Annotated in this window: 78 protein-coding genes (2 of these 78 only partly in view); 58 read left to right on the top strand and 20 right to left on the bottom strand. The window is 58.4% G+C overall.

Annotation, left to right across the window (positions count from 1 at the left end; genetic code table 11):
• From HNP46_RS02360 to HNP46_RS02320, 9 genes are all read right to left on the bottom strand, one after another.
• Window positions 1–523, bottom strand: partial view of a hypothetical protein gene (locus HNP46_RS02360; protein WP_184585905.1) — the 5' end (the start) only. Its footprint begins 1,112 nt before the window's first position; the window shows 523 of its 1,635 coding nt (coding positions 1–523); its start codon is at window positions 521–523; its stop codon lies off the left edge, out of view.
• A 114-nt stretch (window positions 524–637) separates the two neighbouring features.
• Window positions 638–889: a hypothetical protein gene (locus HNP46_RS02355; protein ID WP_184585904.1), complete on the bottom strand. Its 252-nt coding sequence runs from the start codon at window positions 887–889 to the stop codon at window positions 638–640.
• 71 nt (window positions 890–960) lie between these two features.
• Window positions 961–1,356, bottom strand: coding sequence for a hypothetical protein (locus HNP46_RS02350; protein WP_184585996.1), 396 nt, complete (start codon window positions 1,354–1,356; stop codon window positions 961–963).
• Window positions 1,357–1,390: 34 nt separating this feature from the next.
• The gene (locus tag HNP46_RS02345; RefSeq protein ID WP_184585903.1) at window positions 1,391–1,909 is read right to left on the bottom strand and encodes a hypothetical protein; all 519 of its coding nucleotides are present in this window, start codon (window positions 1,907–1,909) and stop codon (window positions 1,391–1,393) included.
• A gap of 135 nt (window positions 1,910–2,044) precedes the next feature.
• Window positions 2,045–3,679, bottom strand: coding sequence for a hypothetical protein (locus HNP46_RS02340; RefSeq protein WP_184585902.1), 1,635 nt, complete (start codon window positions 3,677–3,679; stop codon window positions 2,045–2,047).
• Entirely contained in the window at window positions 3,676–5,919 is a 2,244-nt protein-coding gene (locus tag HNP46_RS02335) for a hypothetical protein (RefSeq protein WP_184585901.1), read from the bottom strand. Before HNP46_RS02335 ends, HNP46_RS02340 begins: the two co-directional genes overlap by 4 nt.
• The gene (locus HNP46_RS02330; RefSeq protein WP_184585900.1) at window positions 5,904–6,404 is read right to left on the bottom strand and encodes a hypothetical protein; all 501 of its coding nucleotides are present in this window, start codon (window positions 6,402–6,404) and stop codon (window positions 5,904–5,906) included. The genes HNP46_RS02335 and HNP46_RS02330 overlap by 16 nt, the downstream gene beginning before the upstream one ends.
• A complete protein-coding gene (locus tag HNP46_RS02325; protein WP_184585899.1) occupies window positions 6,401–8,185 on the bottom strand; it encodes a hypothetical protein in 1,785 nt (594 codons plus the stop codon). Before HNP46_RS02325 ends, HNP46_RS02330 begins: the two co-directional genes overlap by 4 nt.
• A 135-nt stretch (window positions 8,186–8,320) precedes the next feature.
• Complete coding sequence (locus HNP46_RS02320) at window positions 8,321–10,189, bottom strand: hypothetical protein (protein WP_184585898.1); 1,869 nt, start codon at window positions 10,187–10,189, stop codon at window positions 8,321–8,323.
• Window positions 10,190–10,323: 134 nt separating this feature from the next.
• Between HNP46_RS02320 and HNP46_RS02315 the strand changes: the two genes are divergently transcribed.
• The 14 genes from HNP46_RS02315 (at window position 10,324) to HNP46_RS02250 (ending at window position 20,883) form a co-directional block, all read left to right on the top strand.
• A complete protein-coding gene (locus HNP46_RS02315) occupies window positions 10,324–11,370 on the top strand; it encodes a hypothetical protein (RefSeq protein WP_184585897.1) in 1,047 nt (348 codons plus the stop codon).
• Window positions 11,371–11,487: 117 nt separating this feature from the next.
• On the top strand, window positions 11,488–11,958 hold the full coding sequence (locus HNP46_RS02310; RefSeq protein ID WP_184585896.1) for a hypothetical protein: 471 nt from the start codon (window positions 11,488–11,490) through the stop codon (window positions 11,956–11,958).
• 97 nt (window positions 11,959–12,055) lie between these two features.
• Window positions 12,056–12,556 carry a hypothetical protein gene (locus tag HNP46_RS02305; RefSeq protein WP_184585895.1) on the top strand — a complete coding sequence of 167 codons (501 nt, stop codon included), beginning with the start codon at window positions 12,056–12,058 and terminating at the stop codon, window positions 12,554–12,556.
• Between the two features lie 16 nt (window positions 12,557–12,572).
• Window positions 12,573–13,073: a hypothetical protein gene (locus HNP46_RS02300; protein ID WP_184585894.1), complete on the top strand. Its 501-nt coding sequence runs from the start codon at window positions 12,573–12,575 to the stop codon at window positions 13,071–13,073.
• Window positions 13,070–13,615, top strand: coding sequence for a hypothetical protein (locus HNP46_RS02295; RefSeq protein ID WP_184585893.1), 546 nt, complete (start codon window positions 13,070–13,072; stop codon window positions 13,613–13,615). The genes HNP46_RS02300 and HNP46_RS02295 overlap by 4 nt, the downstream gene beginning before the upstream one ends.
• Window positions 13,616–13,790: 175 nt before the next feature.
• Window positions 13,791–14,840 carry a hypothetical protein gene (locus HNP46_RS02290; RefSeq protein ID WP_184585892.1) on the top strand — a complete coding sequence of 350 codons (1,050 nt, stop codon included), beginning with the start codon at window positions 13,791–13,793 and terminating at the stop codon, window positions 14,838–14,840.
• Window positions 14,841–15,048: 208 nt separating this feature from the next.
• Entirely contained in the window at window positions 15,049–16,074 is a 1,026-nt protein-coding gene (locus HNP46_RS02285) for a hypothetical protein (RefSeq protein WP_184585891.1), read from the top strand.
• A complete protein-coding gene (locus HNP46_RS02280; protein ID WP_184585890.1) occupies window positions 16,053–16,823 on the top strand; it encodes a hypothetical protein in 771 nt (256 codons plus the stop codon). The genes HNP46_RS02285 and HNP46_RS02280 overlap by 22 nt, the downstream gene beginning before the upstream one ends.
• A 119-nt stretch (window positions 16,824–16,942) precedes the next feature.
• Window positions 16,943–17,812: an ADP-ribosylglycohydrolase family protein gene (locus HNP46_RS02275; protein ID WP_184585889.1), complete on the top strand. Its 870-nt coding sequence runs from the start codon at window positions 16,943–16,945 to the stop codon at window positions 17,810–17,812.
• Window positions 17,809–18,369 carry a DUF6957 family protein gene (locus tag HNP46_RS02270; protein ID WP_184585888.1) on the top strand — a complete coding sequence of 187 codons (561 nt, stop codon included), beginning with the start codon at window positions 17,809–17,811 and terminating at the stop codon, window positions 18,367–18,369. The genes HNP46_RS02275 and HNP46_RS02270 overlap by 4 nt, the downstream gene beginning before the upstream one ends.
• Window positions 18,366–18,827 carry a DUF6957 family protein gene (locus HNP46_RS02265; protein WP_184585887.1) on the top strand — a complete coding sequence of 154 codons (462 nt, stop codon included), beginning with the start codon at window positions 18,366–18,368 and terminating at the stop codon, window positions 18,825–18,827. The genes HNP46_RS02270 and HNP46_RS02265 overlap by 4 nt, the downstream gene beginning before the upstream one ends.
• Before the next feature lie 3 nt (window positions 18,828–18,830).
• Window positions 18,831–19,343 (top strand): DUF6957 family protein, encoded by a 513-nt coding sequence (locus HNP46_RS02260; protein WP_409372393.1) that lies wholly within the window; start codon window positions 18,831–18,833, stop codon window positions 19,341–19,343.
• A gap of 439 nt (window positions 19,344–19,782) precedes the next feature.
• The gene (locus HNP46_RS02255; RefSeq protein ID WP_184585885.1) at window positions 19,783–20,220 is read left to right on the top strand and encodes a DUF6957 family protein; all 438 of its coding nucleotides are present in this window, start codon (window positions 19,783–19,785) and stop codon (window positions 20,218–20,220) included.
• A gap of 78 nt (window positions 20,221–20,298) precedes the next feature.
• Window positions 20,299–20,883 (top strand): hypothetical protein, encoded by a 585-nt coding sequence (locus tag HNP46_RS02250; RefSeq protein WP_184585884.1) that lies wholly within the window; start codon window positions 20,299–20,301, stop codon window positions 20,881–20,883.
• A gap of 289 nt (window positions 20,884–21,172) precedes the next feature.
• Here HNP46_RS02250 and HNP46_RS02245 read toward each other — a convergent pair whose 3' ends face one another.
• The 4 genes from HNP46_RS02245 to HNP46_RS02230 form a co-directional block, all read right to left on the bottom strand.
• Entirely contained in the window at window positions 21,173–21,460 is a 288-nt protein-coding gene (locus HNP46_RS02245) for a hypothetical protein (RefSeq protein WP_184585883.1), read from the bottom strand.
• A gap of 165 nt (window positions 21,461–21,625) precedes the next feature.
• Window positions 21,626–21,766, bottom strand: coding sequence for a hypothetical protein (locus tag HNP46_RS02240; protein WP_184585995.1), 141 nt, complete (start codon window positions 21,764–21,766; stop codon window positions 21,626–21,628).
• Between the two features lie 17 nt (window positions 21,767–21,783).
• Entirely contained in the window at window positions 21,784–22,293 is a 510-nt protein-coding gene (locus HNP46_RS02235; RefSeq protein ID WP_184585882.1) for a hypothetical protein, read from the bottom strand.
• Window positions 22,294–22,685: 392 nt separating this feature from the next.
• Window positions 22,686–23,339 (bottom strand): aspartyl/asparaginyl beta-hydroxylase domain-containing protein, encoded by a 654-nt coding sequence (locus HNP46_RS02230; protein WP_184585881.1) that lies wholly within the window; start codon window positions 23,337–23,339, stop codon window positions 22,686–22,688.
• 66 nt (window positions 23,340–23,405) lie between these two features.
• Here HNP46_RS02230 and HNP46_RS02225 point away from each other — a divergent pair, with 66 nt between their 5' ends.
• The 23 genes from HNP46_RS02225 (at window position 23,406) to HNP46_RS02115 (ending at window position 35,341) form a co-directional block, all read left to right on the top strand.
• Window positions 23,406–24,113 (top strand): hypothetical protein, encoded by a 708-nt coding sequence (locus HNP46_RS02225; protein ID WP_184585880.1) that lies wholly within the window; start codon window positions 23,406–23,408, stop codon window positions 24,111–24,113.
• Between the two features lie 161 nt (window positions 24,114–24,274).
• Window positions 24,275–24,706 carry a hypothetical protein gene (locus HNP46_RS02220; RefSeq protein ID WP_184585879.1) on the top strand — a complete coding sequence of 144 codons (432 nt, stop codon included), beginning with the start codon at window positions 24,275–24,277 and terminating at the stop codon, window positions 24,704–24,706.
• Window positions 24,707–24,709: 3 nt separating this feature from the next.
• Complete coding sequence (locus HNP46_RS02215) at window positions 24,710–25,246, top strand: hypothetical protein (RefSeq protein ID WP_184585878.1); 537 nt, start codon at window positions 24,710–24,712, stop codon at window positions 25,244–25,246.
• A 34-nt stretch (window positions 25,247–25,280) separates the two neighbouring features.
• The gene (locus tag HNP46_RS02210) at window positions 25,281–25,784 is read left to right on the top strand and encodes a hypothetical protein (RefSeq protein ID WP_184585877.1); all 504 of its coding nucleotides are present in this window, start codon (window positions 25,281–25,283) and stop codon (window positions 25,782–25,784) included.
• Entirely contained in the window at window positions 25,768–26,208 is a 441-nt protein-coding gene (locus tag HNP46_RS02205) for a hypothetical protein (RefSeq protein ID WP_184585876.1), read from the top strand. Before HNP46_RS02210 ends, HNP46_RS02205 begins: the two co-directional genes overlap by 17 nt.
• Window positions 26,209–26,283: 75 nt before the next feature.
• Entirely contained in the window at window positions 26,284–26,709 is a 426-nt protein-coding gene (locus tag HNP46_RS02200; RefSeq protein ID WP_184585875.1) for a hypothetical protein, read from the top strand.
• On the top strand, window positions 26,706–27,140 hold the full coding sequence (locus HNP46_RS02195) for a hypothetical protein (protein WP_184585874.1): 435 nt from the start codon (window positions 26,706–26,708) through the stop codon (window positions 27,138–27,140). Before HNP46_RS02200 ends, HNP46_RS02195 begins: the two co-directional genes overlap by 4 nt.
• Entirely contained in the window at window positions 27,137–27,517 is a 381-nt protein-coding gene (locus HNP46_RS02190; RefSeq protein ID WP_184585873.1) for a hypothetical protein, read from the top strand. The genes HNP46_RS02195 and HNP46_RS02190 overlap by 4 nt, the downstream gene beginning before the upstream one ends.
• Complete coding sequence (locus HNP46_RS02185; RefSeq protein ID WP_184585872.1) at window positions 27,514–27,903, top strand: hypothetical protein; 390 nt, start codon at window positions 27,514–27,516, stop codon at window positions 27,901–27,903. The genes HNP46_RS02190 and HNP46_RS02185 overlap by 4 nt, the downstream gene beginning before the upstream one ends.
• On the top strand, window positions 27,900–28,325 hold the full coding sequence (locus HNP46_RS02180; protein WP_184585871.1) for a hypothetical protein: 426 nt from the start codon (window positions 27,900–27,902) through the stop codon (window positions 28,323–28,325). The genes HNP46_RS02185 and HNP46_RS02180 overlap by 4 nt, the downstream gene beginning before the upstream one ends.
• On the top strand, window positions 28,318–28,713 hold the full coding sequence (locus HNP46_RS02175) for a hypothetical protein (RefSeq protein ID WP_184585870.1): 396 nt from the start codon (window positions 28,318–28,320) through the stop codon (window positions 28,711–28,713). Before HNP46_RS02180 ends, HNP46_RS02175 begins: the two co-directional genes overlap by 8 nt.
• Window positions 28,710–29,135 (top strand): hypothetical protein, encoded by a 426-nt coding sequence (locus HNP46_RS02170; RefSeq protein ID WP_221454565.1) that lies wholly within the window; start codon window positions 28,710–28,712, stop codon window positions 29,133–29,135. Before HNP46_RS02175 ends, HNP46_RS02170 begins: the two co-directional genes overlap by 4 nt.
• A complete protein-coding gene (locus HNP46_RS02165) occupies window positions 29,135–29,512 on the top strand; it encodes a hypothetical protein (RefSeq protein WP_184585868.1) in 378 nt (125 codons plus the stop codon). Before HNP46_RS02170 ends, HNP46_RS02165 begins: the two co-directional genes overlap by 1 nt.
• Window positions 29,499–29,927 (top strand): hypothetical protein, encoded by a 429-nt coding sequence (locus HNP46_RS02160; protein WP_184585867.1) that lies wholly within the window; start codon window positions 29,499–29,501, stop codon window positions 29,925–29,927. Before HNP46_RS02165 ends, HNP46_RS02160 begins: the two co-directional genes overlap by 14 nt.
• 61 nt (window positions 29,928–29,988) lie before the next feature.
• A complete protein-coding gene (locus HNP46_RS02155) occupies window positions 29,989–30,195 on the top strand; it encodes a hypothetical protein (protein ID WP_184585866.1) in 207 nt (68 codons plus the stop codon).
• Window positions 30,195–30,569, top strand: a complete 375-nt coding sequence (locus HNP46_RS02150; protein WP_184585865.1) for a hypothetical protein — start codon at window positions 30,195–30,197, stop codon at window positions 30,567–30,569. Before HNP46_RS02155 ends, HNP46_RS02150 begins: the two co-directional genes overlap by 1 nt.
• A gap of 143 nt (window positions 30,570–30,712) precedes the next feature.
• Window positions 30,713–30,955 carry a hypothetical protein gene (locus HNP46_RS02145; protein WP_184585864.1) on the top strand — a complete coding sequence of 81 codons (243 nt, stop codon included), beginning with the start codon at window positions 30,713–30,715 and terminating at the stop codon, window positions 30,953–30,955.
• Window positions 30,956–31,004: 49 nt separating this feature from the next.
• On the top strand, window positions 31,005–31,196 hold the full coding sequence (locus tag HNP46_RS02140; protein WP_184585863.1) for a hypothetical protein: 192 nt from the start codon (window positions 31,005–31,007) through the stop codon (window positions 31,194–31,196).
• A 373-nt stretch (window positions 31,197–31,569) separates the two neighbouring features.
• Window positions 31,570–32,322, top strand: coding sequence for a DUF262 domain-containing protein (locus HNP46_RS02135; RefSeq protein ID WP_184585862.1), 753 nt, complete (start codon window positions 31,570–31,572; stop codon window positions 32,320–32,322).
• Window positions 32,323–32,342: 20 nt separating this feature from the next.
• The gene (locus HNP46_RS02130; protein WP_184585861.1) at window positions 32,343–33,086 is read left to right on the top strand and encodes a hypothetical protein; all 744 of its coding nucleotides are present in this window, start codon (window positions 32,343–32,345) and stop codon (window positions 33,084–33,086) included.
• 58 nt (window positions 33,087–33,144) lie between these two features.
• Window positions 33,145–33,900, top strand: a complete 756-nt coding sequence (locus HNP46_RS02125; protein WP_184585860.1) for a hypothetical protein — start codon at window positions 33,145–33,147, stop codon at window positions 33,898–33,900.
• A gap of 23 nt (window positions 33,901–33,923) precedes the next feature.
• Window positions 33,924–34,616, top strand: a complete 693-nt coding sequence (locus HNP46_RS02120; protein ID WP_184585859.1) for a DUF262 domain-containing protein — start codon at window positions 33,924–33,926, stop codon at window positions 34,614–34,616.
• 26 nt (window positions 34,617–34,642) lie between these two features.
• The gene (locus HNP46_RS02115; protein ID WP_184585858.1) at window positions 34,643–35,341 is read left to right on the top strand and encodes a GmrSD restriction endonuclease domain-containing protein; all 699 of its coding nucleotides are present in this window, start codon (window positions 34,643–34,645) and stop codon (window positions 35,339–35,341) included.
• A 254-nt stretch (window positions 35,342–35,595) separates the two neighbouring features.
• Here HNP46_RS02115 and HNP46_RS02110 read toward each other — a convergent pair whose 3' ends face one another.
• Window positions 35,596–35,862 carry a hypothetical protein gene (locus HNP46_RS02110; protein WP_184585857.1) on the bottom strand — a complete coding sequence of 89 codons (267 nt, stop codon included), beginning with the start codon at window positions 35,860–35,862 and terminating at the stop codon, window positions 35,596–35,598.
• A gap of 548 nt (window positions 35,863–36,410) precedes the next feature.
• Between HNP46_RS02110 and HNP46_RS02105 the strand changes: the two genes are divergently transcribed.
• The 16 genes from HNP46_RS02105 (at window position 36,411) to HNP46_RS02030 (ending at window position 45,775) form a co-directional block, all read left to right on the top strand.
• Complete coding sequence (locus tag HNP46_RS02105; protein WP_184585856.1) at window positions 36,411–37,751, top strand: cation:proton antiporter; 1,341 nt, start codon at window positions 36,411–36,413, stop codon at window positions 37,749–37,751.
• A 65-nt stretch (window positions 37,752–37,816) separates the two neighbouring features.
• Window positions 37,817–38,263 (top strand): hypothetical protein, encoded by a 447-nt coding sequence (locus tag HNP46_RS02100; protein ID WP_184585855.1) that lies wholly within the window; start codon window positions 37,817–37,819, stop codon window positions 38,261–38,263.
• 25 nt (window positions 38,264–38,288) lie between these two features.
• Window positions 38,289–38,969, top strand: coding sequence for a hypothetical protein (locus HNP46_RS02095; protein ID WP_184585854.1), 681 nt, complete (start codon window positions 38,289–38,291; stop codon window positions 38,967–38,969).
• Between the two features lie 117 nt (window positions 38,970–39,086).
• The gene (locus HNP46_RS02090; protein ID WP_311771787.1) at window positions 39,087–39,476 is read left to right on the top strand and encodes a hypothetical protein; all 390 of its coding nucleotides are present in this window, start codon (window positions 39,087–39,089) and stop codon (window positions 39,474–39,476) included.
• 52 nt (window positions 39,477–39,528) lie between these two features.
• Entirely contained in the window at window positions 39,529–40,035 is a 507-nt protein-coding gene (locus HNP46_RS02085; RefSeq protein ID WP_184585853.1) for a hypothetical protein, read from the top strand.
• A complete protein-coding gene (locus HNP46_RS02080) occupies window positions 40,032–40,301 on the top strand; it encodes a hypothetical protein (protein WP_184585852.1) in 270 nt (89 codons plus the stop codon). The genes HNP46_RS02085 and HNP46_RS02080 overlap by 4 nt, the downstream gene beginning before the upstream one ends.
• A gap of 31 nt (window positions 40,302–40,332) precedes the next feature.
• Window positions 40,333–40,785, top strand: a complete 453-nt coding sequence (locus HNP46_RS02075) for a hypothetical protein (RefSeq protein ID WP_184585851.1) — start codon at window positions 40,333–40,335, stop codon at window positions 40,783–40,785.
• Between the two features lie 59 nt (window positions 40,786–40,844).
• On the top strand, window positions 40,845–41,468 hold the full coding sequence (locus tag HNP46_RS02070; RefSeq protein WP_184585850.1) for a hypothetical protein: 624 nt from the start codon (window positions 40,845–40,847) through the stop codon (window positions 41,466–41,468).
• A gap of 43 nt (window positions 41,469–41,511) precedes the next feature.
• Window positions 41,512–42,273, top strand: coding sequence for a hypothetical protein (locus HNP46_RS02065; protein WP_184585849.1), 762 nt, complete (start codon window positions 41,512–41,514; stop codon window positions 42,271–42,273).
• A 351-nt stretch (window positions 42,274–42,624) separates the two neighbouring features.
• Window positions 42,625–42,969: a hypothetical protein gene (locus HNP46_RS02060; protein WP_184585848.1), complete on the top strand. Its 345-nt coding sequence runs from the start codon at window positions 42,625–42,627 to the stop codon at window positions 42,967–42,969.
• A gap of 9 nt (window positions 42,970–42,978) precedes the next feature.
• The gene (locus HNP46_RS02055; RefSeq protein WP_184585847.1) at window positions 42,979–43,383 is read left to right on the top strand and encodes a hypothetical protein; all 405 of its coding nucleotides are present in this window, start codon (window positions 42,979–42,981) and stop codon (window positions 43,381–43,383) included.
• Between the two features lie 17 nt (window positions 43,384–43,400).
• Window positions 43,401–44,141, top strand: coding sequence for a hypothetical protein (locus HNP46_RS02050; RefSeq protein ID WP_184585846.1), 741 nt, complete (start codon window positions 43,401–43,403; stop codon window positions 44,139–44,141).
• 11 nt (window positions 44,142–44,152) lie between these two features.
• A complete protein-coding gene (locus HNP46_RS02045; protein ID WP_184585845.1) occupies window positions 44,153–44,602 on the top strand; it encodes a hypothetical protein in 450 nt (149 codons plus the stop codon).
• Entirely contained in the window at window positions 44,592–44,918 is a 327-nt protein-coding gene (locus HNP46_RS02040) for a hypothetical protein (protein ID WP_184585844.1), read from the top strand. Before HNP46_RS02045 ends, HNP46_RS02040 begins: the two co-directional genes overlap by 11 nt.
• 19 nt (window positions 44,919–44,937) lie before the next feature.
• Complete coding sequence (locus tag HNP46_RS02035; RefSeq protein WP_184585843.1) at window positions 44,938–45,555, top strand: hypothetical protein; 618 nt, start codon at window positions 44,938–44,940, stop codon at window positions 45,553–45,555.
• Between the two features lie 7 nt (window positions 45,556–45,562).
• Window positions 45,563–45,775 carry a hypothetical protein gene (locus HNP46_RS02030; RefSeq protein WP_184585842.1) on the top strand — a complete coding sequence of 71 codons (213 nt, stop codon included), beginning with the start codon at window positions 45,563–45,565 and terminating at the stop codon, window positions 45,773–45,775.
• Here HNP46_RS02030 and HNP46_RS02025 read toward each other — a convergent pair.
• On the bottom strand, window positions 45,772–46,350 hold the full coding sequence (locus HNP46_RS02025) for a hypothetical protein (protein ID WP_184585841.1): 579 nt from the start codon (window positions 46,348–46,350) through the stop codon (window positions 45,772–45,774). The genes HNP46_RS02030 and HNP46_RS02025 overlap by 4 nt on opposite strands.
• Window positions 46,337–46,750, bottom strand: coding sequence for a CFI-box-CTERM domain-containing protein (locus HNP46_RS02020; protein WP_184585840.1), 414 nt, complete (start codon window positions 46,748–46,750; stop codon window positions 46,337–46,339). Before HNP46_RS02020 ends, HNP46_RS02025 begins: the two co-directional genes overlap by 14 nt.
• Window positions 46,751–46,850: 100 nt before the next feature.
• On the opposite strand from HNP46_RS02020, the gene HNP46_RS02015 reads away from it, so the two are divergent.
• Entirely contained in the window at window positions 46,851–47,384 is a 534-nt protein-coding gene (locus tag HNP46_RS02015) for a hypothetical protein (RefSeq protein WP_184585839.1), read from the top strand.
• A gap of 39 nt (window positions 47,385–47,423) precedes the next feature.
• Here HNP46_RS02015 and HNP46_RS02010 read toward each other — a convergent pair whose 3' ends face one another.
• From HNP46_RS02010 to HNP46_RS02000, 3 genes are read right to left on the bottom strand one after another with little or no spacing between them, the layout of a single operon-like run.
• Complete coding sequence (locus tag HNP46_RS02010) at window positions 47,424–47,966, bottom strand: hypothetical protein (RefSeq protein ID WP_184585838.1); 543 nt, start codon at window positions 47,964–47,966, stop codon at window positions 47,424–47,426.
• Between the two features lie 23 nt (window positions 47,967–47,989).
• Window positions 47,990–48,277 (bottom strand): hypothetical protein, encoded by a 288-nt coding sequence (locus tag HNP46_RS02005; protein ID WP_184585837.1) that lies wholly within the window; start codon window positions 48,275–48,277, stop codon window positions 47,990–47,992.
• Window positions 48,278–48,312: 35 nt separating this feature from the next.
• Entirely contained in the window at window positions 48,313–48,564 is a 252-nt protein-coding gene (locus tag HNP46_RS02000; RefSeq protein WP_184585836.1) for a hypothetical protein, read from the bottom strand.
• 135 nt (window positions 48,565–48,699) lie between these two features.
• On the opposite strand from HNP46_RS02000, the gene HNP46_RS01995 reads away from it, so the two are divergent.
• Window positions 48,700–48,879: a type II toxin-antitoxin system PrlF family antitoxin gene (locus tag HNP46_RS01995; protein WP_184585835.1), complete on the top strand. Its 180-nt coding sequence runs from the start codon at window positions 48,700–48,702 to the stop codon at window positions 48,877–48,879.
• A gap of 45 nt (window positions 48,880–48,924) precedes the next feature.
• Here the strand turns inward: HNP46_RS01995 and HNP46_RS01990 are convergent, their stop codons facing one another.
• Window positions 48,925–50,592: a hypothetical protein gene (locus HNP46_RS01990; protein WP_184585834.1), complete on the bottom strand. Its 1,668-nt coding sequence runs from the start codon at window positions 50,590–50,592 to the stop codon at window positions 48,925–48,927.
• Window positions 50,593–50,707: 115 nt separating this feature from the next.
• Between HNP46_RS01990 and HNP46_RS01985 the strand changes: the two genes are divergently transcribed.
• From HNP46_RS01985 to HNP46_RS01975, 3 genes are all read left to right on the top strand, one after another.
• Complete coding sequence (locus tag HNP46_RS01985; RefSeq protein WP_184585833.1) at window positions 50,708–51,037, top strand: hypothetical protein; 330 nt, start codon at window positions 50,708–50,710, stop codon at window positions 51,035–51,037.
• A 118-nt stretch (window positions 51,038–51,155) separates the two neighbouring features.
• A complete protein-coding gene (locus HNP46_RS01980; protein WP_184585832.1) occupies window positions 51,156–51,347 on the top strand; it encodes a hypothetical protein in 192 nt (63 codons plus the stop codon).
• A 59-nt stretch (window positions 51,348–51,406) separates the two neighbouring features.
• Window positions 51,407–51,588: the 5' portion of a hypothetical protein gene (locus HNP46_RS01975; RefSeq protein ID WP_184585831.1), read on the top strand. 70 nt of this gene lie beyond the right edge of the window; only the first 182 of its 252 coding nucleotides appear in the window; it begins with the start codon at window positions 51,407–51,409; the stop codon falls past the right edge of the window.

Below are 51,588 nucleotides of genomic sequence, written 5' to 3'. Positions count from 1 at the left end.
CAGGAGAGGCCCAGCAAAGCATGTGATCCAGGGCATCGCACTGCTTGTCTTCGGACAGCTGATAGAGCGCCTGAGCCAGCGCCGGCTTCTCGACAACGCCCTTGGTGAGATGAGGTAGATCGGCGTGCGACCAGCTGCCGGACTGCCCGGAGTCGAAGCGCGGCAGCCGTGGAGAAGATTTCGCGTTCATCATCTCGAAGAACGGCGAGCGGTAGCCCTTCGGGCCGTAAAGGCCAAGCTCCTGGAGCAGTTTGTGCCAGCGGAAGCCGTCTGGCCCGTCTTTCAGGCTGGCAAGGGCACCATTGGGAGCGCCAGATACGGAAATCTGCCGGGACTGATTCAGAGTTTCGAGGTAGAAGACTTCGCCTTTCTGGACGATGCGCGGACGCACATTCGGGTGGTCGTGAGCCAGGCTCTCTGCCTGCGCCACATTCCCACCGATGAGGGCTACAACCAGCTCATAAGCGACTTGCGCTGTCTTGCTGGAGTGATCCTGCCTGTCGTTATCTCTGGACTGCGCCACCGCTTTCCCCCTGGGCATTCAGGCGAGGGATCAGCAGCGAAGCCCCCGCCCCTACAGTGTAGAGGGGGAGCAATATCCCGAAAAAGGACGCAGAGCGCTAGAACTGATGCAGCTTCAGGCGCCCGCAGCCTCCAACTTGGCGAGGTCAGCCTCTCGCTGGCGCTCCTCTTCGGCGTAGCTTGCGACCACAACGGGGTCACCGCCGGCCCAGGCCATTGCCTCGGAGCTCTTCTCGAAGACGCGGCGTTTGGGGTCGGACTTGCTGATGCGCAGCTCTCTGCCGTCCCGCTGTATGACCCAGGACTTGGGGAGGTCTCGAATCAGGGTGACGATACTCATGTCGCCGGAGGTTGATGCGAGCAGCATGGTTACCTCGATGAGGGTTTTGGCCGGGCAGCAACGGGCTGCCCGGCGGAGTTTGTCGGCGCCAGAGGCCTTCAGGCACTCTTAGCCGCAGGAGGGGCGAACCAGGTGGCAGCCAGTTCACGGAACTTGGGCTCGATCTGAGCAGCTTGCGCTACGCCAGCAGCGACATTCTTGGTGTGCCCGCCCGCCTGGCCTTCAACCCAGTACCAGTTGCCGTACTCGACCATGGCGTCAATGGATTCGCCATCGGAGCCCTTCTTCAGCAGGTTCATGGCCGCGTTGACGTGGCAGCCAGCTCCCGGCACTCGGTTGTCGCCCAAGGCCTCCGAGAAATTGAGCTCGGTGCGCTTGTTAGCCGACTGGAAGTCCGGGTAGAGGGTCATGATCACCGTGGCGACCACCAGTGGGTGGCCGGGGTAGACCATGTGATCGTCGGTCAGACTGCGAATGATGCGGTGGCCTTCCATGTGCGTTCCCTTCTGCTGACGACCGCGCTGGCGGTCAGAGTTCGATGAATACGGGGGCGTTGACGTCGGCGACTGTGGACTCCGGGGTCTCGTCGTCCCAGCAACCACGCTCATCATCCCACGCCAGCGGGCTGATGCAACCAGCGGATTCGTGCTCCACTTCGCCGGCATCGCTCAGGGTGACGGCGTAGATGTTGCCATCACGCAGGAAGACAGCGCCACCGCCCGCCAGCTTGAGAGCCTTGCCGGGGTTTCCCTGGAGCACTGCGACATAGGCGTCTTGCAGAGCGTCGAAGGTCAGATTGCGCGAAGAGAGGTTCATGCCTGGCATCCCTGTATGGCTGATGGCTTGATCGGAGGTGTCTTCCCACTCGATCACGTTCCAGTTGTAGCTGATCTCGGACTTATCATCGGCAGTGCGCCAGGCGCAGTCGTCTTCTTCGACTTTGACCAGGCGCTCCTCGACGATCTTGTCTGAGTTCCAGTGCTTGAGGCGACAGCGCATCTCCTGGCCGGTGGCCGGTAGACGCTCGGTGGTTTTGATCCAGCTCATGCGGTTTTCCTGCACCTGATGCATGGAGTGCGGCCGGCGGCCGGGGCTGCCATTCGCTATGTATCTACATTGTAGATACATCAAGCCGAACTGGCAACGCCCTACCCGCCCTTTTTGCGGACAATTACCCCTTCATCAGAGGTCGAGTTCCATCACTGCACCCTTGGTTGCGATCTCGTCCGGGAGCATGTGCATGTACGGCCCCAAGGCCACCCCGCCCATGAGCTGCAGCAGGGCACTCCCTTGTTTCGCAGTGCGCACGAACTTCACAGCCTCAGCCGGCCCAGCGTGCAGTAGAAGCGCCTCCATCAAGATCATCTTGTTTCCACGGGCAGAGCTCTTTCGCTCGTAGAACGAGGCCAACGTCGTCATGACTTTGCCCAGGGGCATCCTGATGTCGACGTCGTCAAAGAGCACGATGTTGGGCTTCATCTTGTCCAGGATGACTCTGTAGTGATCCCGGCGCGCCTCGGCCGTATCAATCGTGCCGGTCTTGGTGTAGATGTTCATCCCAGGCAGCAGATCAGTTTTCGCGAACAGCTCAGTACGCGCCGCCTCCCTGCTGATGAAAAGGGTCTTTCCCTCGAAGACTGCGTCCGGAACGCCCAGGAGGTCTCTCCAGAGCGAAAACTCTTGCAGCGTGAGCCTTCGGTCGGCTTCCTCGTGGCGCTTGGTCACGACGCAGTGCTGAAGCAGCTGGCGCGGCAGGTATCTGCTCGCGTGCGCCATGGCTTCAGGCTCCCTGGAGATGATCCGGAGCAGGCCCGGCGCATACGAGGTGATGGTGAATCCCTTCGATTCGGTCTTGCGGAAATCCCCGAACCTGTCCGGCTCAGCCAGCATGAGGCCCATCGGGAAATACTTGCCGAGGAGAGTCTCCATCGATCCGACCACTTCGGCATCGGGAGGCTCCATGGAGAAGCCCTCCAGGAAGTCGATGCTAGTGCGGCACAGAACACGATCAGGTGCCGCCGCCAGGCCGAGCTTGGTGCATGTTGAGCCCATCGCAACCAGAAGCTCTCTGTCCAGGAGCTGCATGACATCGCCGCCGGCAGTGATATCGAACTCCAGGCGGACAACATCCTGCCCCGGCCCGGCTCCAGGGTCTGTAGCGGTACGCAGGCACGCGACGGCTTGGCGCGCCCTTGGCTCATCCAGGTAACCAAGATCGACGACGCATTTTTCAGCCTCCTCCGACACGATCAGGCGCGGCCTGGACTCGAAGGGAATCAGGCCCTGCGGGTACAAGGCGACCTGCATCGGAGAGGCCCAGCACAGCACATGCCGGTAGGCCTTGTTCTGGTGCTTCTCGAGGCCCTTGCGCAGCGCGATCAGCAGCTCCGGATGGCGGACATGATCCCCATCGAAGTCCGGCAGGTTAGAGGCCGGGATCGGCTCTCTGAAGTGCAACGGAAGGCCATTGATGGGCTGTACCTGCTCGTCCCTCAGCAGCTCAAAGAATGGCGAGCTGAAGTCTCCAGCCTCGTCTAGGCCGGCATCGTGGATCAGCTTGTACCAGCGATTGCAGTGAGAGACCCCATCAAATCGTGATGTCTGGGGGTGCCATACGCTCTGGGCACTGAAGGAATGACGCTCACCCTCGAACTCCAGGAAGTAACTCCCGTCGACAAGCTCTAGCTTGAGCTTGGATGGGGTCAGATCCTTCCAGTGCCCCTCCCCCTGAGTAACAACACCTGCCAGCAAACAGCGCAGCATGCTGTCTGCCGCCATGAACCGAACGCTCTGCACGCCAGTCTGCGCAATCGTCATATGCCCAGCACGTCCATAGCACGACCGGTAAGGGCAGCCTCACTGGCGATGTCCATGTACGGCACCATGGCATCGTCACCGAAGAGCTTGAAACACGCAGTCCACTGGTTCGCTGTCTTGCAGAATGTCACGGCCTCATCCACGGTCTTCTTGTTGCCGAGCCTCATCAGGATCAGCGACTCGGTTGGCTTGCCCTTTTTCTTGAAAACCACAGCAAGGCGCGAGAGTAGCTTGCTGTAAGGCATCTCGGTATCCACGCCATCGATCACTGCCGGCCCGTCCAGCATCGAGAAGATGAGGTCGCAGTGGCGAACCCTGTGCCTGAGCATCATCGTGTCGTCGTTGTCAGTGTGGATCTGGAATCCGGCAGGGAATCGAACACCTTCAGCGGCCATACGATCCAGGACTGCAGTGCTGACGAATACCCGCTTCGTCAGAAACTCCTCAGGCTTGAGCCCAAGCGACTCGCTGTAATAGCGCATCTCGTACCATTCCAGCCTATCCGAATGCTGGGTGTCCTTGCGATACAGCGTGCAGTGGCGGAGCAGCTTCATCGGAAGAGCCTGGTGTGCCAGCGCCCTGGCCGTGTTGTCCATAGAGATGGTCTTCAGCAGATCGATGGGCGGCATCATGAAGGTGGACATCGAAGGAGCATGGTGCTGCCAGTGCTTGCTGAATTTCGACTCGGTCATCATCAGGCGAAGCGGGAACACCTGCGCAACCTGACGACGCATATGCCCCAACTCATCTTCAGTCACGGGTGACATCGGGAAGTTCATCAGGAAATCGGTCGTTGTACGGCACAGAACGCGATCAGGGGTAGAGGCCAGGCCGTGTTGTACAGCGGGTGGCGCATAGGCGGCCAGGAGAGCGTTATCTAGCCCACCGCAGATTTGACCGTTCACGTTGTGGAGACCCGTGTGGATGTGCGTCACCTGCAAGTCGTCTTGCCCCAGGGTTTCCCCCGGCTGGGCCAGTGCGTCGATGATATCCAGGGCTTCCTGGCTGGTGAAACGCCCGAGCTTCAGGTTCTGACTTCTTGCCGCAAAGTCGACCGGCCTTTTGGCGTGCTTGATGGAGATACCCAGGCTCGGCTTGTAGGGTGTCAGGACACCTGGGAACTCTTCGACATGGCGCTGCGACGCCCAGCACAGAACGTGACGGAAAGCCTCGTTGCATGACTCCTGGCGCTTCTCATCAAAGGCCAGCACAAGGGCGGAGTTACGGACATGGCCGTTACTCAGCTCGGGATAGACCTCCGAGTCGAATCGGCCTCTGAAGTGTATCGGCATCGACTTCACGTTCTCGGTCTTGTAGGTGCACAGGATCTCGAAGAAGGGAGAGTCGAAATCGTTGGGAGCAGCAAGCCCAGCTTCGACAACCAGCTGGAACCACTCATTCCCGGCCTTTGCATTGGCAATGCTCGAAAGCAGAGTCCCAAACGTCTTGCTCAGGTCGATAGGCCTGGTCACCCCACCCACCGTGACGGTGAAGCCATCGTGCAGGCGCTGGATCTGCATGTCAGTTGGCCCCAGGTCTTCAAACACCTTGCGCGCTTCATCAGTGAGGCCCTGGAGCAGCAGGCGGATCAGGTTCGCGGACTTCTCAGCCTTCAGTTCAGGTGCTTCCAGGGTCATGGAAATCGACTCCAGCAGGGGTTGGCCTGGCGTAACAGTCTGGACGGCCCTGACGTCCTTCACCAGGTCATGGGGATACGCGATGGCGCTGACGATCTGTCCTGGTTTGAACGCAACAAACACCCTCCCTCGGTACTGGAAGCCAGAGCCTGGGTTCACGATGATCCCGTCATGCCCATCACGGCGCGCACGGGCAAAGATGACCTCCTGGTGTCTGTCCAGCCACTGATCCGGTGAGAAGGTGCCCTGCGCCGTCACGATCAGGGGATTCTGGAGCGAGAGGTAGACCGGGACGGTATTGGCCCCTCCTCTGCCGGCATCGCCCGGTGATCCAACGAATATGCCTGCAATTGGCGGTTGAGGCCCGCTAGCGTCGGTCATGCTGTAGGCATAAACGGCAGCTGCTTCCGGGGTCTCGATGAAGTAGAACGCCTTGGAGCTGACGTAGTTCTTCCCGATCATCTCCGGGTTAAACGACGGAACGTGCCTGTCGGTGCCGTGATAGACGACCAGCGGCCCGCCAAGTACATCGACCACCTTGCTGGCGCCGAACCAACGGCTGAAGTGTTCAACTTTCTCTAACTTATTCAACTGTAGTTCCATGTCCGCCTAAATCTCTGCTTCAAACGATAAGCCGTGGCGACACGCTTCCACTCCGTAAACAAACGGAAAAATAATCCGTCGCTATAGAACTTCCAGGTTGCGGCAATAAGCACAGCGTCAAGGATACTCTCCCAGCTGAAGCTATGGCCCATGAAGTGAAATAGCGTGACATGGGGCAGAATCAGCCTGCTCAACTCCTTCGCCAGATAGCTGCTGACCACCAAGGTGACGATGGTTACAACTGAGATCAGCAGGTGAACCCAGACTTTCGGCAGGAAAAAGCCTCGGTCACCATAAATTCCCACCAAGTCACTGCTACGAGCGGTGGAGTGAATGCCGAGAACAACATCATCACCATCAAGCTGCTGAAGTGCATCCAAGGAGTTCCCAGCCTGCTTCCGCAGAGTAATGGGGCGTCCTCCCACCATTATCGATATCGCATCCCCTGCAACAGCTTGAACATCAAGTTCCCCAACAATAATCATAGCTCCAACACTCCGGACATTTCCCTGGTCATGACCTCATTCGGAGCCAGGTGCATGTAGTCGCGCATGGCTTCGTGACTGAACACCTTGAACATGACTTTCCAGTCGGCTGACGTCTTCAGATCCTTAACAAGAGCGTCAACTCCACGGTGTTTCAGCAGTGCTATATGAACACAGACACTGTCCGTCTGGCCCGGCTTCAGCGAGAACTTCTTAAGCTCCTTCAAGACATCCCTGACCGGCTTATCCGAAGGCACGTTGTTCAGCGTGATTGGGCCAGCAGAAATCGAAAGAATGCGGCTGTAGAAAGCATGTCTGGCAGTATCAGCTCCAAGCTCACTGTTCACTTCAGCTGGAATTTTCACGCCGCAGATACTTGAGCCTGCAGCAATCATGATTCCCTTGAGTTCCATGGCCTCCAGATCCTCATAATCGATCTTGGCTTTCACAGGCTGATCTGCGAATCCAAGCTCCCTCAACCCTTCAAAATGCAGGGGCAGCATTCTGTTGTGCTCACCCTCCCCGTTGAAGCTATTTTCAATGAAGGTTCCAAGCAGCTTGGCAGGAAGGTAACGCCTGAGTCTGGCTGCGAAATCAGGACTTTTGGCGCTATCAGACGCAAGGTTCCGACCCAGATACGACTCATTGCTGATTGGCATGAGCAGAGCACTGACCGCCCTTGCCTGACCGTAATGCTGGTGCACCAGGCAAAGCGGGAAGTATTGCTTGAGTTTCCCACGCATAGCGTCGAGCTTACCTTCGCTGGGCTTAGTGCTTGGGAAGCTATTCAGGAACTCGGCCGATACAGCACAGAGCACCTTACCCCCCGTGAAGCCAAACCCTCTTCGCACAGCAAGTGATGCCTGCATGGCGAGGAGCATGCCGTCTTCGACATTCAGCCTGTTCGAAGGCAGAACCGAGACATTGAGACTGCGGACAGTCAAAGGCCACTCCGCTTCGTTACTCGATTCAACAGACACCGAGCTGGAATTGGAGCGAACACGCCAAAGGTTCTGCGCTGTGAACTCATCAAGTGGCTGTATTCTGGCATCCCTCAAACGATCCTCTTCGCTATTGGGAGTGCTGTCGTTTCGCTCCATCTGGTTGTAGGACATCTTCTGAACCGCCTTGAAGGGACGAAGGTGGTTAGGGAAAAGCTCCACCATGTCCGGAGTTGCCCAGCAGATAGTCTGCTCGTAGGCGCGCTTGAAGGCGCGAGAATCGATGAGTTCACCGATAGCGATTGCCAGCTCTGGCGCTTCCAAGACTCCCCCGCGAAGGAAAGGTATTTCTTCTTCCACGCAAGCCGGCCCGGATTTCACGAAGTGGATCGATGTTTCGCTGATTCTGTCCGGTTCGAGTAGGAGTGATAGCGCATCACCCCCGTCACTTTCGCCCAGGAGGCCTGACTCCAGCATGAGGCTAAACAACGAATCCGCCTGGTCGGCAGTGCCCAGCATTGAGAGGTAGTGCCCTATTCCCTTCCCGAGATTGAATCCTGCTGTGTCCAGCGGAACAGTCTTCTCCTCACCGACGATCTCGTACCTGGTGTAGGGCCCCGGAGGAATCTGAATGACCGCCTTGAAAGGGCCACGCCTGCCCCAGATCACACGAGCAAGCTCCTCATCACCGTACATAACGGCTCGAGCGAAAATGTACGGAAGATCTTCTGCGATCACACGATCAATGCAGAATATGTCGTCTTCACGCACACCGATTCGGCCACGGCCGTAACGCGCACGCTCTTGCTGCACCTGACGGGAAAACTCACTGGCATTCACGCAAATCACCTCCGGGGCATATCTCTCCCCAGTGTATTGGCTGAGCCGGCAAGGAATGAAGCGAAACCGGGCAGATCTGCTTCCTTTTCTGCCCAATTGCACGCCCTGGTACTGCGGAGGTTGTCCGGCGAAGCGCTACAGCTCCAGGACTTCACTCATCTGCTGCGTCATCGTGGAATCAGGTGCGTTGTGCATGTACGGCACCAGTGGGTCATGGCCCAGCCATTTGATCATCACGTTCCACTCGGACGAAGTACGAATCTTGGGTAGATACTCGCGCTCCAACAGCGGGACGATCCGTTCATCGCCGAAGAGCTTGCCTGCAAGTACCCAGTCCGTTGGCTTTCTGAGCGCCGGAAGAAGCTCCTCCGGCAGTCTCTGAAGCAACAGGGCCGCTCTGATCTGGATAGCCTGATCCTTGCTGCAGAGGACATCCTTGATACGTCTGAGCGCCCCGATGTGCTCCTCATTGGGTGCCCCTGTGTTCACGCCATTGAGAATGAAGCCGCCTTCCCCACCCAGCGAGGCAACCTTGGCGTAGAAATCACGCGCCAACCCCGGAAGCTTCCAGTTTTGATGAGGGTATTCGACGGTGATTTTCGACCCTGCTGGGATCTTTACCCCCCGTTTGGCCATCTCTTCGACCTGCACCGCTGTGAGCTCCGCACGAACAGGTAGATGCCCCAGACCGACATCGGCCAAAGTTTGGAATTCAGAGGGATGGAACGTCAGTGAACTACGTTGTAGACCATAAGCCTCACGGGCAAGGCGCTCGATCAACAAGTCGGGCAAGTACTGCTGAATCCTGCGCTGAAAATCAGCGCATTTACCGGCCGTTCGGATCAAATAGTTTCCTGAGAAATGATCTCTGTGGCGCGGGATCAGCCAGAGTGAACTCTCCGGGCCGAATGCGTACTCCATGTGGATGATGCCCAGCGGGAAGTAGTTGGCCAACCGCTGGCGCATCGCTTCAAGTCTCGACTCGCGGGGCGCAGCACTGACGAAGCTGGTGAGGAACTCTGGACTCGTGGCACAAAGCACCCTCCCTTGGTGAATCCCGAAGCCGCAGCGAATGGCCCTGGAGGCCTGGGCGGCCAGAACCAGGTCATCCACAAGGGAATTCTTGTCCTGGGGAGACACGTTGCACCTGAGCGTTTCGGGCACGAAGCTGTGCCAGATCATCAGAGACTTTCCATCCTCCAGACCCTTGATGCTACGCAGCAACCGCGCAGCCCCCTGCCTGAACACTTCGAGGGGCTCTGAAACTCTCTCGGTCACATAGTCTCCGGACTGAGTCGGCTCATCGACCAGGGCCCTGGCGAGCTTGTAGTCCAGCTCGAGGGAAACGCTGTACGGTCGCAGGTGATTGGGGAAGTCGTCGATCATGTCCGGCGTTGCCCAGCAGAGCATGTGCTCGTAGGCACGCATGAAGGTACGACTCTCCTGGAGCTCCGCCATGGCAATGGCCGCCTCCGGGTTTTCCAGCACGCCATTGCGCAGGAACGGCAGCTCTTCCTCAGTGAACTGAGGGCCAAGAGCACTGAAGCGCTGGGTTGCCTCGGAGATGCCGTCGGCGTCGAACAACAACGAGGCAGCATTGTCGATGTTGCCCTCCCCCAGGAGGCCAGACTTCAGGATCAGGCTGAACAGCTCCTCAGCATCTGAGGCGCAGCTCAACATCGCCAGGTACTGATCCTTCTTCTCGCTGATGTAGTTAGTTCCGCGAGTAGCCAGTGGCCTGGCCCCCTCTTCACCGAGGATTTCGAACCTGGTGGGCTCGCCGGGCAGCACTCTGATTTCTGCCTTGAAAGGCCCTCGGCGCTCCCAGAGGATCTTGGCCAGCTCCACGTCACCAACCAGGGCCGCTCGTGCAAAGGCACTGGCAAGATCAGCGTCTTTCAAGGACAAGACGGACTTCAGCTCCCAACCATCCACCTCGTGCCGACCGCGCCCTTTACTCTGGCGGGCCTCAAGCACGGTGTTCTGGAATACGCCATCGCTCACGGCTTAACCTCCGGGGTAATCACTTTTCCCAGTGTATTGTTGGAGGCTTACCGTGATGAAGGGTCAATGCGGTGGCAAAGATATTCGCCGCTCGGATAGACTGGACTATCAAGACCGAAGAGTAGGGAGTTCACATGGGCGGGAATGCACTAGCCGAGTTTGGCGCACGAAGAGTCTCGAAAGACGAGGCCAGCAAGCAGTATGAAATCGTGAGCCGCGTGATCGGCTCCCTGGCCGGTGCTGAACCGCCCTACCGCCACGAGATGGTGCGAGCTTACCGAGCCAAGAAGGACTTCGGTGATCTTGACGTACTGGTAGACCGGAAGCTGTTCGCAACCTACCCAACCGAAGAGATCTTGTCTGCGTTCGAAGCTGCGGTTGGTCAGAAACTCCCCTACCACAAGAACGGCCCATGCCTGAGTATCGGCCTGCCTTTGGACGAAGGTTACCTCCAGGTTGACCTGATCAGCAGCCCGGCACACGAGTTCGATTTCACCAGGGGCTACTTCGCCTGGAACGATCTCGGCAACCTGATGGGCCGCATTGCCCACAAGATGGGCCTTGTGCTCGGACACGACGCACTGAGGCTGCCAATCCGGGACAAGACCCACCTCTTCAAAGAGGTGGTGATCACCCGAGATTTCAACCAGGCCATTGAGCTGCTGGGTTATGACCCCAAGCGCTATAACGAGGGCTTCGACACCCTCCAGGACATCTACGAATTCGCAACCAGCACACCCAAGTTCGACCCGCAGATCTACGCCCTTGAGAACCGGAACCATACCGCTCGCGTCAGGGACAAAAAGCGCCCGGTCTACACCGCGTTTCTGACCTGGCTGGACGAGCACAAGGGCCAAGTCCCCGAGTTCCAGTGGAACGAAGACAAGTTGGTGTACCTTCCGGAAGTCTTTGCCAAATTCCCTGCCGCCGAGAAGGAATACAAGGCCGCCTACGAGGAGTATCACCGAAATAAGGCCATGGCCTCCAAGTTCAACGGGAACGTTGTGGCTGAGGTTACCGGCTACCAGGGTAAAGAGCTCGGGGAGTTCATTCAGCACTTCCGTAAACGCAACGCCGACCTGTTCGAGAGACTCGAAAGTCTGACTGACGAAGACATCCGCGAAGCCATTCGCGGGGAAAACAAGCGCTACAAAGCAGATACCGGCCCCAGCCTGGGCTGATGGTGAAACGGGGCCTTTGAGCCCCGTTTTCATTTGCAAGCAAAACGGGGTGCCCTCTTCTCATGCATCCTCCCATCTGGGAGGATAATGGTGTCTTAATCACATGTGCCCTCTACCATGCGCAGCCTGATCGTCTCGCTGCTGGCGCTTGCCGTCAGCTCTTCCGCCCTGGGCGATAGCCCGAAAGCCTTTGTCACCCTGAAGACCGGCGACATCGCCAAGACCCTGGTCGTCGAGCAGCGCGCCGACACCCAGATGGTCGAACTGCTGCAGCTCCCAGTGCCCCAGATGATCTGTGGCCAGGAGCAGGCGTCGAAGAAAGCAGAGCCCGTACCGGACGGACTGGCCCTGGCCGTGTACGCTGCGCAAATCACCGACGTCGGTATCGTGACCGGCCTGGCGGTGTCCGTCATCAAGGCCCAGACCATCCCGGCCAAGGCTGGCGACGTTTCCTGCACTTACGTCGCCGGCCAGCAGCAGTTCAACAGCAAGGTCGACCCTCACCTTCTCAAGTGGGGTGTTCCTGAGCAGATCGAGATGGGCGGTTACAAGGTGCAGGTGGTGGCCAGCAAGCCGGCCAAACCATGATCCTGCAATTTCTACCTAAAAGAGATTTCCGGGCGTTCTCCTGAGCCCCGGACTCTGGGAGAATCGGCCAGTTCGCCAACACGACACAGGCCTCCCCATGCGCATAGCTTTGCCCGCCCTCCTGGCAGCGGTGGCGTCATTCCCTGCCCTGGCCGACGATATCCTCACGTACAAGGTGAAGTTCGGCTACAAGCCCGACATCATCCTGGAAACCCGCCTCAAGCAGCCGGCGCCGTATACCGACCTGTGGGAGAAGCGAGACAACAAGTGCTCGCTGATCGACGCCGGCACCGGTCTGAGCACCACCGTGCAGTTCCCGGCAAAGACCGGCACCCATGTCCTGGTGCTGCCCTTGGAGGCCTCGGACGACGGCGTGAAGACGCTGATGACCTTCGAGACGCACAACGCCGAGAACCTCAAGCAGGTCGCCCTGGCGGAAGACTGCGAGGTGTACACCGGCCCGCAAACGGCCCAGGGACTGACCGTCAACGCCCGCATGAAGTGGGGCCAGCCCAGGTTGTTCATCCTGGAGGACGGTGAGGAGATAACGGTATCCGTCACTCGCGCTCCGGCCCCAGAACCCACCCCATCCAACTGATCACCAGGAAGACAACATGAAAAAGCTCATTCCCTTGTTACTGGCGCTTGCCACAGCGCCGGCACTCGCCGACGTCGAAAAGGCCCCAGAGCAGGACAAGGTCGCGGTGAAGTTCGAGTTCGAGAGCGGCTCCTCCCCAGAGGTGCACACCTTTATCGGGCTAATCTCACCCTACCAACAGATGGAAACCAAGAGTGCGCAATGCCTTCAGTGGGACGAGCTCCTGAAGACAACGCAGGAGCTCGAAACCAAAGCCAGGTCTGGATACTCCATCAACTTCCTCCCGGTGCGAAAAGTAGACGGCGGGCTTGATTCAGTTCTCACCTTTGAGACCACAGGTGGAAAAGATCAGGTGATCGCGGATGTTGCTCCTGGATGCAGCGTGGTTGTCGGCGAAGCAACAACACAGAGCCTTACTGCCCACACAATCCTCAAGCTGGGGAAATCAAAGGCATTCAAGATGCCTGACGGCCAGCTGGTGATCGTCACCCTCAAGCAGCTCGGAGAAGCCAAATGAAGCTCATCCTCGCCGTGCTCTTTGCCGGCCTGCTCCCCTTCACCGCCCAGGCTGCCAGCACCTTCGCACTGTCCGTGAAGGTCACCGGGCCGCAGAATTTCGCTTCCGAGCAGAAGATGATGATCAAGGACGGTGCGCCGTACCTGACCACCATCACCATGCCGCCCGTGGAGTGCAAGCACGTCGCGCCGCCGGCCGCTGGCAACTACCAGTTCGAATCCGTCCCGGACGGGCTGACAATGGCCCTGCAGCTCATGAAGGACACCCCGGAAGGCGTTGACCTGATGGTCGACACCGAGAGCTGGCTAGTGACCCAGCTGGGCGCCGAGCTGGAGCAGGATCGCTGCTACACCGACACCGGGGCGCGTGAGCGCAAGCCAATCCCCAGCTCGACCTGGCACATGCAGTGGGATAAGCCCAAATCGGTCACCCTGCTCAACGGCACCGTCATGACCTTCACGCCCAGCCGCACCATCGCTCTGGAGGACGGCAGCATGATGAAGATGAACCCCTACAGCGCCAAACCGGAGGTGACTCCATGATCGGCTGCGAAGAATAATCCCAGCACCATCGCAGGCGGCCTTAGGGCCGCCTCGTCGTTTATGGGCCCTGCATTTTCGCCAAAAAAGCACGCCAACCACCATGGTTGCAGTTTGACACCAAATCTATAGTGCTTTACATTGTCCGTCTGCACTTTACACCTCAAAGGACTGTGTGATGCTTGTTGAGCGCGCCGCCATCCGTGAATACAGCGAACAGCTTGGCCTGAAGGCCGAGGTTGCTATCGCAAAAGACCTCGATATCCCCGACTCGATCAACGAAAAGTTCAACTTCCACTGGATGGACGTCACCCTCCCCTCCAAGGAGAAGGTGCAATTGATCCTGGTGCTGACCGAGCGCAATGTCACTCCGACCGTGATGGAGCTGAAGGCTGACCTGGACGTGATCTCCAAGAAAGTCGGTCGCATCGCTGTGTTCGGTTGCTCGGGTATTCGGCCGGCGCAGCGCCGGAACCTGCTGGAGCAGAACGTCAACTTCATCGAGCCTGGCCGGCACTACTTCATCCCCGAGATGATGCTGGCGATGGTCGACGAGGCACGCAAGCGCCGGGAGGCACCGGAGAAGGTCAAAGCCCTCACTCCTGCTGCGCAGGCCGTACTCCTGGCCAACCTCTACGTGAAGCCGAAAGAAGATTTCCCCGGCCTGAAGACCCGCATGACCCAGCGCGATCTTCTGTGCGGCCTGGATTACAGCCGGCCTGCGATCAACAAGGCCACTGACGAGCTGGTGGCTGCCGGCGTCCTGCAAAAGCTCGACGACCGCCCCTACAACCCCGAATACTCGTTCGTTGGGGACAAAGAAGAGGTGCTGGCGAAGGCCTGGCCGCTGCTGTCCTCGCCGGTCAAGCGCACCGTGATGGTCTCTATCGAACTGAAGCCTTCGATGCAGCCTCGCATCTCCTGGGCTGGCGCCTCCGGCCTCGCCGAGCACATTGGCCTGGATCACCCGGAGCTGCCGGTGTTCTGCATGTCCCTCAAGGACTTCAACGCAGCCAAAACCGATGACGATTCCTGGATCACCACCGATCCGGCCCAGGCCAAAGCCTTCCTGCAGGTCTGGAGCTACGCCAGCCTGGGCCAGCAGCCCCAGGAACCGGACGAACTCTCACTGCTGCTCTCGCTCAAGGGCACACCCGAGATGCCGGATTACAGTGGCGTGAGCACGCTGACCGGGCATTTGCAGTGGTTCCGTCCTGAGGAAATCTGATCTCCGGAATGGAGGCCGGCTCGGAAGAATTCCGGATGCCCAAAATGCTTTCTGAGCGCGTCTCCCGAAAATGCATTTTGGGTATGATCCATACTCAGCAAACCCTCTAAATACCTGCATTTCACTAGCTCTGTTAATCATTTTTTTGACGTGTAAACCTCACTGGTTTACAGTCGAAAAAAATGGTTTACAGCAAGGACTTTCGACGATGAGTTTTTCGAAGCGCGAGCTCAAAGACTACCTCGAAACAACACTGGGGTTCCCGGCCACTGTTGTGGGTGCGGGGAAGCTCAACGTTCCTCCGCTGATCAAGAACCAATACGGCCTCCTGGAAATCGAGATCACGCCTCCTGGTTTGCCGGCAATCAAGCTGCTCGGACTGGTTGGAAAAGGTGAGAAGTACCCAGGCGCTGTAAACCTGCGCAAGCACATCAACCTCACGGCCAAAGCCACCGACAACGTCATCCTCTACGTCAGCGACTCCATCGATCAGGCTGACCGCAGGAGCATGATCGACCATCAGATCAACTTCATCCGGCCCGGCTGGCAGTTCCATGTTCCGGAGATTGGTATCAGCCTGCGTGAGGCTTTCAGGAAGCGGCGCAAGCTAGACGTCGAAAGCCTGACGCTATCCCCTGCCACTCAATCCATGTTGATTCGGAACATGATCGAGGGATGGGACGAGAGTGATCGGTTCACCTCAAACGGCTTCATGGGAAACGCCAAGTTCAGCAGAGTGACGCTTTCGAAAGCCATTGCTGAACTGGAGTCTGCCAATCTCATCGAACACGTGAACGATTCGGTGATCAACAAGGTTTACCGCTTCACCTGCCCCAGAAATCGCATGCTGCAGAAAGCCATGCCATTTCTGCGGAATCCCGTGCGCCGCAGCGTCGTCATCGACGAAGTTCCGACCGATTACGTGAAAGCTTACTTGGCCGGAGAATCCGCCCTGGCCAGGTACAGCTTGCTAGCTGAGCCGGCACTCCCGGTTTTCGCGATGACCAACACCGCGTACAAAGCCATGATGGACGACAACTTCATCCTCGAGACTGGCAATGACCGGGCGAAGGCAGTAGTGGAAATCTGGAGCTACAAGCCTTTCACCACCGACTCGCAGACCGTTGATGAAGTCTCGCTGTTTCTGACCCTCAAAGATCACCCGGACGAGCGCGTTCAGATTGCGCTCGACGAACTCAAGGAGAAGCACCCGTGGATGAAGTACGAGGACTAAAGCTCTTTGCGGAGCACTTTAAGGAATACCAGGAGCAGTACGTGCTCATCGGAGGTGTCGCCACGTCCATCACGATGGACAATGCCGGTGTGGAGTTCCGAAAGACTCGTGATCTGGACATTGTCTTGATCATCGAGGCCCTCACCCCCGAATTCGTTGCCCACTTCTGGAAATTCATCAAGGAAGGCGGCTACGCCATCCAGGAGGTCGGAGGCGGCGAGAAACCCAAGCCTGTGTTCTACCGCTTCGGGAAGCCGGCCAACGATGCATACCCTGAGCTGATCGAGCTGTTCTCCCGCTCCGGAGAAGGCATGGGCCAATCCGAAAACGGCGCGATCACTCAAATCCCAACAGACGAATCGGTGTCGAGCCTCTCGGCCATCCTCCTCAACGACGACTACTACGACTTCCTCCGTAGCGGAATGGAGCGAACCAACGGCGTCTGCCACATCACCGAGGATCGACTGATCCCCTTCAAGATGCGGGCATGGCTCGATCTGACTGCCAGAAAGGCCGAAAATCCCGAGTCGGTAGACTCAAAGACCATCAAGAAACATCGCAACGACGTCCTTCGCCTTTCCCAGCTTCTGCAGGCCGGCCAGTTCACGGTGCCGGACAGTATCAAGGCAGATATGCTCGCCTTCCTCGACCAGCTCGGGGGAGAGAATGTCGACCTGAAGAGTCTTGATGTCGGCGGCACAATGGCCGAAGTCATCGAACACATCCGCAGAGCCTTCAATCTCGACTGATAGTGTTCAGCCCAGGCATCAGCAGCGGTGCCTGGCTCCCCTCCCCCTGAGCTCCCCCTCATTGACCGAACCCCGTCTACGCCATAGCATTTCCGGCATAACTAGAAGGGGAAAACCTCATGATCGGAGCCATCATTGGCGACGTGGTTGGGTCTGTCCATGAATTCCTGGACGCCAAGCATTTCGACGCCGAACTGTTCGTGCCTGAGTCCCGCGTCACCGACGACAGCGTTCTAACCGTCGCTACCGCAGACGCCATCCTCAAGAGTCGGTTCTACACCGAGAAGTACCAGCAATACGCCAGGGAGTACCAAAATTGCGGGTACGGCCCGAGCTTCATGGACTGGGCTTTTACCAACAGCAACTACATCACCCCGAACTTCAGCTGGGGCAACGGCTCCGCTATGCGCGTTTCGCCGGTAGGCTGGGCGTTCAACACCCTCCAGGCGGTCATGCTGGAAGCTCAGCAATCAGCCTGCATTACTCATGCTCACCCCGGAGGCCTGGCGGGCGCACAGGCCATCGCCGTAGCCGTCTTCCTGGCCCGCCACGGTGCCACCAAGGATGAGATCAAGGCCGTCATGACCCACTGGTTCCAGTACGACGTGGAACTGAACCTGGACGAGCTGAACGAGACCTACAAGTTCGACGTGTCCTGCCAAGGCACCGTGCCCGTGGCCATCGCTTGCGCCCTGCAGGCAGACAGCTTCGAAAAGGTACTGCGCAACGGCCTATACGTCGGCGGAGACACAGACACCCTGCTCGCATGCGCTGCGGCCGTCGCTGAGCCTCTGTACGGCGTTCCGGACGACCTCCGCCAGAAAGCCGAAGGAGTACTCGGCTCCTACAGCCAGGGTCTGCTGGGCATCGTCAAAGACTTTGAGATCAAATACGGGTGCGGTAAGAGCGTGAAGCGCTCCAACAAGGCCCTGCAGTTGGTCAAGATGCTCGTTTCGATGGGGCAGCGGTTCAGCGGGAAGGCTGCATGACGGCGCCGACAGGAAAGACTGGCGGACTGATCCATAGGTTGATCGAGAAGTGCTTTCGACTGAAGCACTGCGATATCCGAATCGAGGGCACCTCTGATAACCACCACGGGGACTGGATGGCTGAGGAGTGGCGCCCTGGAAAGCGCGTCATCGTCGTTAAGTTCTGGCGCGTCTGGGAGCCCAAAGTGAAACTCCCGACGAGGATCTACCTCGCCTGGAAGAAGCGGCACCCGATAAAGGTCTGGAGCCATGATGTGGTTTCCGACAGTCACGGCAAGCTCAACCCTGGCGAATGGGTGATATCCTCTGGTGTGATCGAAGCGCGCTGCTTCACGGGCCATGCATTGATCGGGGGTTTCTTTGATGTCGTCCTGGTGGACACTGAAGAGGCTGTAATCCAGCTCCAGGGCCTGGGGTACAGACTCCCTCAGGATGAGCCCACTTGGCCAATGCGCGAATCCTGGCGAAAGCAACAGAAATGGTTCATGCGGATGAAGTCGTATGAAGAAGCCCGAAATGCCAACCACAAGAACCTCGAAGAAGGCGCCGCGCAGTGACTGCCCATTGGAACCCGCTCGAATCCGCAGACGCGGAATCACTCACGCAGAAAGGTATCGACCACGCACTGATGGCCTATCCCGGCAAACGCGTAATCGTGGTTGAGGGCTGGCATCTCTACGAGCCAACTTTGTCCGCTAGCGATTCCCTTCAGCTCACCTACCTGGGCCATAAGCCGGGGGTCGTTTGGAGCGAACACATTCTGTTCGATACAGCCGGCGAATTGCAGCCAGGGGGCAAGCTTGTCTCGTCGTGGATCAGGAGCATGTACGCCGGCATGCTGTACCGCGAGGTCGGCCCCATCGAGGTGACATGCCTGTTCGAGACGAAGGAAACAGTCTTGGTGGCCATGAACGGTGGAGAGGACGCAACGGACAAATGCCCTCCCTGGCTCGGCTCCGACGAGAAGCTGGGCACCTACGAGCTCCACAAAAACTGGCTAACCATCAGGGGCTGATCGATCAGCCCTACCAACCGGAAGGAGAGCGTCTCGATTAAGGGAAAGAAAGAGCACACCCTGAAAGATCCCTGGGCACCACTCCATGGATCAACGAGCAGCCAAGACAACGCGCTCTTTGCGGCCCAGCACTTCTACCCCGAGCGGCGGATCGTGATCATCGAAGGCTGGCGCAGCTTTGCGCCAGTAGTATCGAGGTCTGAGCAGAAGAGGCTTACGCACCTGGGCCTCCAGCCGGCAGTGATCTGGAGCCCAGCTGTCGTCCTGGATACAGCCAATGAGATCAAACACGGGGACTGGCTCATCTCTTCCTGGATTAGAAGCACGAAGGGGGTCATGGTCGCAAGTTCCGGGAGCGGTCAGCAGGCTGTCGGACTGATCGACACGCTGGAGGCCATCTTGGTGGTGATGCAACCTGCACCAAAGGACGAGGCAGCAGCCCTACCGTCGGATCAGGCCGTGGAACATCTCGGCGTGGTAGAACGCTGGCAAAACTGGCGGACGCCAAATTCTTGAGGCCAACCAGGTCTCACTCTCCTGCCATCAATCCGCCGGATGAAGGGGCCAGTGGACTGCGATACGTCCATCAGCTACACCGCTGGCCGCATGCCGCCTCAGTTACGCAAATACAGCAAGACACTGAGTGTTGGCAGTCGGTTCTTCCAACAACGGCCCAAAATATAGCCCCGCAACTGCATATCAGTCGAATACGCTGCCCAACATCAAGCCAATCGTCATCGTAATCGTCTCTGAAGTCCATTGAGGCCTCCCGTAAACCGCAATTTGTCAGATGATAAGTGGCAGCAGTAGCCTGGGTAAGCCTGCAAATTTAACGGTGTTCGATGTATAATCGATGCAGTTGTAAACATCGTGTACACACGATGTAAACACTCCACGACCTTTACCCGAATTTTGCAGCCGATATGATCTGCTGAAACCAATCCGGATCAGCACCATGACCACACCAGAACTGCCCGCCGGCACCGACGGCGCCTTTGGCGTCCTATCCGCGATCTCCAACTTCCTGAACGCTCCCGGCGAACCCATGGCCGGCTGCGAAATGCCCCTCAATGAGCTGGCCAGGATTACCGCCGAACGTTTCCCGCACAAGCCGTACTGCCTGGTTGAGAAATGGATCTTCGCTGACCTGGACATCACAGAGGACGAAGCCGCAATCCTTCGCAGCCATGGCCAGGAGCCCAACCTCCTCTACTCCCACCGCGTGATTGACGACAGCGCCGGCCGCTTCCACCCCGGCAACTGGGTGCGCTCGACCGGACTGGTGAAATTCACCGACGGCATCTACTTCGAGACCAGAAACACGGTCTACGTCCTGGTTGGCGAAGGGCAGCGGAAGAAGGTGCGCCCGCAGATTATCCTGAGTATTGCATGAAGCTCCTTTTGATATTTATTGACAGGATGCCGCTCTGGCAGTAATCTGGCGTACTGACTTGCCACAATAGGAATCTACATGACCCAAACGACAATCCGTCTTTCCCAGGGCCTCAAGCTCGTTGAGCGCATCACCAACCGCATCACTGAGTGCGAAGCAGAAGTCCTGGTGAGTCTGTCACCGGTCATGTGTTATTCCGAAGGCGACTTGCCGAAAGTTGCCTCAAAGCAGGAAGAAGCTTCCAAGAAGCTGAACGAGCTGCGTGGGCTCCACACCTCCCTGCTCAACGTGAACGAGGCCATCGCTGTTGCAAACAGCGAACACGGCATCCAGGTGCTGCTGAAGCGCCAGAAATGCCGCAACCAGGCCCTCTCCTCACTGCGCAACATCATGGGCTCGGTGCAGCACCACAGCTCGGGCATGGACGAGGCCAGCTACAAGGGCTGGATGGCCCTGCAGCTCAAGGCGCAGAACACCAACGGCATCCGCCACCAGAGCATCACGGTGTTCAGCCAGGAGCGCGAAGAGGAGATGAAGGCCGAGATGAACACGATCCAGCGCGAGCTGACCAAGATCGCTGACGAGATCGCCTACATCAACGCCACCCAGAGCATCAGCTTCGATCTGCCGGAGCAGGTCAAGGCCGAGTTCGGCCTCGAGTAAGGAATTTGCCTGAAAACCCCTGCCAGATGAGGCGAAAGAGGCAGGGGGCCCGCATCGCGCGGGTTGGCAATAGTTGGTTCGCCAGCCCCAAACGAACTATTGGAGAAGCCTGTACGTTCCTGTACTGCGTAGTGGCCCAAAGAGGCGATCAACAGCGCTGCCAGGAGTCGTAGGCTAACTTGTCGGTTATCCGTCTTCCTTGTTGGTTTTAGTGGGGGCTGTGTTCTTACACCGCCAATGAAAAAGGCCCGGAGCAATCCGGGCCTTCTTCTTTGTGCTTCGCTGAGGATCAGACTTTCAGGAGACCCAGGAAGTCCTTGTGGCAGTAGCCGTCGAAGCCGATGTCCATGAACGCCTTGGACAGCTTCTTCCCGTCCAGGCTGTCGCCCTCGACGGTGAAGTGCACGGTAGCGTGCTTGCGGCCCAGGCCCAGACGGATCAGCTCACGCTCCGGGTCGCGGGATTTGACCAGGCGCTCAGCGAGCAGGCCTTGTTCGTCTTGCGGGATCTTCACGCCGGCCTCGACCAGGCCAGCAACGAAAGCAACAACATCTTTCGCAGTTTTCGCGTTTCTCATGTTCTTCTTATTATCCGAGCGCGAGTTAATCGAAACTTCAACCAAAGCGGTCAACAGCAATGGTCTTCCTTTATCAACTTATTGTCAACAAAGAGTGTTGAACGGATAAGTAATGCTTAGTTGTTCGAAGTGAGCGCTTAAATAACCACACTCTCTTTATCTATATTAATGCTTCGCCAGTTTGGCGAACGCTTCCGCGTATCGCTCAAACACCATGGCGAATGCGTTCTCCAGCTGCAGCACCGGGTCTCCGACTGCGGGGCAGGCCTTGACCACCACCCCCGCCGGGCGCTTCGGGATACGCAACCTCGAGCTCTTCTCTCTCATCGCCCTGCTCTCTCGCTGGCGCTCTCCAGCTCGGCGTTCCGAAGGCAGAGGTACTGGTACTCGGCCAGGGCGCTTTCGCTGAAGTTGGCCATCGCCTTGATCGGCAGTTCGAGATCGGCGAGGTTCTGAGGCAGGCTGGCGCGAGGTACGGCCACTCCGTGAGCCTTGAGGAGACGACTCAGACGGTCAATCTCAAGCCGCAACTCTGTCACGGCCAGGTCGGCCTGGTGCATCCCCATTCCACGGTACAGCGGGGTGGCACAGTCGGCGTAGTGCGACTGCGGCGCCTCGGTGACGACGTGCTCCTCAGACACCCACGAACCGTCGGACTGCTGGGTATCAAACTCAACCAGGTAGCGGTCTACCGGCGGCGCCGGCATGCGCTGGGCGTGCTTGGCCAGGCTGTCGAGAAGCTCCACGGCCTTGGCGTACTCAGGGCCTGCATCTTCCAAGGCGCGGGTTGCGGCCAACAGGCCAGGGAGGTGTTCGTGCAGTACTTCGGACATCAGGATCTCGCTTGGTTATTCGTGTCGGCCGGCGCAGGTGAAGGCTGGAATAGGCCGGCCAAGAAGTCGAAGAGCGGCAGCTTCGCAATGAGGTTGAAGATCGCTGGCCACCAGGCCCTAGGCAGCAAGAAGATCAACGTCCAGATGAGACTGAGCCACGGAAATATCAGGAATCCCAGGAGCGGTAGAATCGGGGGCATGTCCGGGCCATGCTTGTTCACGAGTAACAGCGGTGTTGAGGTGATCAGCTCAACCGTGGCCATAAAGGCGGTAAGCGGCCACATGAGAACGGCGTAGAATCGACGTAGTAGGCTCTGCATAGGACTCCACGGAAAACCCATCTGTTGGATTAGACCAGTGTACCTGATCGACCGCCCTAGAGGGCTGGAAGATCACGCCAGCCAGTCTTCATCGCTGTCCAGTACCGGCTCCTCACCCCCGCCCAGGTCGTGAGTGATACGCAGAACACTGAAGCAGTTATCCCGAGCGAAGGCCTCGCGGTCAGGATCGTGCTCCGTGGAGCGACTGTCGCGGTAGAAGGCCGGCGGCCGGATGGGGAACATCCCATGGATAGTCATGTCGTCGAACAGCACCACGTCCCCAGGCTGCAGCTCATAGACAACTCCATTTACAACGAAATTGCAGCCGAGGGGCGCGTCGAGCACCAGGAACACCACGCCTCGCATCTCGGTGCTGTCCGGGCATAGGTCGCAGTGCTGCTGCAGGTAGTCGTAGCCCATCAGGGTGCGCTGACAGATGTCGAGGTTCTTCCACGGCATCAGCGTCTGCAGTTCGTTGCTATCAAAATCCGGAGCTGGGCCGTACCCGGCCATGGCGTCACCCAGGCCGCCTGGCGCCGAGGGATGGAATAGGCGATCCTCAGCATCCAAATCCATCGACTCATAACGAATCAGTGCGTGCGCCGCCGGCACCAGCGTCTCTTGGAGGTTGGCCAGGGTGGCGGGGCTCAGCCGGCCAAGCAGCACGTGCCCGTCGACGGGCGCCAGTCCGGAACCATCCCAGAAATTCCCCATCACCGATGCCATGCCCACTCCTCTCTGGTACTCACAGTTGCGCTGGCGCTAGGATGAGACAAGACAGAGGAAAACTCCATGGCAGCCAAGCAAACCAAGACCAAAGAAGACTTCATCCGCCTGCTGCGCAGCGACACCCTGCCACCGGAGAAGCAGGAAAGCTCGCTGCACACCAGAATCATCGCTCTTGGCCACGGCACCTACTGCGGCCGATGCGGCGGCAGTGGTAACTACTCGTTTAACCATACAAGCGGCACCAGGTGCTTTGGATGCGACGGCTCACGATACGTCAAAACCAAACTCACCGATCAGCTCTACGCCGGCCTCGAGGCAGATGTAGCTGCCGGAAAGCTCGACACCTACCTGGTCGAGCTGAGGCAACGCCAAGAGATCAACCGCAAGTGCAAGAACGCTACCGACCGTGTAATGAATGCCTGGACATCGTCGGGTGTAACCAAGTCCTACGTTTGGCAACGGGCTGCGAACAAGGAAGAGCCGCACCTGACCATCGCCCAGGAATACAACCGGCCGATGGCAGATGCCTACCAATCCGTCTCCAAGGCTTCAGAAGCGCTAACCAGCGCCCAGTGGAAGCGGAAGAAAGCCCTCACCAGCGAGGATCGGGATGCAGTCGAAATACTTGTAACCGAAGCCTCAAACAACCTGGCTCAGGTAACAGACGCCGCTCTGGCCACCATCCAAGAGCGGACGGCAGCGCTGAAAGAGTTCTTGGCCGGCTTGCCGCAGAAGGCGCCGGGGGATGAGACGCCCTCCCCTGGCCTGTAACCCCAGCTTCGAAATAGACCCGGCCTGGCCGGGTCTTTCCTTTCCGGCACCGCTCGTCTGCAATTGATTGAAAAAGGAGATAGATACACAATGGGCAGTCTCCCATATACCGTGCCCAGGAACCTTGCCGGCCGGTGCTCGCTCACATCCGAGGTTCGCGCATGGATACTTTCTGGGATATCGAGGTGCCGGCAGCAGCACTGTCCGTCGCGGTACTGATGGCCAGCCTGGGGGCCATCGATCATATCCAGGAGCTGGTTTACCGGTCGGATATCAACGACGCCCTGGAGACCACCTACGGACTCTGGCAGAACGACGCAAAGGTAGCCGTGCCCCCGCAGGGGTGGCAGCAGGATCTCACGATCAGCAGGCAAGCAGACGGCTCGATCCGGGTCTCTGCCGACAGCATCTACTCCTGCAACCAGGTCATGAAGGCCGTGAGCTGGCGCTACCCCACCGTTACCTACTCGGATCAGCGCCTCAACAATGGCCAGCAGCTGGGCGGTATCGACTTCGCGATCATGTGCAAGCAAGAAGGCGAGCACTGGGCCCAGATCGCCCCGCGAGAGCCAATCGCCAGAACGAAGTCCTAAGTTATGGACATTTTTGACTTCTGGAACGACACCCTGACCTGGTTCGGCATCCTCGCCGTGTTCTCGCTGTCCATCGCAGCCCCCTATCTGATGATCACAGGCCTGACCCCCAAGGTAGTCACGCCATTCACCCTGGTTGTGCGCGGCATGGTTTTCTATGTACTCGGGTACGTGATGACTGTTTGCATGATGGCGTTCTGGGAGTGTACTAGCGGGAGAAACCAGAAACTGACCGACATCATCTATGCCTCCAACGCCTATCTAGACTACGTCAGGGCAGCCAATTCCCCCAGCCTGTACATGAACCCAAACTTCACACCACCGGAGTACACGGGGGACTACGTGGTCTTCAAAACTCTGCCTGACCTATCAAGCGTGTTCATGTTCCAGGCCGCACTTCCATGCCGGAAGTTGAGCAGCATCTTTGTAGGCAATTCGTTCGCCAGGTTCGACGGCACACCCATGAACCTAATCAGTCCTCAGGCCCTAGATGCACTCTGCTCCCAGGGCAAAGAGCACCACCTGCTGATCCTGAAATGAACCACTCCCATCTTCTTTCGACGGACGGAAGTCAATGAAGCTCAAAACCATCAAGTCTGGCGCTCTGATCGGTCTCATGTTCTCTGGTGCAGTGGTAGCTGGGGTTGCCATGAGCTCGCTTGTAATCCAGATTTTCAAAAGCGCTGATTCCTTAAGCTGGGATCCTCTCGCGGCTAAAGAAGCACTGTCCTACGTTGACTCTCTGCGAGCCGGAAAGACTGATCCGGGTGTTCCATCCGGGGCGTGGAGCAAGGAGATCAGCGTCAAGGAAGAGCCAGACGGATCGATCAGCGTCAGCCTTGTTGCGCAGAACGCCTTCCATTGCCACCGGCTCTACAAAGCGATGCTGAAGAACTACCCCTCGGTGACCCTTGATGGACAGGCGCTAAAGCCTGGTGATTCTGAGGAGTCGACCAAGGCGAACCGCATTGCGGCCTGTAGTGACGAAAAGACTCACGTCTTTGTCGTCAGCGCCGAGCGTCATGACAGGTCAGGCGAACGATCAATTCCGAGGCGAGACAATGACGGAAGCCACTGATTCGACCGCCCCCGCCACGAAACCTACGTATCCTGGTACAGCGGCTTCGTTTCTCATCATCACCATCCTGGGTGTCTTGTTCGGCGTGCTCATGTGGTGGGTGCTTATAGCCGGGTTGAAGGACAGCCCTGTCTTCGAGCAAGTGGTCGACGAGGTACAGCTACAGCGCAATTCCTCTGAAAAGGCCTCCCCGCTTCCCAAAACCTGGGGCGATGGCCGGGTCAGGCTCGAACACACGGATGGGAAGTACACCGTCACGATGTCTACGTGGGACAACTGCTACTCGGTGGCGAAGAGCTTCCTGCGCACCTTCACCGGGGTGAAGCTCAATGGCCAGATCCTTCTTACCGAAGGCCAGGTGCGCGAGAGCTGCGAGAAGATGCCTGCAACACTGACTGTGCCCGACCGTAGGCCAGGGAGCTGATCAACGCACCACGGCGCTCCTAGGAGCCGTATTGAGGCCCTTTGACACAATCTTGGTATCGAGACAAACAGCCAAATGCCGTTCTTTTCTTCCTACACAGACGATCAAAAGCTGTGGTCATCCATGGCCGCAGTGGTATTCGCGATCATCCTTGGCGGTATCTACTACCTCAACCAGACCATGAATCGAACCGTGGACGAGATTCTGATTACAGCCATGGAGGCAGAAGCCGATATCGCACTCCTACGTGCCGGCGACAAGCGTGCTCCCCGCCTTCCGAAGGTCTGGATCGAGGGTCTTGTGCTCCAGCATCATGGACAGCGTCTGGAAGCGACTGGCGTGAAGCTAAACACCTGCAAGGCTCTAGCTAACGGGCTTATTCATACCTACGAAGACGTCCAGGTCGATGGCAAGCCCGTGCTGACGCTTAAGCAGGTCGAAGGCGCCTGTGGCGCAGATGGCGAGGAACACGCTGTATCGGTGCCCAGGGTCGCATCATGACGGAGAAGACTCCCGCGACCAACAAACCGAGCGTTGCCACCAGTCCTTTCGAAATGGTAGTTGGTGCTTTCCTAGTAACCTTCATCATCTTGTGCCTGGGAGAGATGTTGAAAATCAGTTTGAATGGGAAAGACACCGCCAAGCACAGGGAGGCAGCCGAAGATATTCAGATGATCCGGGCAGCCGATACGCGCGCTCCCTCGCTCCCCAAACAGTGGGATAACGGTGTCGCCATCAAGCTGCAGGAGGGTCGGCTGGTTGCATACGCAGTCACCGAGCCAGGCTGCGAAATTATGGGGGTGATTCTGGCGCCCGCCTACGAAGACACCCGCATCGACGGAAACCAGGTGAAGGACTTCAAGGATATCGAGGCAGCCTGCGGCGATGTTCGTCCGATACATGTCGTGTCGATTCCAGGGAATCCTGCATGAAATACCTACTGATCCTCGTCTTCGTGGTGGCAGTGACCATTGCCGACCAGCATGAGAAACGGAAGAACAGAAGGACTGCGGCGGCGCTGGTGGACTACGCCCTCTTCTTCCCGAAACTCCCCGAAGGAGCCGATGACCAGGCGCTGATCAGAGAGAGCGGCGTTCAGCTTTCATCGGACACCAGGATGCCCGGTTCGCTGGAAATCGAGGTCGAACCAAGCCGTCTTTGCCTTATCGTATGGGGCGCCTTCCGGGACAACGGTTTCGTTTACATGGATAAGGTCAGCCAACCGCTAAGCACCCTGCAGATCAAAACCGCCTGCAGGGGAGAAGAGAAGGTACGGTTCTATCTCCGCAGAGGTAAGCAACCGACATGACCTTTAAGAACCTCTCTATCGTGGCGTTCATGGCGGCCATCGTTGGGAGCATGGGCAACGCCATCTACCACAAGTACCAAGCCTACAGAGCATCCGTTGCTGCCTTCGAGTACGCAACACGCCAGCCAGCCGCTTGGAGCAACCCCGACAACGACCAGTTGCTCATTTCCTATGGCATCGACTTCGAGTACGACCTCAGCGGGCCAAAGCGAGCAATCATCGTGCTGCCCCCTGGAGGTTTGTGCTTCGAGGTCATCGACTTCTTCAGCCTGCATCGCATAGATGCGATCACTGCCGGCGGCCGCGTGCTGCAGCGCGCCGAGATTGGCGATGAGTGCCTGCGAACTCCGAAGGCCAGGCTCCATCTGACCCCGAGGAAACCATGACCGATGATCAGCGCGTGGCCTATCTCTTTTCGATCTTCTTCCTGATTATCGGAACCATATGGATCTACTCCAATACCGCACACCAGAGCAAAGTGGCAAAGACGGCCGCCAGGATTTCCGCACTATACCCAACGCCTGGAGTAACGAGCGTCGAGGCAAGTACTCTCCAGGATATGGGGATCACCCTGAAGGTATCAGCCGATCAACCTTTCCATCTGACGATGAGCCATAGCGACATCAACATCTGCCTCTACACCTGGGAAGCTCTGAAAGCAGTCGGCCTCACTTACGCAGACCGCCTTGGAAACGCTTACTCGATTAGCCAGGTCGAAGCTGCATGTAACGACGTGAATCAGCCGGACATCGACATTTTCCCATTAAAAGCAGCTATCAACCCTTCCAAGGATTTACCTCATGGTTAAGATCAGCCTGAGAAAGTGCGCTACAGCTGCAGCCCTAACCGTCTCGGCTGTCATCGGCTTGAGCCTGCTCTCCTGGAATCTATCCCAGGACGATGAAATCCAGCAGACCGTCATCCATGCTCTCCGAATGGTAGACAGCAACAGCATTCCCAAGGGAGTCCCGATCAAACTGCGCAACAACGGGAGCATGGAAATCGTCCATCACAGCGTCCTCAAGATGACCATCACCGATAACGTGGACTGCCTCAAGACTGCGAAAGAGCTGCTGGGCAAGAAGCGCCAGGCATATCTAGATGGAATCGAGCTGACCCAGAAGGGTCTCGACCAGTTCTGTACAAGCTCCGGTGAGCATGTTTTCGTCATCCCTTCCCGTTGGCCAAACCAATGAGCAGAGTGCGCCAAATCATCGAAGCCTTCACGGACAACCCCGCTCCAGCAGTGCTTACGCTGATTTCGGCGATTTCACTGGCACTCTTCGTCAATCTGGTGGCCGCAACAGGCAAAAGCGCCGAAGATGCGGTCACCTACATCGAGCAGATGCAGGCGAAGGACGCCGAGTACGATGTTGCTCCCCCTGACTTCGATTTCCTTGAGCTCGAGTGGGAAGGCAGCACCAACGACACCTGGTGGATTCTCACGGAGAACTCGACGCACTGCGGCTACGTCGCAGAAGCTATCTACGAAAAGCGCGGCATCGTGGCCATGAACGGCGAGCGGCGCACCCTGACCGGCGCCCTCAAAGCTTGCGAGAAAGGTGACTACTTCGTGTTTAAGCTGCCTCCCAAGGCATCCCCCAGGACGGCATCCTAATGGACAAGCTCCCAGACTACTTGGCGCTGGCCGTCGCAGTTGCTGTAGGCCTGGCCGCTGGCGCCGCCTACGAAGACAGCACCAAGTCGATCAGCCTCGAGACCCTGAAGATTGACAGGCTCCTGGGCACGCCGGCCCAAGCGCACCCACTCACACCAATCCCAGCAACAGCTAGGCGACTTGCGTCTGGACTGATCGAGACCCATCCAGAGTTCCGCCTCGCTTGCCGAGCGCTGGCCAGACAGCTGGCGCACCGGGATAGCACCGAAGCCCTGCCGGGCGAATGGAAGAATGCCGTCAGCAGCGATTGCGACACACAACCCTACTGGGTGCGGGTTGACCCCAAAATCCTGGAGACTCCCGATGAAGCTGAATAGCCCGCTGAGCGAGATTGCCAAAGAGTTGATCATCCTGGCCTCGCTGCTGCCTATCTGCGTAGTTTTTTCGATTCCACCGATGCTTTGGGCCGAAGGAGAGCGCACTCTCTACGCAGTAGACCAGGCCATCTTGCAGCCCAAAGAAGGCCCAGTACACCGACTCTTCATGCTGGGGGAGGTTAACCGGGAAAACGGGCTCATCCGGGTCAAATCCTTCATGGCCGCGACCTGCAACAATCTCGCTGACCGCCTGATTCGACGCGACAAAGCCTCAGCTATTCCAGGATATTCCTGGGCGGAAGCAATTAGCATGGACTGCGAAGCTGATGAACCCTGGCTTACGCTGGCGCCGCCGAAGCTGAGCACCAAAAACCAATGGATCTTGACCGTCGGACACGACCCTCACTCGATCTGAGCCCCTCTTGTTTCCGGCATAGCTCAATGGCTACGTTGGATAGACAATGGAGGACGAGACCATGAGCAAGATCCCGCTGCAGAATATCCCCAGCTACCAGGAGTTCAAGGCCGAGAATAAGAAGGAACTCCTCGCCGCCTGCGCCGACAAGTTCGGCCACCACATCCATGAGTGGGAAGATCACATGGAGCACCTCTACGACAAGCACGTGGAGAAGATCCGCAAGAACACCCGACGCGCCGACCGCGACGAGTTCAGTTTGCACTGATGGAACAGGTCGCGGTCATCCCGCCCTTCTCGCCCAGGATCTTCGAGTTTGACGGCCTCTACCGGTACGATGATGGGCGGGTCACCGGCACCGTGGACGTCACCGGCTCGTGCCTGATGATCTACGAATGGAGTTCTGCCTATAAGGGACACGGGCACAGCGAAGATGCCCTTCGGTGGATGCGTGGCCAGGGCTTCTCTACGATCATCGCGAACGGTGTTGGCATGGTGGACGGCGATGAAGCCGACCCAACGGTGCACTACTGGGAGAAGATGCGATCCAGGAAGCTGGTAGACACTCTGCTCGATGATGACGGTGATGAGATCGAGGTCGGCTGGTGCCGAGGTGACGACTCGCCAACTCCTTCGCCCTGAACCAACCCGGCCTAGCCGGGTTTCTTTTCGCCCGCTGGATACTTCTCATCGTATCACATTGACATTATCGCTCCTTTTCCATAGAATTGCCTCACTTGGGGCGAGGCCCCTCCTTTAGCCAAATCAACGCCAGGAAGGAACCTATGCGCACGACAACGCTTCTACTCGCCTCTGCCCTGCTCTCCCTCGCCGGCTGTGCCTCGCATCCTGACCCGCAACCACAGGCCCAGGCCGAACCCGCGACCAATGTCGTGACCGTACCGGTCTACGTGGTTCCGAACTGCACGGCGGTGCCCGGCCGCTGCTTCTGGATTCAGCCGCGCGTGGAGCAGCACGTGACCGCGCCGCAGCAACAGCCGAATCGTGTCCAGGGCATTGCGCTCTAACCATCCTCCTCCGTCAGTTCTTCTCATCCTAGAATCAGCAAGGTGTGCAATGGCCGTAAGTCGTCGTAAACCAAAATCCGTCGAGCCCACTCCCGTCTCGATGATCAATTGGACGCGCGCCGATCCGGAAGCGCTGGCCAAGTTCGATCCGAAATCCAAGGTGTGCAACATGAACTGCGGCAAGGCCGGGGGCGACCCTCGCTGCTACAAGGAACTCCTGTTCCTTTGCCATGACTGCTAGGATTGCAGAGTCGCAGGACTCATCGAGAGAAGCCACCGTGTCGAATGGCAAACCGAACGCACTGACCGCCGCCGACCGAGAAGCACTGGCCGACTTACCGAAAACGGAGTGGTTCGACGTCCGCTTCGCACCGATTGCCCGGCCCATGTACCGCTGCGACCGACTGGAAGCTGCCGGCATGCTGGAACGGCGTGTTCGGGACTTGAAGATCGTCAACGAGCACGTGTCTTACCGCGTAGAGTACCGCCGGAAGCCTGGGGCAGCGACCGAGGGTTAAACACAGCTCATGCAATTTCCAACTAAAAGAGCTTGTAAGTGCATTCAATGCACTCTAAAATCCATCGAAACCCGCTGCCCATCGAAGGATTCGAGCATGAAGGTAGTCCAACAATCCCGCTTCATCACCGACGTCTTGAAATCGGTCTTCTCCGGCTTCGTCGCTCCGGCCGGCATGCAGCGTCCCTACGTATGGGGCAAACAGGACGTAGAGGCTCTGTTCGACTCCCTTCTCCGGGAATTCCCAATCGGCTCTTTCCTCAGCTGGATGCCGAAGCAGAAAGGTGTGCTGACAGAAATCGGGCGCAAGAACCTGGGCCCCATCGCTCTGAAAGGCGCCGATACGCCCTGGAACCCACGCCTCCTGCTGATGGATGGCCAAAACCGCCTCGCCACACTGGCCTGGGTGTCCTGCAAAGGCGTTTACGACCCGAATCTGCCCTACTCCGACGCCGAGCGCGCCGTCTGGATGTCCGGCGAAACCCTGGTGTACGACGGCGAATCGCAAAGTGTCCGCTTCGTGCCCGATGCTGAAGCGAATGTGGGGCTGCGGCTGCCGGCCTGGTGTCTCATGAGCCTCTCCACCCCGGAGATGCACAGAGAAGTATCGAAGTACATGCGTGAGCTGATGGATACTCAGTTCGCCGGCATTCGGGAGCATGACCTGGACTGCCTGTGGGAGGACTTCGACTATGCCCAGCGCGCGTTCCAGCGCGCCAGGGTAATCGACACCGTGATCGAGGACGCTACACCCGAGGAAGCCCGCCGGGCCTTTATCCGCATCTGCCGGACTGGTGTGCCGATGGCCCATGAAGACTTCGACTACGCCATGAACTGGACTGCCGGCTAGGCCCAGGGGGAATAACGACCATGCTCGCAAAAGGCTCCCAGATTCAGCTCAAAGCACTGGCCAGCGGCTTCGAGTACGGCAAGTACATCTTCAGCGGGAACCGCCGTGGCTATGTGTGGGGCCCGAGCGAGGTCGTACTCTTCATGAACTCGATCATCAAAGGAAACCACCTGGGCACCATCGAGGTGTGGCGCCCGGCGGATGCAGACCTCCCTCGTCTCATGCTGATGAAGCCCCGCCACCTGGGCGCGCTCGGCATGGCCAAGGGCACCATCCGCCCACAGATGATGATCATGGATGGCTACAACCGACTCGCCACCCTGGCCTGGGCGCTTTCCCACAAGCCGGCAAAGATCGAATATTCGCCGCAAGAGCTGGCCGTCTGGCGATCCGGCATGACCCTGGTCTTCGATGAATCTGGGGAGTTCCGCTGGTGCGAGGAGTCGACTGTCCAAGACGAACTCTGCCTTCCGGCAACCCTGATGAACCCAGGTGATGGCACCAAACTGCCGAACCGCGCGATGACCTACATCCGCATCAGACAGAAGGACGACTGGGAGAACATCGAACCCGCCCGGATCGACACGTTCCGTAAGGCCTGCCATGAAGCTGCGCACCGTCTATACGAGGCAAAGGCCAGCATGAATACCTATTTCAACGGCGAAGAGGTCGAGGTTCTGACCACCATGCATTTGAACCAGACTGCAGGGGTGAAGGATAACTACCTGGACGCCATGAGCCTGGCCGCAATCCGCCTGGCATAGCCCTATCGAATCAGGCCGGCCCATGGTGCCGGCAGTTACCGCGAAAGGAATTGTCGTGATGTACCGATCCACCCTTTGTGTCAGCAACACCAACAGCTTTCGAGCCATGGCCAGCGTGTTCCAAACGGGTGCTCAAATCTTCTGCGAGCACCGCCGTGGCTACGTTTGGGGCCAAAAAGAAGTCCAGTCCTTCATGAACTCCATCCTGCAGGGCAAGCTGCTCGGCACCGTCTCTGTCTGGCTCATGCCCGGCCAGTTCATGAACCAACGGCAGGGGTATCGACACAAGCACCTCGGGGCTCTTGGAAACAGCGACGCCTATGCACGTCCAAGTGCCATGGTGATCGACGGCTACAACCGCATGGCCACGCTGGCTTGGGCAACCACCATCACTCCTGCACCGTGCGAATACAGCGAACAGGAGCTAGCAGTGTGGTGCAACGGCCAGACTCTGGTTCTCGATGCAGAAACCAAGGAATTCATCTGGGTCGATGATGATGAGCTGAATAGCGGCCTGCTCATCCCCGTGCAATTGCTCGCTCCGGGCGAGGACTGCCAGCTGGAGGCTCCTGGTCGCAAATACATCCGCGAGATGACGAAAAAGGTCTGGCGGGGGTACGGCCCGAACAGCATCAAAGACTTCAAGCGCCTGTGCTGGGAAGTCGCATATGCAATCCAGAACGCCGAAGCCACGGTTTGCCACTACATGCAAGGCACCATGGATGAAGTCCTCGCGACGATGAACACCCAGGCTACCGCCGGCATCGCCGACGACTACGCCAACGCTTATGCAAGTTCCCGAAAACGCTTCTGACCCTAACCTCAAGGATGACCATCATGCTCGTCTCTTACGACAACCTCCGGGCCACCATCATCTTCCAGCTGTTCTTCGACCGCGAGCTGATGCCGTTCGCCGACCGCCGCCCCTACAGCTGGGGCCGCAAGGACGTACTGCTGTTCCTGGACTCGGTTCTGCGCGGCCTTCCGCTGGGCAGCATCATCGAATGGCGTCCCAACAAACCCAGCATGCTGCAGAACCGCGTGCAGAAGTTCCTGGGCCCTGCCGATCTGAGTCACGCCATGGCTGAGCCGCGCGGTGCGATCATGGACGGATATGCCCGGCTGTCCACCCTGCACTGGGTGATGTTCGGTCGCCCCGGCTGCAGCGCGTTCACTCCCGAGGAGGATGCTGTCTGGAGCGAGGACGACTGCCTCGTATTGGACTGGCAGGCCAAAGGCTTCATCTTCGTGCCCGTCCAGGAGTCCTGGAAAGGCCTGCGGATGCCGGCTTACATGCTGCGTCCGGACGAATCCACCCTGTACTCGGGTGAGCTCACCAATACCATCGAGCGCCGCAAGCGCGAGAGCTGGACTGAGCACCAGCCCGAGGACGTGATCGGTTTCATCGGCTTCGTCAAAGACGCGGTTCAAGCGCTGAACGGCGCCCGATTCGGGCTGACCGTCATGACCTATGGCGACGAGCAGTCGGCGAAGGATGCCGCAGCACGCGCAAATCTCTACCCGGCCTGATCGGCCAGAACGCTTAAGGAAACGCCATGCATTGCTACCACCAGCCATTCCCCTGCCAGCTGATACCCGGTCAGCTAGACCAACTTCTGGAGAACGGAGTGTTGCGGGCAGCAACCTACACCCGCCCCTACAGCTGGACACGGCAGAATGTCGAGTTGTTCATGGACTCGATCATGCGCCACTTCCCGTTGGGTGCCATTTCTGTATGGGCGCCTGGCGAAGAGTATTTCGAGGAGGAGCAAGTCCGACCCTACTTGGGCCCTGAAAGCTTCGAGCTTGGGAGCACTCCCAAAGCTTTGGTGATCGACGGATATGCTCGCCTGGCAACACTTCTATGGGTCATGCACCGGAAAGTGGGCACCAAAGCTCCGACGCCCGAGGAGTCCGCCGTTTGGACTGATGGCTACACCCTGGTGCTGGACTTCGAATCGCGTGCATTCAAGTTCGTGCCGGACAAAGAGCTGTTCACTGGGCTGCGTATACCATCCTGGCTGCTGAAGCCAATTCCAGGCGAGGGTGGACGCGAAATGCACGAGATTATGGAACGTCGCCGAAAAGTCGAATGGGCCAAGTTTGACGGCGACGTGTATCGCGAATTTCAGCAATTCGTCTTCCACGCCCAGGTCGCTCTCAACCGCGCCATGCTTTCCGCAATAGTCGTGGAATGGCAGGAAGAAGACCGGGTCGAGGAATACGTCAAACGCGCGAACTTCGTCGCAGGCTGATCAATGCCGGCTGCCAGCCTCCGGCCAGAGAAGGCACCAGAGAAAGAATAGGCAAAGACCCGTCCCACTCGCGAATTTCGCTGCGAGAATCGCGTATGGGTGCGGGTACTGCTCTAGCTGATAGCTCATCAGCAAGAGGATGGGGAAAACCACGACGCCGTTCACCATCCCAAGCATAGCCACCGGCATCACCCACCAGGGGTTTCTCAATGATCGAACGGGCCGAAGCTGATTCATCAGCCTGTCCCCCTGGATCAGCACGGATTGGAGGAAAAGAACAGGCTCATGCACTCCCCTAGTTGCAGGTTGTGGCTGGCCCAGTAGAAGTAGCCCAGCGAGCAAGCAGTGATCACCCAGACCAAGGTCATCACCATGAGTGTGAGGTTTATGGTCGGATGCCCTTCCCAGATACCCAGGATCGTAGCGAGCAGAAGGAATGGGGAAAACAGGGCGAGAAACAGCAGCGCCATGAAGACCCAGACCATCGATACGCACCACTTAAAACCGGCAACCAGTTTCATCATCAGCACCATCTGAGACGTTGATTCGGGAGTCCAGCACCACAGCTGCGCAATATACCGCAAACTGCGCTAAGGCCTGGCGCTCTCGACCCGCAGAGGCACCATTCTCCACCACCCGCGCTGGAAGCACCAAACAACCCCGCGCGCGGTTCGCTCCTCCAGGCCGAAGGCCTTCTACCACGGCCCTTCTCTCCAAATCGGCTCCCTACCATGGAGCCGAAAAGAGAGATTGGACGGCCCCTTAATTTCCTACAATCGCTGTCCGCCGAAGGCGTCCTCATTTTGGCGCTCGAAGAGCGCCCTACAATGCTTTACCACCCGTACAACCTCCAATCTTTACAACGCTTTACAACCGCTTTTGACTGGTTGGTGCGATAGCTCTTTTTCCGATATATTGTTGCCAAAAAAACGGACAGCTCTTGATCCTGAGAAAGCCTGCATAGACGGAGCCACGCCCCTCCCGGCCAATTCCAACGAGTCACGGCTTACGCGTTTCGCTCTGCCTGTCTTTTCCCCATTGGATTTTGACCTCAAAACAAGGAGGCCCTGTGCTCACCGCTGCAGTTCTCGTGTTCATGCTCACCGCCGCCGGCATGATGGTTCAAGAGCGCCTGAAGTTCCCCGTCCCGATGACGATCATTGCCCTGGTGATCGGCGGGAAGCTCATTTTCGGCGCCTCCGTGGTTGGCATCTCTGACCAGCAGTACGACCACATTCTGCTGATGCTGCTGCCTCTTCTGATCCTCTCGGATGCCCTGCACCTCAAGCTCCAGGATCTGAAAGACAACGCCTTTTCCCTGGCCTACCTGGCAATCATCGCGGTCGCTGCGTCGGTCGCCATCTGCGTAGTGGCCAGCCCTTGGATTCTCCCCCACTACCAGCTTGCGCTGCCGGCGCTGGTGGCCCTGTACTGCATGCTGATGGCCACCGACCCGATTGCAGTGGCAGCGGTGTTCGGCAACTTCCGCATCCCGCATCAGCTGAAGACCCTGGCTGAGGGTGAGTCCCTGCTCAACGACGCCACGGCGATCATCCTGTTCAGCATCGCGGTGTCGTACATGACCCCTGGCGCAGATACCCGCCCCCTGAGTATTGCCGGCAGCGCTTCCATGGTGATCCTGGGCGCCCTCTTCTCTGGTGCGTTCGTGGGGCTGGTTGGCCTGTACATCATGAGCCTGACGAAGAACCCGATGATCGAGACCTGCCTGCTCCTGGTGATCGGCTTCGCTTCGTTCCTGGTCGCCGAGCACTTCCACTGGTCGGGCATCCTGTCGACCATCGTCAGCGCCCTGATCTCCAACGAGATCATCGTCCGCCGCATCGCGAGGGACGACGTGGTGATCGATGAGTATGACCAGGTGTCTCGGCACCAGATGAAGCCCAAGAAGAGCCGTAGCAAGCTGCTCAGCCAGTTCAACGAGGCCGTGGTCGACAAGCAGAACCACGAGATGATCCTGCAGAACATCGGCGTTCTGGCCACCTTCGGGCTGACCATCCTGTTCATCAGCATGGCTGACTTGATCAGCCTGGACATGATGCTGCACTACTGGAAAGAGATCCTGGCCGTCTTTGTGGCCACCGTAATCGCGCGTGCGCTGATCATGGGCAACCTGATGTGGCTCGCCGGCAAGAAGCCGTGCCAGCAGCCTATCAAGAAGCACTGGTGGGCAGTCATCTCGGCAGCCGGCGTGAAAGGCGGCGTCTCGATCCTGATGCTCCACATGCTCCCCAAGCACTTCGAGCACAAGGAGCTCTTCGAAGCAGTGGTGATCGGGAACATCCTCCTCTCGACTTACCTCCTTCCCCTGGTGCTCACGGTGATGATCAAGTGCTTCAGCAGGAAGTTCGAGGAAGAGCTGGCGCTCGAAGAAGGCCAGCCACAGCACTGATACCGCGCGTCCAGGCCTGGGTTTCCCAGGCCTTTTTTGTGTACAAACCAATAAGGCTCTTCCCCATGATGCAGTCCGAGTTTGCAGCGAGCTTCCAGCTCAGTGTCAGCACCAAGACCTTCTACGCCCGTATTTTCATGGCCGGTGACATCGAAGTTGCCAAGCAGGTATGCCGGAAGGAGTGCCAGCGGGATGGCCTCTGCGTAACCATCGAGCCGACCCAGTACATTTACACCGGGGGCGAGGAAGCCGGCTTCGTCGTTGGGCTGAGCAACTACCCCAGATTCCCTGCCATGCCGGAAACCATCCTGGCGCGCGCCCGCGACCTGGGTAAGAAGCTGCTAGGTGAGCTAAACCAGGGCTCCTTCTCGATTATGACGCCCGACCGCACGGAGTGGTACAGCATGCGCAAGCAGGACTTGGATGGCATTTCAGCGTTCGAAGCCCAAATCTGGAAGCACCCGGAGCTGGAAACCCAATATTCACACCGAGCTCAACTAGTCGGGGCCTAACTCCAATGCCAACCAGGACTGAATCATGCTGATGATGCCCCCGGAAGAGGTGAACAACAGCCTGGACGCCTACATGGCGCAATACGGCTGTAAACCACGTGATGAGGCTGGCCCGACCGACAAGGGTGTCCCGGTCTACCTCCACTACCGCGCCTATGACATTCCCGCTCTCATTGAGCCAAAAACCACGTTCTTTAAGTACCTGGTGATGGCTTTCCCGCTGATGCTGTGTGCGGTGCTGGGCCTGTTCTTCACCGGGCAGTACATGGCCTGCGGCCTGCTGGGAATGGTGATGGTTGCCCTCGGGCAGTACATCTCGGCTATCAGCAACCGCCGGCTTAAGGACTACGGGCTAGCGCTGGACTACTTCACCGCCAGGTTCATCGAAGGCGCCTTCGAGCACGTCTACGTACTGCACAACGGCATCGTCGAGTGGCCTTACTACCACAGCCCATTCCACCGCACCTTCGGCACCATGCCCAGCTGCTGGAAAGGCCGCCGTGACGGCGTGGCCCGCTGCTGCATGCGCTGGATCGTGCAGACCGGCTCCGGAGCCTGGTACGAGACGTCCGTAGTGGTAGAACCGGGCAAAGTGCTTGTCCTGGTCGACAACCAGCCGTCGCCGTCGGATATGGCCTACGCCATGACCACCTTCGTGTCGCCGAGCCGCCCTGCCCATCTGGCTGCTGCCATCGGGGTTGTTTGAATTTCAGCTGTCGGGCTTTGCGGCCCGGCGGCATTCCTCGGAAAGAGTTTTTCATGCCACATTGACATGACGCTCTTTAAGTAAGAAAATGCGCCTACCTCTACAGGAGAACACCCAGTGAAACAGCGCTTCCTCGCCAGCCTCGCCATGTGTGTCGCCGCAGCCGCTTTCTCGGGTTGTGCCCAGATCGACCACGTCACCTCCAAGATGGACTACACCACCGGCACCAAGGTGACCCCGGAGATGATGAACTCCTTCGTCGACCACAAGACCACCCAGAACCAGGTCGCCGCCAAGCTGGGCTATCCTCCGACCCGCAACATGATCCGCGACAACGAAATCTGGACGTACCCGTACACCCTGGTGCCGGCCATGCCCTTCAAGGACAACGTCTCCGAAACCACGGTGTTCGAATTCGGTAAGTCCGGCATCCTGGTCAAGCACTACAAGGCCGGCGGCGTTCCGGGCAGCAGCGGCAATGCCCTGCTCGACGCGTCAGGCATGTAAGAACCACCAGGGCCTGGGCCGCCATGCGGCCCTCGCTCCTACGGAGAGCCCCATGCGCAGTCAGGATGATGACGCAGAAGTCTGCAGCATCTGCGGACAGGAAGTGAAATTCGGCCAGCCCAGGCACAGCCTGACGGGCAACCACTGGGATTGCATGCCCAAGGTCGAAGACGTTCGTGACGTCATCAAGCGCATGGATGATGCCATGACCGGCCTGTGTGAAATGGCAGGCATCCCCAAGGCAAAGAAGCCACCTGTACGCGCTGGCACCGGCCCCACCACCGAGAAGGTGAAGGCCAAAATCATTGCCGCACTGGAAAAAGAATACGGCTGCCCAATCACAGACGTCGTCATCTGGGTGCAACCTCCCGCTTACCGTGGGCCACGCTGGGATTTGGCAGGCTGGGGCGGTACCGCCAAGGCTGGGCAGATATCCCTGACCTTCCAAAGCTGGAACACGATGACCGCCTGCGCCAAGGGCGAGACACTCGAAGTCGGCCCGGACAACATGACCACACACGGCTGGGACATTAGCCCGGAAAGGAAACCGAAAGCATGACCACTCAAGAACCAGTAAAAGAGCTGTATGCAGTTGTCCCCCACCCCAAGCTCAAGCGCGAATACGTTGGCCGGCTGGTGCGTACCACCAAGGAACTCAGGAACGGCTGGGGCAGCATTCCTGCCGGCACCGTTGCTACGGTCACCAGCCAGAGCCCTAAAGGCAGCTTCATCGAAGCGGAGCCCTGCGGCTGTTGCGGCATCAAAGCGTTCATGAGTTACCTGGGTGTCGACGACATCGAGTTCATCGAACCGATCAAAGTCTGATCCTCTCCCCCCCATCAGCAAGGAGCTGAGCATGTTCCAGAAAGACGGAATCTGTACACTCTGCCGCCATCCGCACGATGGTGGTGTGCACGACTGCATGAAGAACCTCGAAGCTGCGCTGGCCACGGTGAAGACCGCCGACGAGATGCTCGTCGAGCACGGTCGCGCGCTGCACGCCCTGGGCGTCGTTATGGAGGAGCTGCGCCGCCTACGACTGGCATCCGGCGTCGAAACCCACGAGGATGTCGACCCGGTTTACGGATACCCTTCTGCTCAGCTACTCAAAGGGCTCGAAGGGAAAGTCTGCGCCCACACTCTCGGGAACCAACTCCTGGGCCTCTGCCATCCTTACGATTGCAATCAGAACGTAAACGACGCTGAGAGCTATTCTCTCGGCTGGGATCAGGGCCGCCGCCGGGGCATCTTAGAAGCCATCGAAGAGGTTCACGCTCTCATCTACCAGAGCAAAGCGCAGCCGGTCTAAGTCACGGGCACCCTGGTGAAGTAACCCCAACCCAATAATCCCATGGAAGGTAATCCGGCATGACCGTCACCTGCCCCGAATGCGGCTTCAACCACGAAGCGCACAACACCGCCCAGTGCATCGAGAAGCTGCGCGAAGCCCTGGCCGCCACCCAGGATGCGCTCAAGGTCAGCCAAGGCGAGCTGAAAGCCGTCCGCTCTCTGCTCGATCAGCAGCAGTTCCAACTCTACTTCAATGGCCAGACCGAGAAGCCGCACCTCAACGGCTGGTGGCTGAGCCTGGAGAAGGGCCGCCAGGACGTGCTGCATGAGGACAAGTGGGTGCTTGCCGATGCCGCCTTCGAGGCTGGTGTAATCGCCGGCATCAACGGCGCCGAACGAAAGAAGCTACCCTACAGCAAAACCGCCAAAGGCAAGCACGAGCTGGACGAGGCCATGAAAGGCCTGACCGAGCTTCAAGTGAAGATCGCGCAGAAGTTTCCTGCCCAGCAACGCGCCGAGGGAGCAGATTACCTGCGTCGTGGCGTAGACGTGATCATCAAACTGCAGGACGAAATCCCGGAAGCCGAGCCGTGGGCCATCATCCATGAGGAGTCCTCCTACTGGATCGACACCTGCAACACCAAGGAACTGGCCATGGAGCTGGCGCAACAGCTCGGCCTCAAAGTCGTGTTCGCAGACTGATACACCCGGACAACAGCATTCAAGGCCTAAGCCAGGAGGCACCATGAGCCAACACGCACACATCCACCTCACTACCATCAGCGTTGCCGACCAGGCTCTGCTCGCGATCCTGCGCCTGAAGGAGATGCTGGAGAAGGATCTGCTCTACACCCTGGCCTCCGCCGGCCACAGCACTGCCGTGGATCAGATCAAGGAATTGCTCAGCCCCTACGAGGGCCTGACCGTCACCCAGGAAGAAGTGGGCTACAGCCACTGGGTGCAGGGCGATGAAGACGTCCACGCCAAGCAGCTGACCGAGCAGGAAGTAACCGATCTGCAGCGCACCGCCTTCGAGCGCGCCAACCCCCTGCCCCGTGGCGTCTACTGGGGAGGCAAATGCTACTTCGGCGACGAGAAGCTCATCGGCTCCATGACCAAGGCCATGGAAATGGACAAGCGCCTCCAGGGCTGGCTCAGCGCCCGGCAATACGACATCAAGTTCCAGCCGCGCTACCGGGGCTACCTGGCGGTCACGAATGATGGCTACACCACTGGCATCTCCGGCAGCCACAAGCTGGCGCTGGAATTCCAGGCTTCCCACGCCCACTCGCACAAGCTGGTAGAGATGGTTGACCGCGAGAGCCTGGAGCGCTGGATGAACCGCCGCTACTCGCGCACCCCGGTGGTGATGCTGCCGGCAATGCGCCAACCATCCCTCGATTCGGCCGGCAAGCCGGCGGAAGACGCCAACCAGTGGAACGCCGCGCTGCTCGCTGTGGCTGAAATGAACCAGGGCGCCACCTTCCAGCAGGCTGCCGTGGCGTAAAACGCCTGCCAATGAGCACAAGGCCCTCTTCGGAGGGCTTTTTGCTGCCAGGCGTAAGGAAAAAATGGGCGCTTTGCCCGATTCTGAGGATTTTCTGGCCCCGGTGAGGAAAAAGTAGCCGCAGAGTACCTCTGCTGAAGATTTTCTTGCCCTGGTCACCGGCCTCATCGCGCGCGCCGAGTTCTGCACGAAGCTCCAGAGCTCTTCCTCTTTGTAATCAAATTCATCCCCCAAAGGCGAAGCCTAAGCTTTGCCCTGGCCTTCAATTTCCTGCTAATTGCGGATTGACGAAGTGCATTGAATGCACTTATCATTCAGCCATAAGCCGCACCACAACAGGGATTAATGGATATGAGCGAGCAGAATTCTTCAGCGTTTCAGCATGGCGAAGTCATCGCCTGGCTGGTGGTGAACTGCCCCGAGTTCTATTTCTTCCCGAGCGCCCGTTACGACCAGGGCTTTACCAGCTGGTTCGGTTCGAAGTTCAACTGCCCGGCCTACTGGAACATCTGCGGCGAAACCATCATCGAACTGGGCACCTGTGACGAGGCTGAGGCGACTCACTGGGTCATCAACGGGCTGAAGGTCGCCAACAACCGCGAGACCGCCAATGCCGCTCGCGAGCTGGGCAGAACCGTGATTCCGGTTAAGATGGGAGCCTCCTCTACCCCGCTGATCAACGCTGCAGCTGCCTGAGAACACGACATGGCGAACGGAAAGGCCTCCGGCCAGAAAAGCACCCTCAAGCTTCTGCGGATTTCCGCCAAGCTCGACACCACCAACGTGAACATCAACGAATGCGTCATGCATGTCGTCACGGAGTTCGACGCCATCGAGACTGGCAGCCAGTACCGCTACTTTGAACTCACCAACAAGACAGTTCGGAAGAGTGACCTGAAGAAGGCTTCGGGCAACCGCCGGACTGAATTCTTCCCTGAGTTCGAAGTGTTCTGCTTACCAGAGGATCAGGAAGAGGCCCAGGCTTCTCTCAATGAAGCCTGCAAGCGGTACGCCACAGAGAAACTCCGCATCGCTCAGGCCTGGGAACGACTGGTCAACAAAGGTCACGAGACCCTGACCGCAAAAGAATTCGAAGCCCGCTGCTTCTGACTGGAAAGGACACCAACATGGCCAAGGAACTCTATCTCACCAATGGCGGCGCGGAGGAATGCCGTGTACCTGCACTGAAGGGTCAGAAACAAAGCGGCCGCAGCATGCTTTACATCGCAGCTAACAGCAAAGCTGATGTACGGCGCCTGCTCGAAGAAGCTGGCTGCTTTCCCCCATCCTCAGCCCGGCTAACCACTCACTGGTACAAAGGCTGGTTGGGTAATGATGCCCCTGAAGAAACCCCGTTCCGGGGTATCTGGCTCGTGCAGGACACGTCCATCGAGGGCAAAGCGAAACTTATCTACGACGGCCGCCAGGTTAAGGCGAAGGGAAAAAACCAAGCCTCCGAAGCCGGCACCAAGACGGAAACCGGCCTGATCATCGACGCTCGTCTCGAATTCTCGGCCGGCAACCCCAACGAACAACTGGTCTTCGTCACTGAAGAAGGCAGCATCGCCAAGGGCGCACGCTTCTATAAGGGCGTGTTCAAGGGGGAAGAGCAAGAGTTTGGCCGCACGTTCCTGTGCGAGCTCAATGGCATGTCGAAGGTCGAGGTGCTGCAAGCTAAATCCGAGCTCCGCTTCTCCATCAGCTGCCTCAAGAGCCGCGAAGAAGAAGCCAAGGGCAAGCTGCGCGAGGCAGTGCGTAACCATGTGAAAAACATGCTCGCACAAGCACAACGTCTGGATGCCCTCATCAAGAAGGGTGAAGAGCAGATCACCCTCAAGCAGTACCGCGAGCGTTTCCGCCAAGGTTAAGGACTAGGATCATGGGAAAGGAACTTATCGCATTCAACGGCCCCGCCAGAGCCTGGAAAAAGGCCGGAGACCCTGCCTGGGGAGACGCCAAGAATCCCACCTTCTACGCCGCAGCGCACAGCAAGGCTGACCTGCGCCGGCTGATCTCCGAGTATTGCGGGCGCACTCCCAGCGCCAATGAGATCAACACCTACTGGCATGAAGGAAGCTGGGGCCGAAAGATGGACGACGTCGTCCCGGCCCGAGGCCTCTGGCTCGATCCAGATCATTTCAGCAATGCGGCTGTCGTGCAGGTCTATGCGGCAGAGGCCAGCACGATCCCCAAGAAGGCCCCTGAGAAGCCCAAGGAGCCCCGCAAACGGTTCACCGGCTACGCACATGCCCAAGCCGTCGTGAAAGGCCGCAAGCAGCGCTTGAAGGCCGAGGAAGAGGCCCAGGAGAAATTACCTGATGGACATTAGCAACCTTCCCCTGCATCAGATCGTGGCGCGCGCAATCGAGATTGCGGGGCCCGAAGATGGCACCGGCACCGGCCGGCATGGCTCTATCGAGTTCCGGGGCCCCTTCGCTGCAGCTCTGCTCGATGCGATGTTCCCTGGGGATCAGGCTTTCAACCGCCAGGAGCTGGAGCGCCGGCCGGTCATTGTCTACCGGGGTGCTTACCTGGAGATCAGCTGTGGCGGACGCTACAAGCAAGGCTTTGTTCGGCGCTTTGTCTATGAAGCGGCCAAGGCCACTTCTGCCCTGCTCCAGAACCCTCAGACCATCAGTGCATAACGAGCCAGGAGGGCTCTCCATGAAAAAGACCCTGATGCTGGGCATCGCGCTCAGCTCTGTAGTCCTGAACGCGTGCGCGGCGCCGGCCGGCGTGTCGACCTACAAGATCGCCACCTACGTGCCCGGCCAATGCCTCATCCAGAAGATCACCGATGAACGCCCCACCGTCTTCATGACTCCGTGCGCGCCCCTCATCGAGAAAGGCATCGCCCAGAGCGTGGATGGGCACATCCAGCTCACCGACAAGGCCAAGGCTTACGGCGAAGACCTCTGGCTGGTGATGCGCCTGGACGAGAAGCAGATCAGCCAGGCGCTGATCGCCGACGTGAAGGTCTCCTATGACGGCCAGACCTGGAAGGCCATCAACAGCTCTGCGCTGGCCTACGAAGGCCAGGTTGCCAGCGACTCGTTCTGCGCGAACGAAATGGATGGCTCTGGCAAGCCCTGTTTCCTTGTTCGGACGGCGCGCCGGATCGGCGCGGAAGTGAAAGAAGAGACAGGCCAGGGCCAATGCAGCTGGCTTATCAGCCAGTCCAAAGCAGGAGCAAAAGCCACCGGCTCATGCTTCGGCGCCCAAGTAGAAGTCACGCTGCGTCGCCCTGGCGTCGCCGGCACCGAGACACCCACCAGCAGCTGAGCCCATGATGCAACGTACTCCTAGCCCGGCCACGGCCGGCATCTACCTTGCCCTGCACGTAGCAGTCGTAGTGCTCAATCTCCTTTTGCTCAATATCGCCTTTAAGGGCGGCGAGCTGCAGGGGCTTTTCTACTACGCTGCCGGCGTCCTCGGGTTCCCGGCCGGCTGGCTGTTGATCCAGGCACTGCACGAAGCCCTCGCTTGGGCCAAAGCCAGCTAGCGCTCTGCCCTGATGTGGCAGTCTTCTACCAGCGCCGGGTTTTCACAGCCCTGGCGCTGAGAGCAGTTCTTGCAACCGGCCGTCGTAGCCGGATAGACCAGGATCAGCTCCCCGCTCTCCGCACGCTTCGCCTGCTCAACCTCGGTACGGATTTCCTTGTAGATGCGCCAGGATGACTTGGACACGTCTATCTTGTGCCGCGCTGTCCCGGCCAGGACATAAGCCTCCGTTACATGGAATTCGCCCCTCAAGGCCAGGACGGTCGCCTTAACCTGGGCAACGTCTGACGGGAACAGACGGCCCGAAGCTCTTGTCTTGAACTCCACCAGGGCATACCCGCCGCGCCTGAGCCGGATCACGAAGTCAGGCTTGGCTTTGATCCCCCATTTTTTGCTCACAAATACACGGCTCTTTTCCCCCGAATCGGTGTAGACGACCCACCCATCAAGGCCAAAGCGCTCAAGCACTTCCCTGTTGCCAGGGCGGAGGTATTTCAGGAGGAAGATGCCCAGAATCACCAGGACAGCGACCCCACCGATGCCCAAGGCGAGCATCTTCAGATCAATCCCGAACATGATCGCCCCCGGTGAGCCTGCAGATCTGGATTAACGCCCAACGCACACACCCTGCCCGCCGGCTGCCTTCGGGCAACAACCCGACCATCGACGGCGACACTGCGTAGTAGATGCGGATGAATAACCGGCCAAAGGCGTGTTTCTTGAGCGTGTTGTCGCGCCAGGTGCGCAGGTGCACCGTCACCGGGTGATCCGGGCCGAAGGCATGGCTTGAGATGTAGCAGCGGCTGTCGCCGGCCGCTACCTGGGCCGTGAGGCGCTCATGGCCTTTCACCCCATCACGCATAGCGCGCCGGGACGCTTCCGAGACATGGCCACCACGCTTGGCCAAGCTCAGCGCGTGCGGACAGAATGCGGCCTTCCCGACGTCGGAAGCCGATACAACTACATCTTTTTTCACGGACTTGTTCTTCTTGTTATGTGTCCACCGAGCAAGTTGGTATTATCCAGCTATTGCAAGTAACAACAAGAGATCAGAGTTTCAATGATCCGGAGCAACTATGTTTAAAGATGAAGACAAGAACACCTATTACCACAAGTTGTTCTTCGAGCACTTCGCTAATACCTTGCGCAAGGGCAGCACAAAGACCGGGGGCATTTCGGTCACCTTCGAAGAAGTGCCTGGTGTTGTCCAGGGCGCCAAGTTCACGCTGCGCACCGTCGGCAGCGAGGAATGCCCCGCCATCGAGCAGACGCTCTGGGTCGGCCTGAACGAGCGCAAGCTCTACCTGGCGGTCGCCTTCAGCGGCCTTCCCAAGAGTCTCGGTGAATCCCTCAAGTCCACCACCCTGGAGCTGATGGAGCTCGGCTGCGACTTCCGCTACGAGCAGATGCCGGGAGAAAGTCTTCTGACGGTATTGAGTGGCCAGGCCATGGCGGAGAGCTACTTCTTCGAAAACCAGAAGAACGTGCTCAACTTCGAACTTACCCGGATCGGGAGGTTCTGGTCTGTGGAGCTCGCGCGGTTCACTGAGAAGTTGCTGCGCAACATGGAGCTATACAAGCTGGAGCCGGCGGTTCTACCGCCACAATGAAAAAGGGCCGCGAATGCGGCCCTCTTCTTTTACGATCCTTTACGCCTCGGCGCCGTTACGCCAGCCGCGCTCGAAGAACATGAACGGATGGGAGCTGCGGGCGAAGGGGTTCACCTTCTGCAGGTTGTTGGCGCTCGCCGTGGCGGCGTTGCGGCTCACCATGGCTTCTTCGGTGAAGTTCTCGTTCTGCGGGTTGTAGCCTTCCGGGCGCAGCGCCGCTGCTTCGGTGGCGGTGATCGGCTTGCCGATCATGGTCGAATGAGGCTTCACCCAGGCCTGTTCCAGGCTGATGAAGATGATGTGGTCTTCGGTCAACAGCTCCGTGTTGTCCCAGGGGCGCAGCAGGTAGCCCTCGGGCGGCACGCAGGCGGACGGAGCCAGCTGCTCGGTGCACGAGGAGTTGACCGTCATGATGACGTCCTCACCCAGCACCACCGCCACTTGTTCTTCGCGACTGAGCTTTTTCATGGCAGCGCCGAGGAGGGTTTGGTAACGCCAGCTTTCGCTGATGTTGAGCCCGTTGCCCATCTGACGCAGCATCACGTCCAGCATGTCCAGTTTTTGAACGACTTCGTAGGTCATATCCTAACTCCCCTACCGGTTGATTACTGCTGGCGCGGCCTCTTGCGCACCAGCTGCCACTTTCGATCCACGAGCTGAATTGCGCCGCCGCTCTTCTCCCGCCGGAGAATGCGGTCAGCCACACGATCAGCCAGGTGCTTCTTGCCGGCAGCGTTCTGGTGGTGGCGATGCTTCGGCTCCCACCAGAATTCCGGCACGCCAGCATCCATGAGGAGCCGGGTTACATCGGCTTTGGTCTTCGGGCCGGCAGCCAGGGCCGCCCGCACCTTCCCCATGAGTTCTTCAGAGACTTCGAAGTCGTAGACCTTCATTGCAGTCCTTTACTGGGTAATTGCTGGCGCGAGGCTTACGCCTTCCAGCGCCACACCTTGTTCTTGAAGACCAGGTTCCCGGCTTTGCGCTCACGCTGCAGTAGGCGGTCGGCCACACGGTTGGCGCATTCCTTCGGCAGAATCTTGCCCTCCACTTCCACTTTCTCGGGCACACCGAGATTGATCAGGGTTTTTTCGATATCACGGGTAGTGAACTCGCCCTGTTTCATGCGCTCGAGGCCGGCTGCAATCTGCTCGGGGGTGATGGTGATACCGTGGATGACCATGGCGGGAAGAAGCTCCAATATTTTGGGGTTGGCATAAGTTACCAGCCGGGCTGTTTAATGTCAATTTGTCATGATGTTAATCCCTGGAACTTGCTCTACCATCAGCTTCTGATTTCATTTGCCAGAGCGCAGCGTATGGACACCAATACCCAGACTGAAGATGCATTCCTGGCCTTACTTGAGCGAGATCTGGAGGACAACCCCGGTCATGCAGCTCTGATCCCGGTATCGCTGAGGGAGCGTGCTAACCGGCTCGTCGAAGGCATTGATGTTGATCTCACCAGCCCTCTGCCCAAAAACGAGCAAGAGCCCTAATGCAAAGGGCCAGCTCTACGCTGGCCCCTTTTTCCCTTCTCCGGTTCAGAGATCGAAGGCGCTTGTGACCATCTTGGTCTGCAGCCCATTCGGTGCCTTGGCCATGTACTTCGAGTCGATCAGACCCAGGCTTACAGCGGCGCCGTAGAAGGCCTTGTTCGTCTTGCAGACCGAGAGAACCATCTCCGGATCGAGCTTGCCGGCGAAGTGCTTGATGGAACCCGGCGACAGCTGGCCCCAACCCTGCTGGCGCTCATTGTGGTAATTCGTCACCGGGAGGCTTTTCCAGTCCTTGGCCTTGAATTCAGAAGTGCCCCCGCTCAGCCTGATCACTTCGTTCTCCAACGCAACCTGGCAGATGATGTAGTTGGCCTTCTGCTCCTTGTCGAAGCTGTCAGCGTCCTTCACTACGAGGTAGGGCTCGAGCGGCTTGGAATTACCGTAGTTCTCGCGCTCTGCGGTCACCTGGTTGAACACCTTGACTGCATCGTCGCGCACCGCCTCGAACATAAACCCTTCCAGCTCAGGAACACTCTGCTCCAGCAGAAGAATGCCTTTTGCAGCCTGGATGATGGCCAGCGCGTCACGGACGCGCTCGGACAGCAGGTCACGGCTCAGGTGCGGGAATGACCACTCTTTTCCCGCCTGGATGGCCAGGCCCCTGGTCAGACAGTACGGAATTGTCAGGTCGATCTTGTTGGTGTAACGGCCCGAGATGGCGTCGATGGAGTCGACGCGGGCTTTGAGGAACGGATGTCCGAACACCCTGGAAACCAGCTTTTCGAGCTGGTCGATGACCTTGGCGCTCTTTGCGTGCTTGATCTCCTTGGGGGTGATCCACTCACCAGCCAGGGCGACCGTGAGGAAACTGTCGGTAGCAGCACGCGCAAAGGCGTCTGCATCCAGGCTGTTCACCTGCTCCAGCACTGCCAGTGGCTTGGCCTTCATCGCCTCCAGCAGTTCGAACTGCTGAGAGACAGTGATTCCTTCAAGGAACTGATCGAGTTCCTGGGAGTACTTCGCGTTGAAGTCGCGGATGACCGCTCCCAAGCCCTTGTTAGCGCCGCTCAGCGCACTCAACTTGGCCTTGTGGCGGCTCAGGTCAAAGGCAAAGTTCGCTCCTACGAAGTTCAGCAGCCTCTCGACTGCGTCGGTTTCAACCTGCTCGTCCTTCAGGTAGTCCGGCAGACTGGCCAGAATCGTGTTGCCCAGGTAAGGATCTTGTACCCCGTCTTTACCAACGAGCTGGCGCAACAGACCCAGGTTGCGGATCAGCTTGTCCACCTCGGGACTGATGCCTTCCCTGAGCTTTTCGAGACCGACAGCCGGCTCCAGGTAAGCATCCATCAGCAAGCGCTGGTAAGTCAGCCCATGCTGCCTGACACCCAATCTGATCGCTGTAATGAGGACTTCAGGTTCTCCATCCTGGCGGAAGATGGAGTTCTTCAGGTCGAGCAGCGCTTCGGTCGTGGCCAGGCGACGGAACACCTCCTGATGGTCGAGGCGCTCGACCAGGAACCCGAAGAAACCGTAATGGCAGCGGCCGGTGACCATGTTGAACATGCTGTCGACCGCCTCCCTGCGCTCCTTCTCGTCTGCGCTCTCATACAGAGCCGCCAGCTCGTCCCAGTCTGCCTGGGTCAGATCGCCCTTCATGAAGAGCCTCGGCAGGCGGCGGGAGATGGTAATCGGTTTGGGCTGCTGTTCGGTCATGGGATGGCCTCTGGTTGATCCTTCAAGCGTAGCAACGGAGATGCACTGCGAACCAGGCGGCTGGCGCCGGCCCGCAGCGGGCGGTAGCATTTACCATACAAAGGAGATTGCTGATATGGGTATGTTCGATTGCGTCCGCTTCCAGGGCGGAACACCTGCTGGCATGGTCGATGAGCATGAGCACTTCCAGATCCAAGACCTTCACTGCCTGCTCGACACGTTTGAGATCACCCGAGAAGGCCGGCTGGTGCAGATACCTCACGTCAGTAAGATTCCCGAGGACACCAACTACGACGGCGAGCTGCTGATGTGTGGGGGCTGGGTAGACGGTGAACTGCAGGAATACACCCTCACCTTCGTAGACGGCACCCTCATTGAGATCCGGGATCACTGCAAAGGCACGAGTTTGTACCTGGCGGCGAGCCTTCGCCCTCTTTTCGTTTGAATACAAATTTTCTTCCCCCGGCCGGCGTCAGCCGGAAGCTCTTGCTCTTCGCCTTTATTGACATATTGCAGAACCGGGCGTACCTTGGTGTCACTCTGACATGACGGCGAGAGATTCCATGGCTCAGCAACCCCAATACCGCGTAGTGAAGACCAACATCGGCTCTTCTGGTCGTGCCGAAGAACCGGTTACCGACTGGATGAGCGAGAGCGCTGCCAAGAAACAGATGGCGGAGCTGAAGAAGGCTCGCCCCAAGGACTGGCTCTCCATCCAGAAGAGCACCAACCAAGTGAAGAAGCAGAGTCACTGAAGCAAGGCCAGCCTGAGTTGGCCTACTATCAGAGAACCCCATACCGCTTGGAGCTGAACATGGGACATAAAGCCTTCGGAAAACACACCAGCGACGCCCTTCGCATCCGCTACCGTGCCCGGAACACCGCCACCGACCACGTCGGCGCCGTAAGCCTCCTCCATCGCAAGTGCGTTCGGAAGGTCAGCTACCTGACAGCCATGCAGGCGGCGCGCCTGTGCAAGGGAGGTATGGGCCTGTT

This window comes from Pseudomonas nitroreducens, assembly GCF_014204515.1.
In the GTDB taxonomy this organism is placed as follows: Bacteria; Pseudomonadota; Gammaproteobacteria; order Pseudomonadales; family Pseudomonadaceae; genus Pseudomonas; species Pseudomonas nitritireducens_A.
Note: the sequence above shows the minus strand (reverse complement) of the source record. Positions and strands in the feature narration are given on the sequence as shown.

What these genes read in the sequence shown, in the direction of transcription:
- HNP46_RS02355 (WP_184585904.1), bottom strand. Translation starts at nt 889, where the DNA reads ATGCTGCTCGCATCAACCTCCGGCGACATGAGTATCGTCACCCTGATT.
- HNP46_RS02350 (WP_184585996.1), bottom strand. Translation starts at nt 1,356, where the DNA reads ATGGAAGGCCACCGCATCATTCGCAGTCTGACCGACGATCACATGGTC.
- HNP46_RS02345 (WP_184585903.1), bottom strand. Translation starts at nt 1,909, where the DNA reads ATGAGCTGGATCAAAACCACCGAGCGTCTACCGGCCACCGGCCAGGAG.
- HNP46_RS02340 (WP_184585902.1), bottom strand. Translation starts at nt 3,679, where the DNA reads ATGACGATTGCGCAGACTGGCGTGCAGAGCGTTCGGTTCATGGCGGCA.
- HNP46_RS02335 (WP_184585901.1), bottom strand. Translation starts at nt 5,919, where the DNA reads ATGGAACTACAGTTGAATAAGTTAGAGAAAGTTGAACACTTCAGCCGT.
- HNP46_RS02330 (WP_184585900.1), bottom strand. Translation starts at nt 6,404, where the DNA reads ATGATTATTGTTGGGGAACTTGATGTTCAAGCTGTTGCAGGGGATGCG.
- HNP46_RS02315 (WP_184585897.1), top strand. Translation starts at nt 10,324, where the DNA reads ATGGGCGGGAATGCACTAGCCGAGTTTGGCGCACGAAGAGTCTCGAAA.
- HNP46_RS02310 (WP_184585896.1), top strand. Translation starts at nt 11,488, where the DNA reads ATGCGCAGCCTGATCGTCTCGCTGCTGGCGCTTGCCGTCAGCTCTTCC.
- HNP46_RS02305 (WP_184585895.1), top strand. Translation starts at nt 12,056, where the DNA reads ATGCGCATAGCTTTGCCCGCCCTCCTGGCAGCGGTGGCGTCATTCCCT.
- HNP46_RS02300 (WP_184585894.1), top strand. Translation starts at nt 12,573, where the DNA reads ATGAAAAAGCTCATTCCCTTGTTACTGGCGCTTGCCACAGCGCCGGCA.
- HNP46_RS02295 (WP_184585893.1), top strand. Translation starts at nt 13,070, where the DNA reads ATGAAGCTCATCCTCGCCGTGCTCTTTGCCGGCCTGCTCCCCTTCACC.
- HNP46_RS02290 (WP_184585892.1), top strand. Translation starts at nt 13,791, where the DNA reads ATGCTTGTTGAGCGCGCCGCCATCCGTGAATACAGCGAACAGCTTGGC.
- HNP46_RS02285 (WP_184585891.1), top strand. Translation starts at nt 15,049, where the DNA reads ATGAGTTTTTCGAAGCGCGAGCTCAAAGACTACCTCGAAACAACACTG.
- HNP46_RS02275 (WP_184585889.1), top strand. Translation starts at nt 16,943, where the DNA reads ATGATCGGAGCCATCATTGGCGACGTGGTTGGGTCTGTCCATGAATTC.
- HNP46_RS02270 (WP_184585888.1), top strand. Translation starts at nt 17,809, where the DNA reads ATGACGGCGCCGACAGGAAAGACTGGCGGACTGATCCATAGGTTGATC.
- HNP46_RS02255 (WP_184585885.1), top strand. Translation starts at nt 19,783, where the DNA reads ATGACCACACCAGAACTGCCCGCCGGCACCGACGGCGCCTTTGGCGTC.
- HNP46_RS02250 (WP_184585884.1), top strand. Translation starts at nt 20,299, where the DNA reads ATGACCCAAACGACAATCCGTCTTTCCCAGGGCCTCAAGCTCGTTGAG.
- HNP46_RS02245 (WP_184585883.1), bottom strand. Translation starts at nt 21,460, where the DNA reads ATGAGAAACGCGAAAACTGCGAAAGATGTTGTTGCTTTCGTTGCTGGC.
- HNP46_RS02235 (WP_184585882.1), bottom strand. Translation starts at nt 22,293, where the DNA reads ATGTCCGAAGTACTGCACGAACACCTCCCTGGCCTGTTGGCCGCAACC.
- HNP46_RS02230 (WP_184585881.1), bottom strand. Translation starts at nt 23,339, where the DNA reads ATGGCATCGGTGATGGGGAATTTCTGGGATGGTTCCGGACTGGCGCCC.
- HNP46_RS02225 (WP_184585880.1), top strand. Translation starts at nt 23,406, where the DNA reads ATGGCAGCCAAGCAAACCAAGACCAAAGAAGACTTCATCCGCCTGCTG.
- HNP46_RS02220 (WP_184585879.1), top strand. Translation starts at nt 24,275, where the DNA reads ATGGATACTTTCTGGGATATCGAGGTGCCGGCAGCAGCACTGTCCGTC.
- HNP46_RS02215 (WP_184585878.1), top strand. Translation starts at nt 24,710, where the DNA reads ATGGACATTTTTGACTTCTGGAACGACACCCTGACCTGGTTCGGCATC.
- HNP46_RS02210 (WP_184585877.1), top strand. Translation starts at nt 25,281, where the DNA reads ATGAAGCTCAAAACCATCAAGTCTGGCGCTCTGATCGGTCTCATGTTC.
- HNP46_RS02205 (WP_184585876.1), top strand. Translation starts at nt 25,768, where the DNA reads ATGACGGAAGCCACTGATTCGACCGCCCCCGCCACGAAACCTACGTAT.
- HNP46_RS02200 (WP_184585875.1), top strand. Translation starts at nt 26,284, where the DNA reads ATGCCGTTCTTTTCTTCCTACACAGACGATCAAAAGCTGTGGTCATCC.
- HNP46_RS02195 (WP_184585874.1), top strand. Translation starts at nt 26,706, where the DNA reads ATGACGGAGAAGACTCCCGCGACCAACAAACCGAGCGTTGCCACCAGT.
- HNP46_RS02190 (WP_184585873.1), top strand. Translation starts at nt 27,137, where the DNA reads ATGAAATACCTACTGATCCTCGTCTTCGTGGTGGCAGTGACCATTGCC.
- HNP46_RS02185 (WP_184585872.1), top strand. Translation starts at nt 27,514, where the DNA reads ATGACCTTTAAGAACCTCTCTATCGTGGCGTTCATGGCGGCCATCGTT.
- HNP46_RS02180 (WP_184585871.1), top strand. Translation starts at nt 27,900, where the DNA reads ATGACCGATGATCAGCGCGTGGCCTATCTCTTTTCGATCTTCTTCCTG.
- HNP46_RS02175 (WP_184585870.1), top strand. Translation starts at nt 28,318, where the DNA reads ATGGTTAAGATCAGCCTGAGAAAGTGCGCTACAGCTGCAGCCCTAACC.
- HNP46_RS02170 (WP_221454565.1), top strand. Translation starts at nt 28,710, where the DNA reads ATGAGCAGAGTGCGCCAAATCATCGAAGCCTTCACGGACAACCCCGCT.
- HNP46_RS02165 (WP_184585868.1), top strand. Translation starts at nt 29,135, where the DNA reads ATGGACAAGCTCCCAGACTACTTGGCGCTGGCCGTCGCAGTTGCTGTA.
- HNP46_RS02160 (WP_184585867.1), top strand. Translation starts at nt 29,499, where the DNA reads ATGAAGCTGAATAGCCCGCTGAGCGAGATTGCCAAAGAGTTGATCATC.
- HNP46_RS02155 (WP_184585866.1), top strand. Translation starts at nt 29,989, where the DNA reads ATGAGCAAGATCCCGCTGCAGAATATCCCCAGCTACCAGGAGTTCAAG.
- HNP46_RS02150 (WP_184585865.1), top strand. Translation starts at nt 30,195, where the DNA reads ATGGAACAGGTCGCGGTCATCCCGCCCTTCTCGCCCAGGATCTTCGAG.
- HNP46_RS02145 (WP_184585864.1), top strand. Translation starts at nt 30,713, where the DNA reads ATGCGCACGACAACGCTTCTACTCGCCTCTGCCCTGCTCTCCCTCGCC.
- HNP46_RS02140 (WP_184585863.1), top strand. Translation starts at nt 31,005, where the DNA reads ATGGCCGTAAGTCGTCGTAAACCAAAATCCGTCGAGCCCACTCCCGTC.
- HNP46_RS02135 (WP_184585862.1), top strand. Translation starts at nt 31,570, where the DNA reads ATGAAGGTAGTCCAACAATCCCGCTTCATCACCGACGTCTTGAAATCG.
- HNP46_RS02130 (WP_184585861.1), top strand. Translation starts at nt 32,343, where the DNA reads ATGCTCGCAAAAGGCTCCCAGATTCAGCTCAAAGCACTGGCCAGCGGC.
- HNP46_RS02125 (WP_184585860.1), top strand. Translation starts at nt 33,145, where the DNA reads ATGTACCGATCCACCCTTTGTGTCAGCAACACCAACAGCTTTCGAGCC.
- HNP46_RS02120 (WP_184585859.1), top strand. Translation starts at nt 33,924, where the DNA reads ATGCTCGTCTCTTACGACAACCTCCGGGCCACCATCATCTTCCAGCTG.
- HNP46_RS02115 (WP_184585858.1), top strand. Translation starts at nt 34,643, where the DNA reads ATGCATTGCTACCACCAGCCATTCCCCTGCCAGCTGATACCCGGTCAG.
- HNP46_RS02110 (WP_184585857.1), bottom strand. Translation starts at nt 35,862, where the DNA reads ATGAAACTGGTTGCCGGTTTTAAGTGGTGCGTATCGATGGTCTGGGTC.
- HNP46_RS02100 (WP_184585855.1), top strand. Translation starts at nt 37,817, where the DNA reads ATGATGCAGTCCGAGTTTGCAGCGAGCTTCCAGCTCAGTGTCAGCACC.
- HNP46_RS02095 (WP_184585854.1), top strand. Translation starts at nt 38,289, where the DNA reads ATGCTGATGATGCCCCCGGAAGAGGTGAACAACAGCCTGGACGCCTAC.
- HNP46_RS02085 (WP_184585853.1), top strand. Translation starts at nt 39,529, where the DNA reads ATGCGCAGTCAGGATGATGACGCAGAAGTCTGCAGCATCTGCGGACAG.
- HNP46_RS02080 (WP_184585852.1), top strand. Translation starts at nt 40,032, where the DNA reads ATGACCACTCAAGAACCAGTAAAAGAGCTGTATGCAGTTGTCCCCCAC.
- HNP46_RS02075 (WP_184585851.1), top strand. Translation starts at nt 40,333, where the DNA reads ATGTTCCAGAAAGACGGAATCTGTACACTCTGCCGCCATCCGCACGAT.
- HNP46_RS02070 (WP_184585850.1), top strand. Translation starts at nt 40,845, where the DNA reads ATGACCGTCACCTGCCCCGAATGCGGCTTCAACCACGAAGCGCACAAC.
- HNP46_RS02065 (WP_184585849.1), top strand. Translation starts at nt 41,512, where the DNA reads ATGAGCCAACACGCACACATCCACCTCACTACCATCAGCGTTGCCGAC.
- HNP46_RS02060 (WP_184585848.1), top strand. Translation starts at nt 42,625, where the DNA reads ATGAGCGAGCAGAATTCTTCAGCGTTTCAGCATGGCGAAGTCATCGCC.
- HNP46_RS02055 (WP_184585847.1), top strand. Translation starts at nt 42,979, where the DNA reads ATGGCGAACGGAAAGGCCTCCGGCCAGAAAAGCACCCTCAAGCTTCTG.
- HNP46_RS02050 (WP_184585846.1), top strand. Translation starts at nt 43,401, where the DNA reads ATGGCCAAGGAACTCTATCTCACCAATGGCGGCGCGGAGGAATGCCGT.
- HNP46_RS02045 (WP_184585845.1), top strand. Translation starts at nt 44,153, where the DNA reads ATGGGAAAGGAACTTATCGCATTCAACGGCCCCGCCAGAGCCTGGAAA.
- HNP46_RS02040 (WP_184585844.1), top strand. Translation starts at nt 44,592, where the DNA reads ATGGACATTAGCAACCTTCCCCTGCATCAGATCGTGGCGCGCGCAATC.
- HNP46_RS02035 (WP_184585843.1), top strand. Translation starts at nt 44,938, where the DNA reads ATGAAAAAGACCCTGATGCTGGGCATCGCGCTCAGCTCTGTAGTCCTG.
- HNP46_RS02030 (WP_184585842.1), top strand. Translation starts at nt 45,563, where the DNA reads ATGCAACGTACTCCTAGCCCGGCCACGGCCGGCATCTACCTTGCCCTG.
- HNP46_RS02025 (WP_184585841.1), bottom strand. Translation starts at nt 46,350, where the DNA reads ATGTTCGGGATTGATCTGAAGATGCTCGCCTTGGGCATCGGTGGGGTC.
- HNP46_RS02015 (WP_184585839.1), top strand. Translation starts at nt 46,851, where the DNA reads ATGTTTAAAGATGAAGACAAGAACACCTATTACCACAAGTTGTTCTTC.
- HNP46_RS02010 (WP_184585838.1), bottom strand. Translation starts at nt 47,966, where the DNA reads ATGACCTACGAAGTCGTTCAAAAACTGGACATGCTGGACGTGATGCTG.
- HNP46_RS02005 (WP_184585837.1), bottom strand. Translation starts at nt 48,277, where the DNA reads ATGAAGGTCTACGACTTCGAAGTCTCTGAAGAACTCATGGGGAAGGTG.
- HNP46_RS02000 (WP_184585836.1), bottom strand. Translation starts at nt 48,564, where the DNA reads ATGGTCATCCACGGTATCACCATCACCCCCGAGCAGATTGCAGCCGGC.
- HNP46_RS01995 (WP_184585835.1), top strand. Translation starts at nt 48,700, where the DNA reads ATGGACACCAATACCCAGACTGAAGATGCATTCCTGGCCTTACTTGAG.
- HNP46_RS01990 (WP_184585834.1), bottom strand. Translation starts at nt 50,592, where the DNA reads ATGACCGAACAGCAGCCCAAACCGATTACCATCTCCCGCCGCCTGCCG.
- HNP46_RS01985 (WP_184585833.1), top strand. Translation starts at nt 50,708, where the DNA reads ATGGGTATGTTCGATTGCGTCCGCTTCCAGGGCGGAACACCTGCTGGC.
- HNP46_RS01980 (WP_184585832.1), top strand. Translation starts at nt 51,156, where the DNA reads ATGGCTCAGCAACCCCAATACCGCGTAGTGAAGACCAACATCGGCTCT.